The sequence below is a fragment of the Nesterenkonia sp. PF2B19 genome, from assembly GCF_001758425.2.
GTDB lineage: Bacteria > Actinomycetota > Actinomycetes > Actinomycetales > Micrococcaceae > Nesterenkonia > Nesterenkonia aethiopica.
The window spans coordinates 1-56,590 of sequence record NZ_MDSS02000012.1; the positions used below are offsets into that span (position 1 = coordinate 1).

Annotated in this window: 47 protein-coding genes, 1 tRNA gene and 6 pseudogenes (1 of these 54 cut by a window edge); 27 read left to right on the forward strand and 27 right to left on the reverse strand. The window is 69.7% G+C overall.

Annotation, left to right across the window (positions count from 1 at the left end; all coding sequences use genetic code 11):
* The 4 genes from BCY76_RS05450 to dut form a co-directional block, all read right to left on the reverse strand.
* A partial coding sequence (locus BCY76_RS05450; RefSeq protein WP_237089984.1) for a TRAM domain-containing protein occupies positions 1-844 on the reverse strand: 844 nt, incomplete at its 3' end.
* Between the two features lies 1 nt (position 845).
* A complete protein-coding gene (locus tag BCY76_RS05455) occupies positions 846-1,757 on the reverse strand; it encodes a DUF3159 domain-containing protein (protein ID WP_237089985.1) in 912 nt (303 codons plus the stop codon).
* Positions 1,750-2,850: a DUF3710 domain-containing protein gene (locus BCY76_RS05460; protein ID WP_085437302.1), complete on the reverse strand. Its 1,101-nt coding sequence runs from the start codon at positions 2,848-2,850 to the stop codon at positions 1,750-1,752. The genes BCY76_RS05455 and BCY76_RS05460 overlap by 8 nt, the downstream gene beginning before the upstream one ends.
* A gap of 27 nt (positions 2,851-2,877) precedes the next feature.
* On the reverse strand, positions 2,878-3,372 hold the full coding sequence (dut, locus tag BCY76_RS05465) for a dUTP diphosphatase (RefSeq protein WP_170922602.1): 495 nt from the start codon (positions 3,370-3,372) through the stop codon (positions 2,878-2,880).
* Positions 3,373-3,571: 199 nt separating this feature from the next.
* Here dut and BCY76_RS05470 point away from each other — a divergent pair, with 199 nt between their 5' ends.
* Positions 3,572-4,054 (forward strand): DUF3093 domain-containing protein, encoded by a 483-nt coding sequence (locus tag BCY76_RS05470; protein WP_070158914.1) that lies wholly within the window; start codon positions 3,572-3,574, stop codon positions 4,052-4,054.
* 108 nt (positions 4,055-4,162) lie between these two features.
* Here BCY76_RS05470 and BCY76_RS05475 read toward each other — a convergent pair whose 3' ends face one another.
* Positions 4,163-4,462: a DUF4193 domain-containing protein gene (locus BCY76_RS05475; protein ID WP_070158911.1), complete on the reverse strand. Its 300-nt coding sequence runs from the start codon at positions 4,460-4,462 to the stop codon at positions 4,163-4,165.
* 393 nt (positions 4,463-4,855) lie between these two features.
* On the opposite strand from BCY76_RS05475, the gene sepH reads away from it, so the two are divergent.
* Entirely contained in the window at positions 4,856-5,932 is a 1,077-nt protein-coding gene (gene sepH, locus BCY76_RS05480; protein WP_070158910.1) for a septation protein SepH, read from the forward strand.
* 382 nt (positions 5,933-6,314) lie between these two features.
* Here the strand turns inward: sepH and BCY76_RS05485 are convergent, their stop codons facing one another.
* Positions 6,315-7,541, reverse strand: a complete 1,227-nt coding sequence (locus BCY76_RS05485) for an alkaline phosphatase family protein (RefSeq protein ID WP_070162472.1) — start codon at positions 7,539-7,541, stop codon at positions 6,315-6,317.
* A 70-nt stretch (positions 7,542-7,611) separates the two neighbouring features.
* Positions 7,612-8,232, reverse strand: coding sequence for a DUF5998 family protein (locus tag BCY76_RS05490; protein WP_070162463.1), 621 nt, complete (start codon positions 8,230-8,232; stop codon positions 7,612-7,614).
* Positions 8,233-8,239: 7 nt separating this feature from the next.
* Between BCY76_RS05490 and BCY76_RS05495 the strand changes: the two are divergent.
* The 4 genes and pseudogenes from BCY76_RS05495 to BCY76_RS05505 all read left to right on the forward strand — a co-directional run bounded on the left by BCY76_RS05495 (position 8,240) and on the right by BCY76_RS05505 (position 13,138).
* A pseudogene (locus BCY76_RS05495) lies at positions 8,240-9,321 on the forward strand (3-oxoacyl-ACP synthase III).
* On the forward strand, positions 9,318-9,752 hold the full coding sequence (locus tag BCY76_RS18975) for an alpha/beta fold hydrolase (protein WP_237089986.1): 435 nt from the start codon (positions 9,318-9,320) through the stop codon (positions 9,750-9,752). Before BCY76_RS05495 ends, BCY76_RS18975 begins: the two are co-directional and overlap by 4 nt.
* Positions 9,752-12,094 carry an alpha/beta fold hydrolase gene (locus BCY76_RS05500; RefSeq protein ID WP_237089987.1) on the forward strand — a complete coding sequence of 781 codons (2,343 nt, stop codon included), beginning with the start codon at positions 9,752-9,754 and terminating at the stop codon, positions 12,092-12,094. The genes BCY76_RS18975 and BCY76_RS05500 overlap by 1 nt, the downstream gene beginning before the upstream one ends.
* A gap of 38 nt (positions 12,095-12,132) precedes the next feature.
* Positions 12,133-13,138: pseudogene (locus tag BCY76_RS05505) on the forward strand (NAD-dependent epimerase/dehydratase family protein).
* A gap of 79 nt (positions 13,139-13,217) precedes the next feature.
* Here BCY76_RS05505 and BCY76_RS19845 read toward each other — a convergent pair.
* The gene (locus BCY76_RS19845) at positions 13,218-13,661 is read right to left on the reverse strand and encodes an ATP-binding cassette domain-containing protein (RefSeq protein ID WP_272896818.1); all 444 of its coding nucleotides are present in this window, start codon (positions 13,659-13,661) and stop codon (positions 13,218-13,220) included.
* Positions 13,550-15,136 carry an ABC transporter ATP-binding protein gene (locus tag BCY76_RS18980; RefSeq protein ID WP_272896817.1) on the reverse strand — a complete coding sequence of 529 codons (1,587 nt, stop codon included), beginning with the start codon at positions 15,134-15,136 and terminating at the stop codon, positions 13,550-13,552. The genes BCY76_RS19845 and BCY76_RS18980 overlap by 112 nt, the downstream gene beginning before the upstream one ends.
* 42 nt (positions 15,137-15,178) lie before the next feature.
* Here BCY76_RS18980 and BCY76_RS05515 point away from each other — a divergent pair, with 42 nt between their 5' ends.
* Positions 15,179-15,937 carry a TetR/AcrR family transcriptional regulator gene (locus BCY76_RS05515; RefSeq protein WP_085437304.1) on the forward strand — a complete coding sequence of 253 codons (759 nt, stop codon included), beginning with the start codon at positions 15,179-15,181 and terminating at the stop codon, positions 15,935-15,937.
* 10 nt (positions 15,938-15,947) lie between these two features.
* On the opposite strand, the pseudogene BCY76_RS05520 reads toward BCY76_RS05515, so the two are convergent.
* Positions 15,948-18,706 (reverse strand): annotated as a pseudogene (locus BCY76_RS05520) (GNAT family N-acetyltransferase).
* Between the two features lie 110 nt (positions 18,707-18,816).
* Here BCY76_RS05520 and BCY76_RS05525 point away from each other — a divergent pair.
* The 4 genes from BCY76_RS05525 (at position 18,817) to BCY76_RS05540 (ending at position 23,459) form a co-directional block, all read left to right on the forward strand.
* Positions 18,817-21,444: a DNA gyrase/topoisomerase IV subunit A gene (locus BCY76_RS05525; protein ID WP_085437306.1), complete on the forward strand. Its 2,628-nt coding sequence runs from the start codon at positions 18,817-18,819 to the stop codon at positions 21,442-21,444.
* 154 nt (positions 21,445-21,598) lie between these two features.
* Positions 21,599-21,943, forward strand: a complete 345-nt coding sequence (locus BCY76_RS05530; protein ID WP_070162459.1) for a BlaI/MecI/CopY family transcriptional regulator — start codon at positions 21,599-21,601, stop codon at positions 21,941-21,943.
* A gap of 75 nt (positions 21,944-22,018) precedes the next feature.
* A complete protein-coding gene (locus BCY76_RS05535) occupies positions 22,019-22,870 on the forward strand; it encodes a M56 family metallopeptidase (protein ID WP_237089988.1) in 852 nt (283 codons plus the stop codon).
* Between the two features lie 175 nt (positions 22,871-23,045).
* The gene (locus tag BCY76_RS05540) at positions 23,046-23,459 is read left to right on the forward strand and encodes a hypothetical protein (RefSeq protein ID WP_070162457.1); all 414 of its coding nucleotides are present in this window, start codon (positions 23,046-23,048) and stop codon (positions 23,457-23,459) included.
* A gap of 25 nt (positions 23,460-23,484) precedes the next feature.
* On the opposite strand, the gene BCY76_RS05545 is transcribed toward BCY76_RS05540, so the two are convergent.
* From BCY76_RS05545 to BCY76_RS05555, 3 genes are read right to left on the reverse strand one after another with little or no spacing between them, the layout of a single operon-like run.
* Positions 23,485-24,396, reverse strand: coding sequence for an SURF1 family cytochrome oxidase biogenesis protein (locus BCY76_RS05545; protein ID WP_070162455.1), 912 nt, complete (start codon positions 24,394-24,396; stop codon positions 23,485-23,487).
* Positions 24,393-24,656 (reverse strand): acetone carboxylase, encoded by a 264-nt coding sequence (locus BCY76_RS05550; RefSeq protein ID WP_070162453.1) that lies wholly within the window; start codon positions 24,654-24,656, stop codon positions 24,393-24,395. The genes BCY76_RS05545 and BCY76_RS05550 overlap by 4 nt, the downstream gene beginning before the upstream one ends.
* Positions 24,643-25,080: a DUF3099 domain-containing protein gene (locus BCY76_RS05555; RefSeq protein ID WP_070162451.1), complete on the reverse strand. Its 438-nt coding sequence runs from the start codon at positions 25,078-25,080 to the stop codon at positions 24,643-24,645. The genes BCY76_RS05550 and BCY76_RS05555 overlap by 14 nt, the downstream gene beginning before the upstream one ends.
* Before the next feature lie 113 nt (positions 25,081-25,193).
* Between BCY76_RS05555 and BCY76_RS05560 the strand changes: the two genes are divergently transcribed.
* Together BCY76_RS05560 and BCY76_RS05565 are read left to right on the forward strand one after the other, a co-directional pair.
* Positions 25,194-25,901 carry a beta-ketoacyl-ACP reductase gene (locus tag BCY76_RS05560; protein ID WP_070162449.1) on the forward strand — a complete coding sequence of 236 codons (708 nt, stop codon included), beginning with the start codon at positions 25,194-25,196 and terminating at the stop codon, positions 25,899-25,901.
* Between the two features lie 56 nt (positions 25,902-25,957).
* A complete protein-coding gene (locus tag BCY76_RS05565; RefSeq protein ID WP_070162447.1) occupies positions 25,958-26,722 on the forward strand; it encodes an SDR family oxidoreductase in 765 nt (254 codons plus the stop codon).
* 96 nt (positions 26,723-26,818) lie between these two features.
* Here BCY76_RS05565 and BCY76_RS05570 read toward each other — a convergent pair whose 3' ends face one another.
* A complete protein-coding gene (locus tag BCY76_RS05570) occupies positions 26,819-28,417 on the reverse strand; it encodes an ABC-F family ATP-binding cassette domain-containing protein (protein ID WP_085437308.1) in 1,599 nt (532 codons plus the stop codon).
* Positions 28,418-28,477: 60 nt separating this feature from the next.
* On the opposite strand from BCY76_RS05570, the gene BCY76_RS05575 reads away from it, so the two are divergent.
* Positions 28,478-29,287: an energy-coupling factor ABC transporter ATP-binding protein gene (locus BCY76_RS05575; protein WP_237089989.1), complete on the forward strand. Its 810-nt coding sequence runs from the start codon at positions 28,478-28,480 to the stop codon at positions 29,285-29,287.
* Between the two features lie 4 nt (positions 29,288-29,291).
* Here BCY76_RS05575 and BCY76_RS05580 read toward each other — a convergent pair whose 3' ends face one another.
* The 7 genes and pseudogenes from BCY76_RS05580 to BCY76_RS05610 all read right to left on the reverse strand — a co-directional run bounded on the left by BCY76_RS05580 (position 29,292) and on the right by BCY76_RS05610 (position 36,131).
* Positions 29,292-29,624: a metal-sulfur cluster assembly factor gene (locus BCY76_RS05580; protein ID WP_070162443.1), complete on the reverse strand. Its 333-nt coding sequence runs from the start codon at positions 29,622-29,624 to the stop codon at positions 29,292-29,294.
* Between the two features lie 73 nt (positions 29,625-29,697).
* Positions 29,698-30,189 carry a Fe-S cluster assembly sulfur transfer protein SufU gene (sufU, locus tag BCY76_RS05585; RefSeq protein WP_070162441.1) on the reverse strand — a complete coding sequence of 164 codons (492 nt, stop codon included), beginning with the start codon at positions 30,187-30,189 and terminating at the stop codon, positions 29,698-29,700.
* Positions 30,182-31,620, reverse strand: a pseudogene (locus BCY76_RS05590) (SufS family cysteine desulfurase). The gene sufU and the pseudogene BCY76_RS05590 overlap by 8 nt, the downstream one beginning before the upstream one ends.
* Positions 31,571-32,329 carry a Fe-S cluster assembly ATPase SufC gene (sufC, locus tag BCY76_RS05595; RefSeq protein WP_070162438.1) on the reverse strand — a complete coding sequence of 253 codons (759 nt, stop codon included), beginning with the start codon at positions 32,327-32,329 and terminating at the stop codon, positions 31,571-31,573. The pseudogene BCY76_RS05590 and the gene sufC overlap by 50 nt, the downstream one beginning before the upstream one ends.
* A gap of 81 nt (positions 32,330-32,410) precedes the next feature.
* A complete protein-coding gene (gene sufD / locus BCY76_RS05600; protein WP_070162435.1) occupies positions 32,411-33,700 on the reverse strand; it encodes a Fe-S cluster assembly protein SufD in 1,290 nt (429 codons plus the stop codon).
* Between the two features lie 116 nt (positions 33,701-33,816).
* Positions 33,817-35,274, reverse strand: a complete 1,458-nt coding sequence (gene sufB, locus BCY76_RS05605) for a Fe-S cluster assembly protein SufB (RefSeq protein ID WP_070162433.1) — start codon at positions 35,272-35,274, stop codon at positions 33,817-33,819.
* Entirely contained in the window at positions 35,271-36,131 is an 861-nt protein-coding gene (locus BCY76_RS05610) for a helix-turn-helix transcriptional regulator (RefSeq protein WP_070162431.1), read from the reverse strand. The genes sufB and BCY76_RS05610 overlap by 4 nt, the downstream gene beginning before the upstream one ends.
* Positions 36,132-36,291: 160 nt before the next feature.
* Here BCY76_RS05610 and BCY76_RS05615 point away from each other — a divergent pair, with 160 nt between their 5' ends.
* The 3 genes from BCY76_RS05615 to BCY76_RS05625 are packed head-to-tail and all read left to right on the forward strand — an operon-like array spanning position 36,292 to position 39,001.
* Positions 36,292-37,239, forward strand: a complete 948-nt coding sequence (locus BCY76_RS05615) for an ABC transporter ATP-binding protein (RefSeq protein ID WP_237089990.1) — start codon at positions 36,292-36,294, stop codon at positions 37,237-37,239.
* Positions 37,236-38,000: an ABC transporter permease gene (locus BCY76_RS05620; RefSeq protein ID WP_085437310.1), complete on the forward strand. Its 765-nt coding sequence runs from the start codon at positions 37,236-37,238 to the stop codon at positions 37,998-38,000. The genes BCY76_RS05615 and BCY76_RS05620 overlap by 4 nt, the downstream gene beginning before the upstream one ends.
* Positions 37,991-39,001 carry a COX15/CtaA family protein gene (locus tag BCY76_RS05625; protein WP_085437312.1) on the forward strand — a complete coding sequence of 337 codons (1,011 nt, stop codon included), beginning with the start codon at positions 37,991-37,993 and terminating at the stop codon, positions 38,999-39,001. Before BCY76_RS05620 ends, BCY76_RS05625 begins: the two co-directional genes overlap by 10 nt.
* On the opposite strand, the gene BCY76_RS05630 is transcribed toward BCY76_RS05625, so the two are convergent.
* A complete protein-coding gene (locus BCY76_RS05630; RefSeq protein ID WP_237089991.1) occupies positions 38,986-39,423 on the reverse strand; it encodes an RDD family protein in 438 nt (145 codons plus the stop codon). The genes BCY76_RS05625 and BCY76_RS05630 overlap by 16 nt on opposite strands.
* Before the next feature lie 370 nt (positions 39,424-39,793).
* On the opposite strand from BCY76_RS05630, the gene glnA (BCY76_RS05635) reads away from it, so the two are divergent.
* The 3 genes from glnA (BCY76_RS05635) (at position 39,794) to BCY76_RS05645 (ending at position 43,100) form a co-directional block, all read left to right on the forward strand.
* The gene (glnA, locus tag BCY76_RS05635; RefSeq protein ID WP_070162426.1) at positions 39,794-41,218 is read left to right on the forward strand and encodes a type I glutamate--ammonia ligase; all 1,425 of its coding nucleotides are present in this window, start codon (positions 39,794-39,796) and stop codon (positions 41,216-41,218) included.
* A gap of 228 nt (positions 41,219-41,446) precedes the next feature.
* Positions 41,447-41,998, forward strand: coding sequence for a maleylpyruvate isomerase family mycothiol-dependent enzyme (locus tag BCY76_RS05640; RefSeq protein ID WP_070162424.1), 552 nt, complete (start codon positions 41,447-41,449; stop codon positions 41,996-41,998).
* Between the two features lie 109 nt (positions 41,999-42,107).
* Complete coding sequence (locus tag BCY76_RS05645) at positions 42,108-43,100, forward strand: LLM class flavin-dependent oxidoreductase (RefSeq protein WP_070162423.1); 993 nt, start codon at positions 42,108-42,110, stop codon at positions 43,098-43,100.
* Between the two features lie 37 nt (positions 43,101-43,137).
* Here the strand turns inward: BCY76_RS05645 and BCY76_RS05650 are convergent, their stop codons facing one another.
* Positions 43,138-46,209 carry a bifunctional [glutamine synthetase] adenylyltransferase/[glutamine synthetase]-adenylyl-L-tyrosine phosphorylase gene (locus BCY76_RS05650; RefSeq protein ID WP_085437314.1) on the reverse strand — a complete coding sequence of 1,024 codons (3,072 nt, stop codon included), beginning with the start codon at positions 46,207-46,209 and terminating at the stop codon, positions 43,138-43,140.
* Positions 46,210-46,225: 16 nt separating this feature from the next.
* Complete coding sequence (gene glnA / locus BCY76_RS05655) at positions 46,226-47,566, reverse strand: type I glutamate--ammonia ligase (protein ID WP_085437316.1); 1,341 nt, start codon at positions 47,564-47,566, stop codon at positions 46,226-46,228.
* A 147-nt stretch (positions 47,567-47,713) separates the two neighbouring features.
* On the opposite strand from glnA (BCY76_RS05655), the pseudogene panB reads away from it, so the two are divergent.
* A pseudogene (panB, locus tag BCY76_RS05660) lies at positions 47,714-48,636 on the forward strand (3-methyl-2-oxobutanoate hydroxymethyltransferase).
* Position 48,637: 1 nt separating this feature from the next.
* Here panB and BCY76_RS05665 read toward each other — a convergent pair.
* Both BCY76_RS05665 and BCY76_RS05670 read right to left on the reverse strand, forming a co-directional pair.
* Positions 48,638-48,820, reverse strand: a complete 183-nt coding sequence (locus BCY76_RS05665; RefSeq protein ID WP_070162421.1) for a hypothetical protein — start codon at positions 48,818-48,820, stop codon at positions 48,638-48,640.
* Positions 48,821-48,871: 51 nt separating this feature from the next.
* Entirely contained in the window at positions 48,872-49,645 is a 774-nt protein-coding gene (locus BCY76_RS05670; RefSeq protein WP_070162419.1) for a DeoR/GlpR family DNA-binding transcription regulator, read from the reverse strand.
* A 57-nt stretch (positions 49,646-49,702) separates the two neighbouring features.
* Here BCY76_RS05670 and BCY76_RS05675 point away from each other — a divergent pair, with 57 nt between their 5' ends.
* From BCY76_RS05675 to BCY76_RS05700, 6 genes and pseudogenes are all read left to right on the forward strand, one after another.
* Positions 49,703-50,896, forward strand: coding sequence for an MFS transporter (locus BCY76_RS05675; protein ID WP_170922605.1), 1,194 nt, complete (start codon positions 49,703-49,705; stop codon positions 50,894-50,896).
* Between the two features lie 10 nt (positions 50,897-50,906).
* Positions 50,907-51,806, forward strand: a complete 900-nt coding sequence (map, locus tag BCY76_RS05680; RefSeq protein WP_083277793.1) for a type I methionyl aminopeptidase — start codon at positions 50,907-50,909, stop codon at positions 51,804-51,806.
* A gap of 254 nt (positions 51,807-52,060) precedes the next feature.
* Positions 52,061-52,968 (forward strand): annotated as a pseudogene (ppgK, locus tag BCY76_RS05685) (polyphosphate--glucose phosphotransferase).
* A 121-nt stretch (positions 52,969-53,089) separates the two neighbouring features.
* Positions 53,090-53,162: transfer RNA gene (locus BCY76_RS05690), tRNA-Val, on the forward strand.
* 235 nt (positions 53,163-53,397) lie between these two features.
* Complete coding sequence (locus BCY76_RS05695) at positions 53,398-55,581, forward strand: AfsR/SARP family transcriptional regulator (RefSeq protein ID WP_070162414.1); 2,184 nt, start codon at positions 53,398-53,400, stop codon at positions 55,579-55,581.
* Complete coding sequence (locus BCY76_RS05700; RefSeq protein WP_070162412.1) at positions 55,578-56,414, forward strand: tetratricopeptide repeat protein; 837 nt, start codon at positions 55,578-55,580, stop codon at positions 56,412-56,414. The genes BCY76_RS05695 and BCY76_RS05700 overlap by 4 nt, the downstream gene beginning before the upstream one ends.
* Positions 56,415-56,426: 12 nt before the next feature.
* On the opposite strand, the gene BCY76_RS05705 is transcribed toward BCY76_RS05700, so the two are convergent.
* Positions 56,427-56,590, reverse strand: partial view of a hypothetical protein gene (locus BCY76_RS05705; protein ID WP_070162410.1) — the 3' portion only. 124 nt of this gene lie beyond the right edge of the window; 164 of the gene's 288 nt are visible here — the last part of the coding sequence; the start codon falls outside the window, past its right edge; it ends in the stop codon at positions 56,427-56,429.

Consider the following 56,590-nt stretch of genomic DNA (forward strand, 5'->3'; position numbering starts at 1 on the left):
GTTGCGGGCGACGGCGCCGCCGCCGTTCGGGGCCTCGGCCGTGCCGTCGTCGGCGCGTCGCCAGCGCCAGCACGATGGTCTCGACCTTCGGCTCGACGTCGGCGATGCGCAACAGGCGCTGACGAAGTCCGGCCTCCTCAGCCCGGGACTGCTCGGCGTGGACGACCAGCGCCAACGGCGCCCGACCACCCGGGGCCACGACGTCGACTCGTTGGGCGCCGGTGAAGTCTCCGCCGAAGAGTCGGGACTCATGGATGTCCTCCACTGCCAGCGGCATCCCTCGCAGATCGATCAGTTCGTGGCTGCGGTAGGGCTTCATGCTGAGCACGCCGTGATCGTTGACCCCGAAGCTGACCCGCGTGCGCCAGTGCAGACCGTTGCTGTGACGCTCTCCGACGTCGACGACATGGATCTCCCCGTCGGCTGGGGCATGGGCCAGGGTGAGGTCCTGCAGATGGATTCCGCCGATGCGCTGCAGAGTGTCCCGGAAGACCTGGGCCTTGACGCGGCGCTGATGCTGGTCCGTGATGTGGCCGTACTCGGCTCCGCCGACCGGAAGCCGGTCCATCTCATGGGCGCGGAGTGCGTCGGCGAGCTTCCAGATGTGCCGTCGCCGGTAGTCCGAGGCCTCCAGGACCTCGACGACGTCGGCGCGCCAGAACTTGGCCTGCGGTCCTGAGTCGGTGACGCGTGCCCGGACGACTTCGCCCGGGATCGCATGCCGGACGAAGATGACCCGCCCCTCATGCCTGGCGACACAGTGACCCCCATGAGCCATCGGGCCGACGTCGAGGGTGAGCAGCTGCTGCGAATGTGTCGTGCCGGCCTGTCGTGAGGTCACCATCTCAGGACACCGCCTCTCCATCGCGCCGGTCCTCCACGACCGTCGGGCGCGTGATCATCCAGCCGACCCACAGGGCCAGGGCATAGAGGGGCAGCCCCATCACCAGGCGAGCAGTCCCGAGCGCGACGACGGCGTCCGCCAGGTACAGCGGCAGCTGGACCGCCAGCCGCAGCGCGAGCACACCGGTGACGATCCACGTGGCCAGCGCATAGCGCCTCCGACGAGCGTGGTCCTGACGCCAGGCGACGCCCTCTCCCCGGATGAAGCCGAAGAGGATCCCCAGGAACGGCCAGCGGACCGCGACGGACAGCGCGAAGCCCGCGATGTAGGCGGCGTTGGTGACGAAGCCCCACAGGTAGAAGTCACGGGCCTCGCCTGTCTGCTGGGCGACGACGGCGCACAGCACGATGACCGCCAGCCCGGACAGCGACTGCACCAGAGGGCCGCGCTGTGCCAGCCGCGCCACCGTGAAGATCAGTCCCATGAGGACCGCGACGATGGAGGAGATCAGCAGGTCCTCGGTGATGACGAACACCGTGAGGAACGCCGCCGCGGGCAGAGAAGCTTCGACAAGGCCCCGCACGCCCCCGATGGAGGACATCACGTCGAGCGAGCCGTCCTCACGGGTGCGCAGCCGGGAGCCCGCCGACTCGGCGAGCCGCTCCCCGATCTCGTCCGGGCCGGCCGCATCCTGAACCTGATCGCCCCGACGGTCCGACGGATCGTCCTGCCCCGGGCCCCCGGCGCTCCCGAGCCTCCCGGCATCGGGAGTCGCGGCATCGGGAGTCGCGGCATCAGGGGTCGCTCCCCCGGTCATGAGCGTCTCGGGCGCTGCGGGCGGTGACGTCTCGTCCCGCGCCGCACGCTCCTCCGAGCTGCCCGGCGTCCCCGCCCTGCCCGGTGAATCAGTCATCACAGCCGCCTGCGCCTCCCCTGTGCGTGGTCCCCTGGTCTTCATCGGCCGTCCCTCGACCGCCTGTCGCCGCCTCGTCCGCCAGCGAGATCAGGCCTGCTGCGGCCCCTCGGAGCCGGCCGCTGCGCCTCCTGCCGACCTCCGCTGCTGCGGTCGGACACCGTTGGCACGGGCGCCGCTCTGGTCCCCTTCTCCACTGCCGACCGCGGCAGCGCCGGGATTCGGCCCTGGTGCGGCGTCCCGACGCTGCGCCGGGTTCCGCGGCAGCACCACCCGGCGTGCGCCTTCGGGCGGCCGCAGCGGCCAGCAGCTCGCGAGGCGGCAGCGGGTCGTCGCCGCGCACGACGACGAGCCGAGAGAAGAGATCCTCGACGTCACGAGCGGCCTGAGGGTCGATCGCCCCCCGCCCGCCGACGACACCGCGCAGGAACCAGCGGTTCCCCTCGAATCCGATGAAACGAGCCACGCGCCAGCCGGCCCGGCCGTCCTTCAGCGTGGTCGGGACACGGGCGGCGAGCTCCTTGCCGAAGCGGCCGTCGAGCTGCTTGATCCGCCCCTTCTGCCTCACCACGGAGTCTTGGATCTGTTCCCGCACCTCATCCCACGTGCCTCCCGACTTGGGCGCGGAGAACGGCTGGATCTGGATGCTGGCCTGTCCCACCGAGATCGTCAGGGCCACGACACGTTTGGTCTTCTGATCGATGTCCAGGCGTACCTTCTGTTCCTTGCCCGCCGGCACCAGGACCGCGCCGAAGTCGATGTAGCCCTTGGTGGTCTCCACCTCCGTGACGTCGTAGGGCCCCCCGCCTTCGATGCGTTCCGAGGCGTCCTCAGAGTTGTCCTCAGTGGCACCGTCGGACGCGCTGTCGGACGCGCCGCCGGTCTCGGAACCGGCGGCCGCCGAATCCTGCGGCACCGACTCCTGCGGCGCTGGTGCCGTCGCGGACTGCTGCTCGGGGGCCGCGGAACTCTCCGTGGTCTCCTCCTGGGCAGGGCTCGTGGGGGAGGTCTCCTCCTCGCGGAGCGCCGCTCTGATGGTGGCGGGCTTGGCCTTCTCCGCCCCTTGGGACTTCTTCCGTCGTCCGAAGATCATGCTGAAGTTCCTCTTATCCCTCGAGAGTCACGTGCCGGTGGAGCCGAAGCCGCCTGCGCCGCGGTCGCTGTCCTCCAGCTGGTCCACAGGCACGAATTCAGCCTGGTCCACACGCTGGAGGACGAGCTGCGCGATGCGGTCTCCGCGACGGAAGCTCACCGGAGTCGAACGGTCGGTGTTCAGCAGACACACCTTGAGCTCTCCACGATACCCAGCATCGATGGTTCCCGGCGTGTTGACAAGGGTGATTCCGTGTTTCACCGCCAGTCCGCTGCGGGGGTGCACCAGCCCGACCCAGCCCTGCGGGATCGCGACGGCCACCCCGGTCGGCACGAGGCGACGTGCACCCGGCTCCAGCGTGAAGTCCTCGGCGCTGACCAGGTCCGCTCCGGCGTCGCCCGGGTGGGCATAGCCGGGAAGCGGAAGGTCCGGATCAAGACGCCGGATCGGCACCCGGATCCTGCCGGGCGCCGAGCCGGTCGGCATCTGGCCGGCGTCGTGCTCCTTCGTAGACGTGGTCATCGGGGCTGCTTCTCCTCGTGGTCTGCGGGCTGGGGCCTGGTCCCGCCCATGACGGGCTGGTCCAGTGACCCCTCGAGTCTACTCATCCGGCCTGACATTCCAGCCGGCCGGGGATTCCCTCTGGGCCGAGCTCCCATCCGGCAGGGCGTCACCGTCGGCGGTTCCGGCCCACCGGAGGTTCCGTGAGAAGCTGGTGGTCATGACGACGCATTCTCCGAGCTACTCCGAGAAGCTCTGGCCGGCGTGGTGGATCTGGCTCGCCGCGGTCATCATCGGAGCCTCCGTCTCGCTCATCTTCTTCCCCATCTCCGTCGGGCTCGGCGCGACCGCCATGGTCATCGGAGTCGGACTGCTGCTGTTCGCCCTGATCATCACCACCCCTCGGATCGAGATCACCGAAGGGTGGCTGAGCGCCGGCCGAGCCCGGATCGAGCGCACCCACGTCGGCGCCGTCGTGGCCCATCGCGCCCAGGCGGCACGTGAGCAGCTCGGCCCCGGCTTCGACGCACGGGCCTATCAGTGCATCCGTGGGTGGATCGATCCCGTGGTGACCATTCAGATCACCGATCCCCAGGACGCCACGCCGTATTGGATCGTCTCCACCCGACGCCCGGAGGCGGTCCTCGCCGCGCTCGGTTCCGAGGAGCCGGTCCGCCAGACCGGGCTCAGCGTCACGGACTGACCGCCCGAACCGACCCCGCGCGGCCCAGGCACACGGAGGCCCCGTTCCGGACCATGGTCCGGAACGGGGCCTCCGTGCTGCAACGATGTGGCCGACCGAGATCGCCGTTCAGCTGTCGCAGTCCTTGCAGATGAACATCCCGTTCTCCTCGCGGGACACCTGGGACCGGTGGCGGACCAGGAAGCATTCGCCGCATGTGAACTCGTCAGACTGGGCGGGCAGCACCCGCACCTGCAGCTCCTCGTCGGAGAGGTCAGCGCCGGGGAGCTCGAACCCTTCGGCCGCCTCCGCCTCGTCTTCGTCCACGACGGCGGACTGGCGATTGGTCTGCTGATTCTTCAGTTCCTCGATGGAGTCTTCGTTGACGTCGTCGTCGTTCTTGCGCGGCGCATCGTAGTCGGTTGCCATGAGGGTCGCTCCACACTCCGAAAGTCGAATTCGAATCGCTCGGACACCAGCCTCCACCGGTCCCCCAAGCGCGATTTGTCGCACAGATTGTGTCGCATCGAGCCAGCTCCGCCAAATCGGCGGCGACACATTGAGCCGAGGGCGGACGACGGGCCGGCTCGGGGCCCCGAAACCGTCGCTGAGGCGGCGAGCCGGGGCCGCCCGGAGCCGGCGCCACGCAGCTCCTCACGGGCTCCGCGACCCCAAGGTTCAAGTTCCGCTGAACCGGGAGCGGGAGCTCCACGCCCTCCCCGCGCTACAGTGACCCCTGGACCAGTCCACCCGGAGGGCGGCGCGGCGCCGACCGCACCCGTCCCGAAGACTACTGCCGGCCACAGGCGGGAGGAAGCACAGATGCAGCAGCTGCGGATCATGGGCGTGACCGAGGACGACTCCGACGAACTGCTCGTCCTCGCCGACGACCAGGGTCAGGAGTTCGCCCTGCCCGTGGACGACGCGCTGCGCGCGGCCGTGGGACGGAAGTCCACCCGCCCGCCGCACCTCACGACGCGCGCCGAAGACGCCCGGGCGCCCATGACGGTGCGGGAGGTGCAGGCCCGGCTCCGTGCAGGGGCCACCGTGGAGCAGATGGTCGCAGAGTCTGGCCTTGACCCGGCCCGAGTGGAACGCTACGCAGGGCCCGTCCAGGCCGAGCGCGCCTATGTCGCCGAACTGGCCCGCAGCACGGCGATCGCCCCGCCGTCCTCGGCCGAACAGCACCGGATCGCGTTCGGTGACGCCCCCGCCACCCTCGAAGCGATGGCGCTGGTCCGCCTGCGGTCCCTCGGCGTCGACCTGACCTCCCTGGCGTGGGACGCCTGGCGACGCCAGGACGGCAGCTGGCAGGTCGTCTGCTGGTTCTCCCCCGATGACGAAGCCGCCGCCCGCGCTCGTGTCGACGCCGAACCGCCCGCTGAATGGGTCTTCTCTCCGGAGTCTCGCCATCTGCGAGCGGTCGGTCCCTGGGCCCAGACGCTGAGCAGCCTCCCTCCGGAGACCGGCGCCCGCCGCGGTCCGCGGCGACTGACCGCAGTGGACGCCCCCTTCGACGTCGAGTCCGTGGCGGACTCGGCGGCGCAGCGATCGGATCGTGGCACCGGCAGGCCGGCGGCGACGACGCCGGCCCCGGTGCCCGCAGACCAGCAGGACACCTCGCCGCTGCTTCCCGCTCTCCGGACGCCCCGGCAGGCCCCACGGGCGAAGGCGACGAGCATCAGGACCTCCTCGACGTCCTGCGCGCTCGGCGGGGTCGTCGGTTGGGCGCGGACGAGGACGCCGATGACAGGCTCGCCCTCATGCTCACGCGCGACGAACAGCCCAGCGGCCAGGACACGCCCCGACTGCGCGCGGTCGAGTCGGCGCAGACCGGTCAGGGGGAGGACGATCAGCAGGCTCCCCGCGACGATGAGCGCACGGAGTCCCCCGACGTAGACAGCCCCGACGGCACCGACGCCTGGGGGTTCAGCTATGCCGACAGCGAGTCACCGGTCGACGTCGACTCCTCCGACCGGACCACGCGGCGGCGCAGGGCGCGCCCGACACCTCAGAGGGGGCCGGCGCCCCGGCGAAGGAGCCGACCCCCGGCGAGGATCCGGCATCGGCCGGATCCGCACAGAGCGACGGCGACGCCGCCACCCGCCAGCGGGACGCCGGCAGCACCGAAGACGCCGCGCCCGCCCACGCCCCGAAGCCGAAGCGCTCCGGCTCCCGCCGCCCCAGCATGCCTCGCTGGGACGACATCCTCTTTGGCTCGAAGGGCGACTGACGACCGGCAGACGGTCGCACAGGGATCGGTCGCACGTCCCCACGGGACTCAGCCGAAGGCGCGCCCGGTCAGCGAGAGCAGCGGGACCTTGACCTCCACGTCGGTCAGCGATCCGTGCTGGCCCACCATGGTCAGTGGATCCGGGCCCGTCCGGGCCACGTGATAGAGCGCGATCGGACCGTGCACGGCCACCAGGAGATCACCGATGCGGGGGCGCACCCGGTCCTCCACGGGACCGAACCATCCCGCGTCCACCGCCTCGTCGCGCGTGGCGATCCACGCCTGGTCGCCGAAGCGCTCCTCCCACGCCTCATGCACCTGGCGGCGCACGGCGGCGGAAGCATGCTGATCGAAGTACAGATGCACGAACCGCGGCTCGCCGCCGGTGTGCCGGACGCCGCGCAGCAGCGCCTCCTCTGCGCTGAAGTCCAGCCGGCCCTCCGGGGCGATGTCCAGCATGCCGTGGTCTGCGGTCAGCAGCACCGAGAGCTGGTCGCCGAACCTCTCACGCAGCCGCGTGACGAACGTCTCGGCCTCCCGGTCCAGACTCTCCAGCGCGCGCACCCACTCGGGTGAGTCCACCCCGTATCGGTGCCCGGTCTTGTCCAGTTCGTCCACGTAGAGATACATCAGCAGCGGCTGCGGAGACCCCTGGCGCACTCCCCCGGTGGCGGGACGATGACCGGTGATCGCATCAGCCGCCAACCGGAACCGCGCGTCCAAGTGGGTGGCCCCGAGGAACTCACCTCCGGAGAGCACGGCCTGCGTCAGGGCGGAGTCGGCGAATTTGGGACGCGAGACGGTCAGCACCCGAGCGCCCGCACGCTCGGCGCGCCGCAGCACCGGCTCGTGGGGCTGCCAACGGGCCGGATCCACCGCGGGATCCCACCCGCCGAGCATGTTGACCACCCGGTCCAGCCACGGCGCGAGGACGTCGTAGCCGACCAGGCCGTGACGGCCCGGGGGTTCTCCCGTGCCCAAGGAGGCGATGGAGGCGGCGGTCGTCGCGGGGGCGGCGGCGTCCAGCACCCGTCCGGTGGCGCTGCTCCGCCATGCAGAGGCGAGGAACCGGGCGTGCCCGCTGTGCCGGGCGATGAGCTCGTCCCCCAGCCCGTCGACCATGAGGACCACGGTGAGGCTCGCCTCGGGCAGCCCGAGCCTGTCGAGGAATCCGTCAAGGCCGAGCGACGCCGCCGCCGAGGGCATCACGTGACGGATGTGGGCACCGTCATAGGCCGGGGCGAGAGCGGCCAGCTCACGGGCACGAGCGGTCATCAGGGTCTTCCTTCCGGAGTGGGCGGTGCGCTGCCGCGTCACCAGAGGGTCGGGTGCGGGAGGACGACGGTCAGCGGGCGTGACGCACACAGGCTCGACGCAGCGCCCGGACGAAGCTGCGGGCCTCCTCCACGGCGGTGTCTCCTTCGGCGGTGGCGGCGATGCGGAGCACGATGTCCTCGGGCACGACGGTGCCGTCGTCGCCGTGGTCAGCCATGCAGTCCGGGTCTCCGCAGTGCACCGGCGCCGTCTCGAAGCGCGCGCCGCCGGTCCAGTTCATGTTCAGCGTCACCTCCGCCAGTCCCCGCTCCGGACGGAAGCTCTCCGGGCGTCGGTGCACCTCGGAGAGGATCACCGAACGGATTCGGCTGACGGGGACGACCTCCGTGGAGATGCGCGCCACCGTGTCGGTCCGACCGGCGGTCCCGGCGTCGTCGGCCTCCACGTCGTGGTCGTCCAGATGGGCGACGACGATCACGTCCTCGGCCAGCGCCAGCACGGTGATGTGCCGGTGCACCTCCTCCATGTCGAAGTGGGTGTCCACATGGACGATCTGGTGCGTAGGCTCGCGGCCGTCCAGGGCGTCGGTCACCGTATGGTGCACAAGCGTGGGGTAGAAGCCGCCGCGCTCGATCGCCGCGCGCAGCGAGAGTGTCGAAGAGGGCGCGGAGTCGTCATGGCTGAAGGTCATGGAAACCATGCTAGCCCTCCCTCGATTCGCTAGCCCGGTTCACCTGCTGGATAATGGAGCGGTGCCAGGAAACGCGACTTTTCACCACCGCAACGCCGCCCTGCTCTCTGTGGCCGAGGTCCAAGCCCCGGTCCCTCTGACCTCCAAGGACATCGACCGCCGCCTGGCCGACGCCTGAAGCGGCTGAAGCTCCCCCAGGGCCTCCTGCAGCGGGTCGCAGGCGTGAAGACCCGCCGCAACTGGGAGAAGGCGGGAGACGTGCGCGCCGGCACGGTGGAGGCCGGGCGTCGGGCCCTCCAGGCCGCCGGCGTCCCCGCAGCCGACGTCTCGGTGATGATCAACACCTCGGTGACCCGCGAGCATCTCGAGCCCTCCGTCGCCGTGGGAGTCCACCACGACCTGGGTCTGCCCAGCTCCGCGATGAACTTCGACATCACCAACGCCTGCCTGGGCTTCGTCAATGCGATGACCCTGGCCAGCTCCATGATCGACGCCGGGCAGGCGACCTATGTGCTGATCGTCAACGGCGAGGACGCCAAGAAGGTCCAGGACGCGACCGTGGAGCGCATCAGCAGCCTCGAATCGATGGTCAGCCGCGAGGACTTCATGTCGGAGTTCGCGTCCCTGACCCTGGGCTCCGGCGCGGCGGCGGCGGTCGTGGGCCCTGCCGACCGGCACCCCGAGGGGCACCGGATCGTCGGTGGTGTGACTCGGGCTGCGACCCAGCACCACGGCCTGTGCGTCGGTGACCATCGCGGCATGTTCACTGACTCCCGCGGCCTGCTCGACGGCGGCCTCGAGCTCGTCATGGATGCCTGGCAGGACGCCAAGGAGCACTTCGACTGGGATGCCATGGACGCCTACGTGACCCACCAGGTGTCGTCACTGCACACCGCGTCGATCATCAAGGCCGCCAAGCTCGACAAGAAGCGCGTCCCGGTGACCTATCCCGAGCTGGGCAACGTGGGGCCCGCCTCGCTGCCGATCACCCTGGCTCGAGAGTCCGCCTCCCTGTCCTCCGGTTCCCGGGTGCTCTGCATGGGCGTCGGCTCCGGACTCAACACGGCGATGCTGGAGATCATCTGGTGAGGGCTCCCCGGATCCGACACCGCCCGCTGCCCGCAGCACCCGCCCAGCTGCCGCCGAAGGGGCTGCCGGGGCTCGATCCTGCCTGGTCACGGCTGGTGGCGGCCCGGACCGTCGACGGCACCCGTACCTTCCACGTCCTGGACACCGGCCCGATCCTGGCTGCCCGGGGCATCCCCGTGCGGGGCACGATCCTGGCCGTCCACGGCAACCCGACCTGGTCCTACCTGTGGCGAGGGCTCGTCGCTGAGTCGCTGCGGCAGGCAGAGGCCGACACCGCCGGCGGGTGGCGCATCATCGCCCCCGACCAGCTGGACATGGGCTACTCCGAGCGCCTGTGCCACGCCGGCGCCCCGCGCACCCTGACGGGCGCGGATCCGGATGAATGCGGATATCGCCGGATGGCGCAGCGGCTCGACGACCTGGACGCCTGATGGACGCCCTCGACGTCGACACGGCCCTTCCTCTGGTGACGCTGGGCCACGACTGGGGCGGCGTCATCTCCCTGGGCTGGGCCACGCGCCATCCCTACGACGTCGACGCCGCCGCGACGCTGAACACCGCAGTGGACCATCCGGTGGACGAGCCCGTCCCGGCCGCGCTGCGCGCGGCCACCGCACCGGGCCTGCTGAGCGCCTCCACCGTGGAGACCCGAGGGTTCCTCGGGGTCACGCTGTCCCTGGCGGAAGGGCGCCTCGACCGTGAGGTCCATGCCGCCTACTCGGCCCCGTACCGGAGCCGCGATCGGCGCGGGGGCATCGGCGGGTTCGTGGCGGACATCCCCGCCTCCGCAGACCACGTCTCCCGCGGGACGCTGGAGGAGGTCTCCTCGGCCCTGACCCGATGGGACAAGCCCACGCTGCTGCTCTGGGGGCCGAAGGACCCGGTCTTCCAAGAACGCCATCTGGCGGATCTGCAGGAGCGCATCCCCCATGCCGACCTGCACCGCTTCGAGGGTGCCGGCCACCTGGTGGCGGAGGACCGAGACATCGCAGCACCGCTGCTGACCTGGCTCGACGGCATGGACCGGCGCGACGGACGTCTCCGCCCGGAGGACTCGACCCGCCGCTCCCCCGCCCCGGCCGCCGCGGTGCACGGTCTGCACGCTCAGCTTGATGAGATGACGGCGAGCTGGCGGCGGAAGTCCCCCGCAGTGGTGGACATGACCTCCCAGGACCCGACGGCGCTCAGCTGGCAGGAGCTCTCCTCGCAGATCGACGCGCTCGCTCGCGGGCTCAGCGAGCTCGGCGTCTCCCGGGGCGACAGGGTGTCCCTGCTGGTCCCGCCCGGCAACGACCTGACCGTGGTGCTCTACGCCTGCCTGCGCATCGGGGCGGTGGCCGTCGTCGCCGACGCAGGCCTCGGCGTGAGGGGCATGACGCGGGCCGCCCGCAGCGAAGCGGCCGGACTGGATCATCGGCGCCACCCCCGGCCTGGCCCTGGCCCGGACCTTCGGCTGGCCCGGTCGGCGGATCAGCGTCCAGGCGCTCTCACACCGCCAGGCACGCCTGCTCGGCACCGTGGCCTCGGTGGAGCGGCTGCTGCGCAGCCACGTGGAGGGTCTCCCGACGTCCCCCACCCGGCCCCCGAGGACGAGGCGGCGGTGCTGTTCACCTCCGGCTCCACCGGACCGGCCAAGGGCGTGGTGTACACCCACGGACGGCTCGCCGCCCTCGTGGCGCTGCTGCGGCGCCAGTTCGACGTGACGCCCGGCTCGTCGCTGATCGCCGGTTTCGCGCCGTTCGCGCTGCTCGGCCCGGCCATCGGAGCCACCTCGGTGACCCCGGACATGTCGGTGACACGGCCTGCCACGCTCACCGCTGACGCCGTCGCTCAGGCGGCGATGACGGGTGAGGCCACGATGTTCTTCGGCTCCCCCGCGGCGCTGCGCAACGTCGTGGCGACCGCGCCCGAGCTCCAGGCGGACCAGCGAGCCGCCCTGGGACGGATCTCACTGGTCCTCTCGGCCGGGGCACCGGTCCATCCGGATCTGTTGGACGCCGTCCAGGAGCTCTTCCCCTCCGCAGAGATCCATACGCCCTATGGCATGACCGAGGGGCTCCTGCAGGCGGACATCGACCGTGACGGAGTGCATGAGGCGATGGCCACCGGACAGAGCGGAGTATGCGTGGGCCAGCCTGTGGCGGGCGTGCGGCTGGCCCTGGCGCCGCTCGATCCCGCAGGCCGTCCGGCGGAGGAGCTCACCGTGCTGGACGACCCCGTCCAGCCCGCCGCCGTCGGCGTCCTCTCCGAGATCGTCGTCTCTGCCGCGCATCTGAAGGCCGGCTACGACCGGCTCTGGCAGACGGACCGGGCCAGCAGTCGGGACACCGCCGAAGGCCTGCTGTGGCACCGCACCCACGACGTCGGCCATGTCGACTCCTCAGGGCGCCTGTGGATCGAGGGGCGCCTGCAGCACGTGATCACCACCCCCGATGGTCCGGTAGGCCCCGGCACGGTGGAGACCCCGGTGGACGCCCTCGACGAGGTGGCCCGCAGCGCTGCCGTCGGCGTCGGGCCGTCCGGCACCCAGGCCGTCGTCGTCATCGTGGAGCCGGACGGTCCGGACCGGCCCCTGCGCACCGGTCGGTCCCCGCTGGCCTCGCCGGAGTTCGCCTCCGCAGTGCGCCATGCCGCCGGTGACGTCCCGGTCTCGGCCGTGCTCGTCCTCGACGAACTGCCCACCGACATCCGCCACAATTCGAAGATCGACCGCACCCGTCTGGCCCTCTGGGCCGAGAAGGCTCTGACCGGGAGGAGGCCCGGCACCCCGTGAGTGAGACCACCCCCTCAGCTTCGCGTCCCGCCGAGATCCTGCCCGGCTCCCGGGTCCTGCTCACCGGCGCCTCCGGGCTGCTCGGCGGAAGCGTCGCCCGACGACTGGCGCAGGACGGCTATGAGGTGACCACCCTGCAGCGCAGCGCCTCGGGACTCGACGAGGTCCGTGACGTGCGTGGCTCGCTGACCGACCACGCCCTGGTGGCCCAGGCGATGGCCGGTCAGGACGCCGTCATCCACATGGCGGCCAAGGTGTCGGTCTCGGGCCGCCGCCAGGACTTCGTCGACGTCAACATCCACGGCACCGAGAACGTCCTCGACGCGGCCGAGGCCGCCGGCGTGGAGCATCTGCTGCATGTCTCGTCTCCGTCGGTCGCCCATGCCGGCACCTCCCTGGTCGGGGAAGGCGCCGGAGACCCCGACGCGACCGCGGTCCTCGGCCACTATGCCCGCACCAAAGCTGAGGCCGAGCTGCTGGTCCAGGCGCGTGCGGCGGCGGGCATGAAGGTGCTGGTCATCCGTCCGCACCTGATCTGGGGCCCCGGGGACGGCCAGCTGACCCGCCGCGTGGTCGACCGCGCCCGCTCCGGCCGTCTGCCGCTGTTGGGCTCGGGCGCGGCCCCTGGTGGACACCCTCTACATCGACACGCTGGTGGACGCCTTCGCCGCCGGGCTGCGTCGGCTGCCTCAGATCCACGGCCGCCGACTGGTGCTGACCAACGGCGAACCGCGACCGATCGGCGAGCTCCTGATGGGCATCGCGGAGGCGGGCGGCGCGCGTCGTCCGCGGCTCCGCGTGGCCCCGGCGGTGGCGAAGGCGGCCGGACTGGCCGTGGAGAAGATCTGGGGCCTGGCGGAACGGGTCGCCGGTGACCTCGACGACGAACCTCCGATGACGAAGTTCCTGGCGGAGCAGCTCTCCACCGCCCACTGGTTCGACCAGCGGGAGACCCGGGCGGCCCTCGACTGGACCCCGGCGATCAGCATCGACGACGGCCTGGCCCTCCTGGCGGAGCACGTCCGCCGCACCGGCGGAGTCTGAGCCCACCGGCGCGGCCTCCGACTCAGGAGCTCGCGCTGGAACACCGCGCAGGAACGCCGCGCTGGAACACCCCGCAGGGTCACCCCACCGGAGTCTCCATCCGCAGGGCCGCCACCAGGCTGCGGTACAGCTGGGAGCTGGTCAGCAGCTGCCCGTGGGTGCCCTCATCAACGATGCGCCCTCCGTCCATCACGAGGATGCGGTCCGCGTCGACCACGGTCGAGAGCCGGTGGGCGATGGTCACGACGGCGGCATGGCGGGCGTGCGTGGCGATGGTCTCCTGCACGGCGGCCTCCGTGACGCCGTCGACCTGAGCGGTGGCCTCGTCGAGCAGCAGCACCGCCGGATCCACCAGCAGCGCCCGGGCCAGGGCGATCCGCTGACGCTGCCCTCCAGAGACGTTGGTGTCCGTCAGTGCCGTGTCCAGCCCGTGCGGCAGGCGGGAGACCATGTCCTCGAGCTGCAGTCGCCGCAGCACCTGCTGCAGCTGGTGCTCGTCTGCCTCGGGTGCGGAGAACAGCAGGTTCTCCCGAATCGTCCCGGGCACGACGGGAGTCTCCTGCTCCACGTAGCGAAGGCCGAGCGCACCAGGGCCGGGCTGAGCTGCCCGTAGGGCGTGCCGCGCAGTCTGAGCTCTCCCTCCTCGGGCTCCAGGAACCGCATCATCAGCGACAGCAGCGTCGTCTTCCCGGCCCCGGAGGGGCCGACGAGCGCCACGTGGCCCGTCGCCGGGACCCGCAGATCGATGCCCTGGACCGCCACCGGACCGTCCTGCGCATAGCGGGCGGTCACTCCTGCCAGCTCCAGCACGGGCCGGGATGCGGTCTCCGAGTCGCTGCTCTCCGTTGCCGCCGGTGCCTCTGGACCGGCGTCTCCAGGTGGTGGCCCTCCCCTGCCCGAGCGGGGGTCCGGGGCTGGGACGCCGAAGTCGTCGTGGCCCGGCCCCGTCACGGCGCCCGAGCCTCGTGCCACTCCCTCCACGACGCGGAGGTCGGCTCGCCGGTCCTCCACGGGCATCGCGTCCACCTGGCTGATCCGTCCGGCGGCGGCCAGGCCGGACTGCAGCGTGGTGAGGTTCTGGGTGAGCTCCATCAGCGGCCCGGTCAGTCCCCAGACATAGAGCAGGAACGCCACGAGCGTGGAGACACCGATGTGGCCTTCGGAGACGCGCCAGGCTCCCAGCGCGAGCACCATGATGAGGGCGCCGTCGAGTCCGACTCCCGCGACCGTCCAGGCTCCCGCCTGGATCTTCACGGAACGCAGGCTGTGCCGTCGGGAGGAGCCCACGTGGCGCATCAGCGACTCGTAGCGGCGTCCTTCGGCCCGCGAGGACTTCACCGTCTTGATGGCCCGCACCGTGCCCTCCAGGTCGGATCCGAGGTCACCCAGGGCGGCCTGGGCCTTCTCCTCCACCGTGGCGATGCGCGGCATGAGCACGGCGAAGATCACCAGCACGACCGCCAGAGCAGCGAGTGTGGTGCCCAGCAGCACCAGGTCCAGGCGCGCCATCAGCAGCAGGGAGCCGAGGATCATGATGGCGCCGTTGATCAGCCCGATGATGGCGGTCGAGGCCGCCTGGTTGAGCAGCACCGTGTCCGAGGTGACCCTGGTGACGAGCTCCCCGGGACTGCGCCGCAGGAGCTCGAAGACGCGGGACCCCAGGTATCGGAGGATCATGCGTCGGCGGGCGTCGTAGACGATGTCCTCGGCCAGCCGCCCCAGGAGGACCCACTGGCACCAGCCAAGACCGGCGCCGAGCAGGAGCAGACCGACCAGCACCAGGACGGGATCCCGCAGCGAGGCGTCCACCGCGAGGCTGTCCAGCACCCATTTGGTGACCATCGGGCTCGCCAGCCCCATGGCCGAGACGGCGAGCGAGAGCAGCAGCCCGAGTCCCAGGACCTTCAGATGCGGTCGCGCGAAGGACCACAGGACCTTCATGCGGACTGAGGACGAGGCCTCGGGCTCGACCGACGCCTCCACTGTTGATTCATTCATGACACCTAGTGAGACATAAGTGTCGCACTTTCGTCAATACTTGTGGCACATCAGGGCTGTTCACTCCTGTACGCTGGGTCCCATGCAGGAGATCGACAGCGCCGCGTCCCCAGCCCCCGGAACCGAGCGGGAGACGGAGGCCGAGGAGGACGCCAGCCCCGCAGAGCCGGGACCGGAAGAGCCGGGACCGGATCGCGCTCACTCCTCATCAGACCCCTCGCCCCGCCGAGTCCGGCCGCGCAGCGCACCCGCCGGGCCATACTGCTCGCCGCCGTCGAGGTCCTGTCCGTGAACCCCGGAGCCGCCCTCAGCGATGTGGCGGACACGGCCGGCGTCTCTCGGAGCACCTTGCATCGTCACTTCACGGACCGTGCCGCTCTACGTGCCGCCGTGGACGCTCTGGCGGAGGAGCAATGGACGGAGGCGGTCCGTGTGGCGCGGCTGGACCAGGGATCGGGCTTCCAGGCCTTCCGTCGCCTCTGCGGTGAACTGATCAGCCGCATCGACACCCTGGCCTGGTGGATGGCCTCCGACGAGCCCGATCAGGACACGTCCGGCGACTGCGAGGCGCCCGCTGAATCCGCCGAGGATGCGGAGATCGCCGCGGCGCTGCGCCGTGGGCATCGGGACGGCACCATCGATCCGACCCTCAGCCCCGAATGGGTCAGCAACATCACCTGGGCGACGCTCTACGCCATCCGCTTCATCCCGGCCCAGGGCGGGATGAGCCCCTTCGAGGCGCGCCAGCAGGGCCTGCGGACCCTCCTGAAGTCCGTCGCCGCCGACCCCTCGGCCGTCTGAACCGGGGCCCTCACCACCGGCTGATGGCTCGGCGCGCCGAGTCGGTGCGCTGCTGCGGATTGGCGATGTCGATGGTCGCATGCAGGATGCTGACGCCTTCCTCCGCGACCAGCAGGGGCGCGATCTCCAGCGCGGCGACCTGGGGGTGGTTGTCCTTGAGCATGGCCACCCGCTGCAGGGTCTCCTCCACCGCAGTGATGTCCACCGGCGGCAGACCACGATGCCCCGTGAGCTTCTGCGCGGCACGCGGCCGACGGACCAGAGATCTGAGATCTTTGTCGGTCAGCGGCGGGACGGCATGGGCCCAGTCGTCCAGGAGGTCCACTGCGTCACCGGAGATCCCGAAGGACACCACGGGACCCATGAGCGGATCCTCCAGGGCCCGGACCCTACACCCCTGCCCGATGGGGGCCATCGCCTGGACCTCGAGGCCCGGTGCGCCGAGACCCTCCAGCTGAGCACGCATGTCCGCCACGCTGCGGCGCAGCATGTCGGCGTCGCTGATGTTGAGCCGCACGCCCCCGAGATCCAGGCGGTGCCGCAGCGAGTCAGTGGTGGCCTTGACCGCCACCGGCCAGCCGAGCCGTTCCGCGGCCGCGACCGCCTCCTCCGCCGTCGTGAAAGGGACCGACGGCATCACTGAGAGCCCATAGTGACCCAGCAGCTCCGCGGCCTGTTCGGCCTCGAGCCGATGCAGGGCGGTCCCGGAGACGGATTCCGCGAGCCAGCCCTCGAGGAGCTCGTCGACGGTGCGCGAGACGGTGGAGCCTTCCAGGCCGGAAGGCGTCCAGGGCTCGCCGATCCCCTCCTGCCGCCATCGCTGGTAGCGCACGATCTTGCCCAGAGCGGCCACCGAGCGGGCGGGTGAGGAATAGACGGGGACGCCCTGCTGCAGCGCGCCGGTCTCCATGACCGGCGCGGCGGCGGCCAGGTGGTTCAGCGGCACATCGTCCTCCAGGACCCCGATGAGCGAGACGACCACGGGCTTGGGATGCTGCCGAGCGGTGTCGAGGATCCCCCGGGAATGATCCTGGTGCTCGCCGGCGACGGTCGGCTGGAGGCACAGCGCGACGGCGTCCACCTCCTCGGCTCCCAGCAGCGCGTCGAGCGCCTTCCGCAGCTTATCCTCCGCCTCACGTCGGGTCCCGTCGAGGTCAAGCCCCGACTCCGTCCGTACGGCCTGAAGCCCGTGGGACTGGGCGGCGTCCGCCAGCACCCGGCCCATCGAGGCGGAGTTCGACAGGATGCCCAGACGCGGCCCGGCGGGAAGCGGCTGGCTGGCCAGGATCTGCAGCACGTCCATGAGCGAATCATGGTTGCCGACCTGGATGACGCCGGAGTGCTCGAGCATGGAGTCCACGGCCCCCCGCGGAGTCAGCGTGGTGCGCACGTCATGGCCGGGCGGCAGCCGACGGCCTGTGACGTCGGATGTGGCGACGACCACCGGCTTCGTCAGCGACAGCCGCCGGGCGATGCGAGAGAACTTGCGGGGGTTTCCGAAGCTCTCCAGGTAGATCCCGACAGCTCGCGTCGCCTCGTCGTCCTCGAAGCGCTGCATGGCGTCGTTCCCGGAGAGGTCCGCGCGGTTGCCCGCCGAGATCACCGAGGACAGCCCGACCTGCCGTCGATGGGCCGCGGCGTACAGCGACACTCCGATCGAGGCCGACTGGCTGAAGAGCCCGACCCCGCCGCGCAAGGGCATCGTCGGGGACAGGGAGGCGTTGAGCGAGATGTCGGGGTCGGTGTTGATCAGGCCCACAGAGGCCGGCCCGATCACCCGCATCCCCCACCCGCGGGCCAGCCGAACGAGCTCCCGCTGATCGAGGACGGCGCCGGATGCCCGAGACCCTCCGGCGCCCTCGGCCTCGAGCCCCGCGGTCACCACCAGCAGTCCCTTGACCCCGTGCCGACCGCAGTCCGCCACCACCTCGGCCAGCCGCTCCGGAGGCACCGCCACGACCGCCAGATCGACGTCCTGCTTGATGTGCTCCAGCGAGGCGTACGCCTCCGTGCCGCCGACCTCGAAGGCGTCCGGGTTCACGGCGTGGACGCCTCCGGTGAACCGCCCCTCTACGAGGTTGTGCACCAGGTGATACCCCACCGAGCCGTACTCGCGGGAGGCGCCGATGACCGCCACCTGGGACGGCGTCAGCAGCTCGGCGACGCTGCGGGACTCGGCGCGATGCTCCCGCGCCTCCATCACGGCGCGGGACTTCTCCGTCGGGTCGATGGGGAACTCGAGGACGACCACGCCGTCTTCGAACCGCCGCTGCACCTCATAGCCGGCCTCGGAGAAGACGGCCAACATCTTGCGGTTCTCCGGCAGGACCTCCGCGGAGAACCGCTCCAGGCTACGCTCCCGGCCGCTGCCGCCAGATGCTCCAGAAGGATCGACCCCAGACCTCTGCCCTGATGGGCGTCGGAGATGTGGAACGAGACCTCGGCCTCCCGGGTGCCGTCGATGCGGTCGTAGCCGCCGACGCCGATGATCTCCTGATCGCCGGACGGGCTGGCCAGCAGGATCACCATCGCCACCCGGTCGACGTGGTCCACCTGGGTGAAGCGTCGCAGCTCCTTCTCCGTCAGTGAGGACTTGTAGGTGAAGTACCGCAGATAGATGGACGACTCCGACTGGGCCGCATGCATGCGCTGCAGCCGCTCGGCATCGTCAGCCCCGATCGGGCGCAGGTGGGCCGCGGCGCCGTCCCGCAGGACGACATCTGCCTCCCAGTGGCCCGGATATCCGCCGGTTTCTGCTGGTTCACCCATAGGATCAAGACTACGAGAACTTCCGGCCGGCAGGCATGGACCGCTCTGACGGACGCCTGCGCAGGCCCTGCCGACCCTCACGACCCCGACGAAGGACACCTTCCGCGCCCATGGCCCGCCGTTCGACTTCCAGCTCCCCGCGCTCCGGCCCCGAGCAGCCCCCGGTGACCCCGGAGGACCACATCGTCGACATCGACGTCTCGGCGGAGATGGAGACCTCGTTCCTGGAGTACGCCTATTCGGTGATCTACTCGCGGGCTCTGCCGGACGCCCGCGACGGACTGAAGCCGGTGCAGCGGCGGATCCTGTACATGATGTCCCAGATGGGGCTGCGCCCCGAGAAGGGCCATGTGAAGTCCGCCCGCGTGGTGGGCGAGGTGATGGGAAAGCTGCACCCCCATGGGGACGCCGCCATCTACGACGCCCTGGTCCGCATGGCCCAGTCCTTCTCGCTGCGACTGCCCCTGGTGGACGGCCACGGCAACTTCGGGTCCCTCGACGACGGCCCGGCGGCTCCCCGCTACACCGAAGCCCGTATGACGGCGGCCGCGGTGTCGATGACCACCGATCTGGACGAGGACGTCGTCGACTTCGAGCCGAACTATGACAATCAGCTGACCCAGCCTTCGGTGCTGCCCAGCGCCTTCCCCAACCTGCTGGTCAACGGCGCCTCGGGGATCGCCGTGGGCATGGCGACGAACATGGCTCCGCACAACCTGCGTGAAGTGGTCGCGGGGGCGCGGCATCTGATCATGCACCCCGAGGCCACGCTCGAGGACATCATGGTCCACATCCCCGGCCCTGACCTTCCCTCGGGTGGACGGATCGTGGGACTGGACGGCATCCGGGACGCCTACCGCACGGGTCGCGGCTCCTTCAAGACCCGCGCGACGGTCTCCATCGAGCAGGTCTCTCCGCGCAAGACGGGGATCGTCGTCACGGAGCTGCCCTACATGGTGGGTCCGGAGAAGATCATCGAGAAGATCAAGGACGCGGTCCAGTCCAAGCGCCTGGCCGGCATCTCCGACGTCTTGGACCTGACCGACCGCAAGCACGGCCTGCGGATGATCATCGAGCTCAAGGCCGGGTTCAACCCCCAGGCGGTGCTGGCGCAGCTGTACAAGCTCACCCCGATGGAGGACTCCTTCGGGATCAACAACGTGGCCCTGGTGGACGGCCAGCCGCGCACACTGGGCCTGCTGGAGATGCTCCAGGTCTACGTGGACCACCGCATCTCCGTGGTGCGTCGGCGCACGGCGTATCGACTGGCGAAGCGCCAGGACCGCCTCCATCTGGTGGAGGGCCTGCTGATCGCGATCCTCGACATCGACGAGGTCATCCAGATCATCCGCGCCGCCGAGGACACCGGCACCGCCCGAGAGCGCCTGATGACGATCTTCGACCTCACCCAGCCGCAGGCTGAGCACATCCTGGAGCTGCGGCTGCGGCAGCTGACCCGCTACTCGACGCTGGAGCTGGAGCAGGAGAAGCAGCGCCTCGAGGAGGAGATCGCCGAGCTTCAGGCGATCCTGGACTCCGAGCAGCGGCTGCGGGAGGCGGTGGCCGACGAGCTGGCCCAGGTGGCCGAGGCCCACGGCGACGACCGCCGTACCCAGCTGGTGGAGTCCGAGACCCTGGAGGCCCCGGCTCCCGCGGCGAAGGTGGCCTCGCCCGATGAGGCGGTCACCGCCATGCAGATCGCCGACTCCCCGTGCTGGGCTCTGCTGTCGACCTCGGGGCAGCTGGCCCGCACCACGGACCGCTCCGGACTGGTCCATCCGACTCGTCGCGGGCGTCATGACGCGCTGACGTCCATGGTCCCCACCTCAGCCCGTGGGGAGATCGGCGCCATCACCTCGGCAGGACGGATGATCCGGGTGCCGGTGGTGGACATGCCCGCCGTGGACGTCGCCTCCGGCACGGTGAATCTCAACCAGGGTGTCAAGGTCAAGGATTTCCTGGCGCTGGAGCGCAAAGAGGACCTGATCGCCTTCGTGCCCCTGGACGAGGTCGTCGCCCTCGGCACGGCCGCGGGGCGGGTCAAACGGGTCAACCCGGACTATCCGCTGAACCGGGACGAGTGGGAGGTCGTCGCGCTGAAGGGCAAGGACCGCGTCGTCGGCGCCCAGGCGGCCCCTGCTGATGACGACCAGCTGGTGTTCATCACTGCGGGGGCGCAGATGCTGCACTACGACGCCGCACTGGTGCGTCCCCAGGGCAGGACCGCCGCCGGGATGGCAGGGATCAAGGTCGCCGACGGCGATGAGGTCATCAGCTTCACGGTCGTGCCCGGCGCGGGAGTGCCGGACGAGGACGGGCAGGTCGCGGAGGACCTGGCGGGCTGGACCCCGGTGGTGGTGACCGTCGCCGCCGGACAGGAGCCGCTGGAGGGCTTCGAGGACGGCAGCGTGAAGGTGACCGAGTTCTCCGAGTTCCCGGCCAAGGGGCGCGCGACCGCCGGCGTCCGTGCCCATCGTTTTCTCCGCGGCGAAGACCACCTGCGCCTGGCGTGGGCAGGTCTGGGCCCGGCGATGGGCGCGGCGAAGAACGGCTCGGCCCGTGTGCTGCCGGCGGAGACGGCCCGACGCGACGGCTCCGGGATCCCGCTGGAGCGCACGGTCGATGCGGTGGCCTCCAGCCCGGAGGCCCTCACCCGCGTGGCCGGCGCACGCCTGTCGGCCGGCTCCGTGGACGGCGCCGAGGACGGCTCCGTGGACTCCGGGGCCGCCGGGGACTGACGCACGGTGGCGTCTCATCATGTGACACGCCATTACTACAGGTTGTAGAAATCACGGTCCCACCAGGAGTATCGTGGAAAGGCACCCTGCAGCGGGCTGAGCAGACTCGCTCCGCCTGTCAGGACACCCCATCACCGGCAAGGAGATCCACCGCATGGCCACCCTCGGCGACCTCGAGCGTTCAGTCATGAGCCTGCTCTGGGACAGCGCAGAGTCCCTCAGCGCCAATGACGTGCGGGATCGACTGGACGAGGACCTGGCGGTCACCACGGTGCTGACGGTCCTCGCGCGCCTGGAGAAGAAGAACATGGTCACCCGGGAGCGCTCCAGCCGTCCGCACCGCTACGCGGCCGCGGCCAGCCGCGAGGAGCACACGGTGGAGATGCTCAATGAGGTGCTCGGCACCGCCTCCGACCGTGAGGCCGTGCTCGCCCGCTTCATCGGTGGGATCTCCGACTCGGAGGCCACCGCTCTGCGTCGGATCCTCAGGTCCTCCTGAACCGCTCCCCCGCGGAGACCTCCTCGTCGCCGTCGTCGCCCCGGTCCGATGTGGACGTGCCCGTAGACTGGTGCTGTGACCTCGCTGGCCCTCTTCCTCGCCGTGCTGGCGTTCCTGCTGGCCGTACCGATCCCCCGGCTGCTCAGCCGGGCCCGTTTCCGCGCACGCTCTCCCTGGGCCGCCATGCTCCTGTGGCAGGCGATCGCTCTGGCCGGAGGTCTCGCGCTCATCGGAGCGCCTCTGGTCTACGGGCTGTCGCCCTTCGGCGGATCGCTCCATGAATCCGTGGCGGAGGTCCTGAAGCTGCTGCGCGCCGCCGACTTCACGGCGCTGGAGGACCTGCATGTGCTCCCCACCCATGTGTTCGCCCTGTGCCTGGCGGTCATGCTGGGCACCCACCTGCTGCTCACGCTGCTGCGCACCTACGTCAGGGTCCTGGGTTCGCGACGCCGGCACCGGGATCTCGTGAGGCTGCTGTCCACACCGCTGGACGAGCGCAGAGGCGCCACCACAGCACCGAATGCGACGGCCGTGGATGAGGCCCATGTCATCGAGGCCGAGGCGCCCTTGGCCTACTGTCTGCCCGGACGCACGCACGCAAGTTCGGTCACGGTGCTCTCCCGCGGGCTGCTCGACCAGCTCTCCGATGCGGAGCTCGCCGCCGTCGTCGCTCACGAGCAGACTCACCTGCACCAACGGCACCATCTGCTCACCATGGCCTTCGACGCCTGGTACCGGGCGCTGCCCTGGCTGCCCACTACCCGCTACGGCCGGGAAGCGGTCCTCGAGCTCACGGAGATGCTCGCCGACGACGGCGCCATGCAGCACCATTCCAGGGACGACCTCCTGCGCTCTCTGGCCCTGAGCACCCCGGAGATGTCCCTGATCGACGACGCGGACGCGGACGGACCTTCGCGGCCTGCCTGAGCTCGATGCGGCCCAGGCGCGACCGCCGGCGCCGGCGCCGCGGTGATCACCACGGAGCGGCTCAAGCGCCTGCTCGTGCCCCCGCCGGCGCTTCCACGCACCGCCCAGGCCGCGATCGACGGCCAGCCGCTGCCGGGCTTCTGACGGTGCCCACCGCCCTGCTGCTGGTGATCTGATGCACCGCTTCTCGTCTGCTCGACTTCGCTCGGGCACGGTGCTCTACCGGGAGAGGATGCCGCTGACGGCGATGCCCTGGGTCCTGCTGACCATGGCGGCCGCCCTACTCTACGGCACGTGGAGCGGAGTGGTGGACCGAGCAGAGCCGGTGTGGGTCGCTCTCGGGTGGGCGGCCCTGACCGCGGGAGCCATCGGGGTCCTGTTCCTGTCCATCTGGGCACTTCCGGTGATCGGCGAGGGCAAGCGGGTCCAGGTCGACGAGACCGGGGAGATTCCTGAGGCTCTGCTGATCGAGGATCTCCGGGCCGTCCGCCGGGGCAGCCGACGTCCCTGCTGGGCCGTGCAGGCGCCGCGCACCGACAACCTGCATGAGTCGCTGCGCACCGCCCGGCGCCAGCACAGGGGCTGCTGAGGGGCTGCCGAGGCGCCCGAGCCGGTCAGCGCGAGCCCAGCCGTTCGTCCACCCACGCGTCCTCGACGTCTTCGTCGCTGGCGCGACCGGCCCGCTCCCGACGACGTCGGCGGGCCTCGCGCAGACGCTCCTGACGGGAGACCCCTGAGGACGCCGTCCCGGCTGCCCGTTCCTTCCCGTCCTCCTCTTCGGCGATCACGTCGAGATCCCGATTGCGGGCCGTCAGTCGGGCCGCGTATCCCCAGCCGACGAAGCCGAGCAGCCCGAACGCGTACCACTGCATGGAGTAGGACAGGTGCGGGCCCTCGTCCAGCTCAGGCCGGGCCAGCTGGCGCGGCTGCTGGTCGGGGGCCGGATCCTCTCCGGCCATGAGCCCGTAGGCGCCGGTCACGAGATCGTAGCCGAGCTGCGTCTCGTACTCGTCGAGGTCGATGGAGGCGAGCTGGCCGTCCGGGGCGTCCCGGTCGATGTCCGGCTCGCCCGGCTTCAGCCGCGCCGTCACCTCGGCCTCTCCCCGCGGCGGCTCCGGCATATAGGCGGGCCGAGAGGCATCGGTGCTGTCGGTCGGCAACCAGCCGCGGCTGATCACGACGACGTCGCCGTCGTGGGTGCGGAAGGGCACCACCTGCTCATAGCCGACGGACCCGCTGTGACCGCGGTTGCGCACCAGCCGGACGTCGTCGGAGAGATATTCGCCGCGCAGGGTGGTCACGGTCCATTCGTCGTCGGCCTCCGGAGACCGGTACAGTTCGCGCACCTCGGCATAGGGCACTGGGTCCTCGTCATAGTTGGCGACGACCCTGTTGATGTCCTCCATGGCGTGCTCCCGGCGGTCCAGCTGCCACTGTCCCAGGAACACACAGGCCACAGCGAAGCCCACGCACACGGCCAGCCAGCCCAGCCACGTGGGAGTCAGCAGGAATCGGTACCGGCTCATGTCGCGGACTCCTCAGTGTCGCCGCCGGTCAGGGGCACCGTGCTGCGCCAGAACAGGCGCTGGGCCAGGAAGTTCTCCAGCCATGCCCGGTGCTCGTCACAGGCCAGCCAGACCTTCCGTCGCTGCTCGTCGTGGATCTTGGGGTTGTTCCACAGGATCTGCCAGACGGCGGCGGACCGGCACCCCTTGCGGGAGCACTGCGGCGTCTCCGGACCGGGGGCCTCCCCGGCCTGTCCGCCCAGCGAGCTAAGAACGTCCATCGTCTCCTGCATCCCGCACGACTTCACCTTCGATGATCTGCACCTGCCCCTCGGCGCCCCCCTGATGGCCCTCGGCACGGTCAGGGTCCCCTGCCGCGGCCTGATCATCCGCATCTCCTCCGGGGCCCCGGCCGTCCCCCAGCTGCGCCGAGCCGGCAGGCAGACCACGCATCCCGTCCACCGTCTCGGCATCCCGACTGCGGAAGTACCGGTCCGTGCCCGCATTGGCCACGGTGACCGCGATGTAGGGCAGCACGACAGCCAGCGCGAGGAAGACCCAGGTCATCCAGTTCTGCACGACGACGGCCAGCACGAAGCACACGGCACGGATGCCCATGGAGATCGCGTAGCGCACCATGCGCCCGTGCTGCTCCTCGCTGTGACGCTGGGGAGCATCCGTGATGGACTGGACAGGTTCGTTCACCGCTCCATTCTAGTGCGCGGACCTGGACGCCCACCGGCGATGTGACGAGACGGTCACCGTGTGCCTGACATAGGCTGGTGGGCAGTTGTGACCATTTTGACGACGGGAGACCCATGAGCGGACGCAGCGTACTGATCACCGGAGGCAACCGCGGCATCGGCCGCGCCATCGCCGAGGAGTTCATCGCGGCCGGAGACAAGGTCGCGGTGACCACCCGGACCGGCGAAGCCCCGGAGGGCGCGCTGGGGGTGGCCGCGGACGTCACCGACGCCGCCTCGATCGATGCGGCGTTCACCGCCGTCGAGGAGGCCCACGGACCTGTGGAGGTGCTGGTCGCCAACGCCGGCATCACCCGGGACACCCTGCTGCTGCGGATGTCCGAAGAGGACTTCACGGACGTGGTGGACACCAACCTCACCGGAGCATTCCGCGTGCTCAAGCGTGCGTCCAAAGGCATGCTGCGCCTGCGCAAGGGCCGCGTGGTGCTGATCTCCTCCGTGGTCGGCCTCTACGGCTCCCCCGGTCAGATCAACTACGCATCCTCCAAGGCCGGGCTGGTGGGCATGGCACGGTCCCTCACCCGGGAGCTCGGCGGACGGGGCATCACCGCCAACGTGGTGGCGCCCGGGTTCGTGCGCTCGGACATGACCGACGCGCTCGACGAGGACACCCAGAAGAAGTATCTGGAGAACATCCCCGCCGGCCGTTTCGCCGAGACCGACGAAGTCGCTCGGGTGGTGCGCTGGCTGTCCTCCGAGGACGCCGGCTACATCTCCGGCGCGGTGATCCCCGTCGACGGCGGACTCGGTATGGGCCACTGAGCCCCGGTGCTCCGCAGCCGACCCCCGTCACCCAGTACAGAAGGAGACCATTGACCATGACTGAGACCCAGGACCTCGCCGGCACCGGCGCCATCATCACCGGCTCGTCCCGCGGCATCGGTGCGGCCACTGCTCAGCTGATCGCAGCCCGCGGAGCGGGTGTGGTGATCAACTACCGGCAGAAGGCCCCCCGCGCGAAGAAGGTCGTCGCACAGATCGACGAGGCCGGCGGCCGTGCCGTGGCCGTCGGTGCGGACCTCACCGAAGCCGCGGGTGCCAAGAGCCTCGTGGACGCCGCCGTGGAGAACTTCGGCTCCCTGGACCTGCTGATCCTCAACGCCTCCGGCGGCATGGAGTCAGACCGGGGCGAGGACTACGCCCTGAAGCTCAACCGTGACGCCCAGGTCCAGATGCTCCGCGCCGCGCTCGACGTCATGCCTCGCGGTGCCCAGGTGGTCTTCGTGACCAGCCACCAGGCGCACTTCATCAATGAGACCGCCACCATGGACGCCTACGAGCCGGTGGCCCGCTCCAAGCGCGCCGGTGAGGACGCCCTGGTGGCGATGATCCCTGAGCTGGACGAGAAGGGGATCACGCTGACCATCGTCTCCGGGGACATGATCGAAGGCACGATCACCGCGACGCTGCTCGAGCGTGCCGAGCCCGGTGCGATCGACGCCCGCCGGGAAGCCGCCGGCAAGCTGTACTCCGTGGAGGAGTTCGCTGCGGAGATCGCCTCGACGGTGAATCGGGACGGTCTCGCCCAGGGCCACGTGGAGCTCGTCGGAGGCGCGGAGGACTTCCTCAGCCGGCAGGGCTGAGCCTCCACTGCCCCATACTCCGCACCGGGAGACACACCACAGGGCCGGGAGCGACGATGAGTCGTCGCTCCCGGCCCTGTGCTGTGGGGAGCAGGATCAGGCCAGGGTGACCAGGTCCTGGTATTCGGCGGTGTAGAGATCCTCGACGCCGTCGGGCAGCAGCACCACACGCTCCGGATCCAGCGCCTCCACCGCACCCTCGTCGTGGGTGACCAGCACGACGGCGCCCTCGTAGGTCCGCAGCGCGGCCAGGATCTCCTCACGGGAGGCGGGATCCAGGTTGTTCGTGGGCTCGTCGAGCAGCAGCACGTTGGCGCTGGAGGCGACCAGGGTGGCCAGGGCCAGACGGGTCTTCTCACCGCCGGAGAGCACCTCCGCCGGCTTGTGGACGTCATCGCCGGAGAACAGGAACGAACCCAGGATCTTGCGCTGCTCGGTGTCCGCCAGCTCCGGTGCGGCGGTCTTCATGTTCTCCAACACGGTGCGTTCGGTGTCCAAGGTGTCGTGCTCCTGGGCGTAGTAGCCCAGCTTGAGCCCGTGTCCAGGGATGACAGCCCCGGAGTCTGGCTGGGCGACTCCGGCGAGCATGCGCAGCAGTGTGGTCTTGCCTGCCCCGTTGTAGCCGAGGATGACCACCCGGGAGCCTCGGTCGATCGCCAGGTCCACACCGGTGAAGATCTCCAGGGAGCCATAGGACTTCGAGAGCCCTTCGGCGAACAGCGGCGTCTTGCCGCAGGACGCCGGCTTCGGGAAGCGGATGTTGGCCACCCGGTCCGCCTGTCGCTCTCCTTCGAGTCCGACCATCATGCGGTCGGCCCGCTTCAACATGTTCTGCGCAGCGACCGCCTTGGTGGCCTTGGCGCGCATCTTCTCCGCCTGGGAGCGCAGCGCCGTGGCCTTCTTCTCGGCATTCGCGAACTCGCGCTTGCGTCGCGCCTCGTCCTGCTCCCGCTGAACGAGATAGTTCTTCCACCCCATGTTGTAGACGTCCACCACACACCGGTTGGCATCCAGGTACAGCACCTTGTTGACGGTGCGCTCCATGAGCTCCACGTCGTGGGAGATCACGATGAATCCGCCCGAGAAGTGCTGCAGGTAGTCCCGGAGCCAGACGATGGAGTCCTGGTCCAGGTGGTTGGTCGGCTCGTCGAGAAGCAGGGTGTCGGCGTCCGAGAAGAGGATCCGCGCCAGCTCCACGCGCCGCCGCTGGCCGCCGGAGAGCGTCTTCAACGGCTGGGTGAGGATGCGCTCCGGCAGGTCGAGGTTCGCACAGATGGTGGCCGCCTCAGACTCTGCGGCGTAGCCGCCGGCTGCCACGAACCGAGCCTCCAGGGTGGAGTAGCGCTTCATGGCCCGGGCCTGGACGGCGTCGTCAGAGGAGCTCATCTGCTCCTCGGCCTGGCGCATCTTGGCCACGACCTCGTCAAGACCGCGCGCAGAGAGGATGCGGTCGCGGGCGAGCTGCTCCATGTTCTCCACTCGGGGGTCCTGGGGCAGGTACCCGATCGACCCGGTGCGCTCGACGTGACCGGCCGCGGGCAGGGCCTGGCCGGCGAGCACCTTGGTCATGGTGGTCTTCCCCGCGCCGTTGCGCCCCACCAGACCCACCTTGTCACCGGCGTCGATGCGGAAGGACACCTCGTCCATGAGCAGACGGGCGCCGGCTCGCAGCTCGAGGTTCGATACGCTGATCACAGTTGACAGGCCTTCCTGGGAGAGACGCGGACCGCCGCAGATCGGAGCAGCAGTCGAGACATGGCTGAGATGACGGACGGAGCGACGAGGAGCACGCTGAAGGGCGCCGACGCTCCGGCACACCCTGGACAGTCTAACGAGGCTGTCCAATCGGGCTCGCGGGTCCCCGCCTCTGGCCCGCAGCGCCTGGTCACCGAGGTCGACGCCGTCCACGTCGCCGTGGACCTGCCCGATGGCTCGCGTCGGACGATCCTCCACGAGCTGAGCCTCACCCTGGACGAGCCGGTGGTCGCGGTCGTCGGGGCCAACGGTTCCGGCAAGTCCACGCTGCTGCGGCTGGTGGCGGGCCTGGTCGCACCCACCGCCGGGGAGATCCGCTTCTCCCCGGCCGTGCCGCGGTCGGGGTTCATCTTCGCGAACCCGCAGGCGCAGATCATCATGCCGGTGGTGGGCGAGGACATCGAGTTCTCGCTGCGGGAGACGGTGAAGTCCCGCGCGGAGCGCACCCGCCGGATGCGGGAGATCCTGACACAGCTGGAACTCGGACACCGGGCGGAGTCGAGCGTCTACGAGCTCTCCTCCGGCGAGCGGCAGAAGGTCGCCCTGGCCGGAGTGCTGGCCACTGAGCCCGAGCTGGTGATCGCCGACGAACCCACCACACTGCTGGATCTGCGCAATGCCGCAGAGTTCCGCCGCCGCCTGCTCGAGCTGCAGGTGCCCCTGCTGCTGGCCACCCATGATCTGGAGTTCGCGGCCCAGGCGGACCGGGTCCTCGTATTCGATCAGGGGCGGCTCGTGGACGACGACGAGCCGGCGGCAGCGATCGCTCGCTACCGCCGACTCGCCCTGCAGGAGCCTGAGGGCCGCTGAAGGCTCAGATGTTGAAGCCGAGGGCCCGCATCTGCTCGCGGCCGTCCTCGGTGATCTTCTCCGGCCCCCACGGCGGCATCCACACCCAGTTGAGCCGCCACTCGTCCACCATGGTGCCCACGTGCTGGCCGACTTGGTCCTCCAGGACGTCGGTCAGCGGGCAGGCGGCGGTGGTGAGGGTCATGTCGATGACCAGGGCGCCGTCCTCGGCGTAGTTCAGGCCGTAGAGCAGGCCCAGGTCGACGACGTTGATGCCCAGCTCCGGGTCGATGACCTCTTTGAGGGCCTCTTCGATGTCTTCGAGCGGTGTCCGCTCGGCGGTCGGGGTCTCACTCATGGTCCGCACTCCTTCCTTCGATGGCGTAACGCCACGGTGTCGCCATGTATGCCCGGCCTGTCCGGCCGGGGTGTCAGTCTTCGGTGCTCGGCGTGCGGGAGACGCGCGCCTGCAGCAGGGCGTCGTGCAGCGCCATCCAGCCCAGCAGGGCGCACTTGATGCGCGCCGGATACTTCGCGACGCCCACGAAGGCCGAGGCGTCCTCCAGCCTCTCCTGTCGTTCCTCGTCCGCCAAGGGGCGGCCTCGACCACGCATGAGCTCCCGGAAGGTCTCCCCCAGCTCTTCGGCCTCCGAGACCTGCGTGCCGTCGACGAGGTCATGCATGACCGACAGCGAGGCCTGGGAGATCGAGCAGCCGTGGCCCTCCCAGCCCAGACCCGCGATGCGCAGGTCCGTGCCGTCCTCCGAGGAGTCCAGCCTGACCCAGAGCCGGGCCTCGTCGCCGCAGGTCGGGTTGACCTGGAAGGATTCGCCGTCGTAGTTCTCCAGCGCACCTGCCCCGTGGCGTTCCCGGGAGTGGTCGAGGATCACCTGTTGGTAGAGCTGCTCCAGGGCGTCAGCCATGCTGCCCTCCCGAGGTGCTCCCCCCGAGGCCGAAGAACGGCCTCACACGCCCCAGCGCCTCCACGAACGCCGCGACCTCGTCAGGCGTGGTGTAGACGCCGGCTGAGGCTCGGGCCGAGGCGTGGACGCCGAGCCGCCGATGCACCGGCTGGGCACAGTGATGTCCCACGCGCACGGCGATGCCGGCGTCGTCGAGCACCTGGCCCACATCGTGCGGGTGCACCCCCTCGACGTCGAAGGCCACCACGCGAGCCGGTCGACGGGATCCGTGGGGCCCAGCACCCGCACACCGGGGACCGAGGCGATCCCGTCGAGCAGCAGCCGGGTCAGCTCCTCCTCATGTGCGGCGAAGGACTCCATACCCACACCGTGGAGATACTCCACAGCGGCGTGCATCCCCACGGTCTGGGCGACCATCTGCGTGCCGGCTTCGAAACGGTTCGGCGGCGGCATGAACGTGGTGGTCGCCATGGTGACGACCTCCACCATCGATCCGCCGGTGATGAACGGCGGCAGGAGCTCCAGCAGCTCACGGCGACCGTACAGGACGCCCACACCGGTGGGAGCGAGCATCTTGTGCCCGGAGAACGCGGCGAAGTCGACGTCGAGACCGTGGACGTCCAACGGCAGGTGGGCTGCGGACTGGCAGGCATCCAGTACCACGACGGCGCCGACGCGCCGCGCGTGCGCGACGACGTCGGCCACAGGGCTGATCGCGCCGGTGACGTTGGAGGCGTGCGTCAGCGCCACGATTCGGGTGCGCTCGGTGATCACGGAGAACGTCTCCGGATCCAGGCGGCCCTCATCCGTGAGGCCGATCCACCGCAGCGTGGCTCCGGTCCGTGCGGCGAGCTGCTGCCAGGGCACCAGGTTCGCGTGGTGCTCGGCCTCGGTGACCACGATCTCGTCACCTTCCGCGAGGGCGAAGCGCTCCGACGTCGCGGATTCGCCGCGTCCGAGCCGGGCGTCCAGCGTGGCGCTGAGGAAGCCGTGGCTGACCAGGTTGAGCGCCTCGGTGGCGTTCTTGGTCCACACGATCTCGTCCTCGTCGGCCCCGACGAAGCCGGCGACGGCGGCTCGAGCCGCCTCGTAGACCTCTGTGGCCTCTTCGGCGACCTGATGGGCGCCGCGGTGGACAGCGGCGTTGGTGCGCTCGTAGAAGTGCCGTTCCGCCTCGAGCACAGCACGGGGCTTCTGCGCGGTCGCCGCGGTGTCCAGGTAGACCAGCGGCCGCCCGTCACGCACGGTGCGCTCCAGCAGCGGGAAGTCCGCACGGACGGCCGCCAGCTCCGCCGCGCTCAGGGAGCGGGCGGAGCCGGCGGCCGGCGCGGGCTGCGGGTGAGCAGCGGTCATGGGATCAGTGCCTCTCGAGATGGTCGTCTCAGGCGGTGGCCGCGAGGAAGCGGTCGTAGCCCTTCTCCTCCAGCTCATCAGCGAGCTCCGGCCCACCGTGCTCGGCGACGCGCCCGTCGATGAACACGTGGACGTGGTCGGGCTTGATGTAGTTGAGGATGCGGGTGTAGTGCGTGATGAGCATGGTGCCCATGCCGTTGGCCTCATGGGCGCGGTTGACGCCCTCGGAGACCACGCGCAGGGCGTCGATGTCCAGACCCGAGTCGGTCTCGTCCAGGACGGCGAACTTCGGCTTGAACAGCTCCAGCTGCAGGATCTCCACGCGCTTCTTCTCACCGCCGGAGAAGCCCTCGTTGACGTTGCGGCTGGCGAAGTCGGCGTCGATCTTCAGCTGCTCCATCGCCTCGCGGACCTCCTTGGTCCAGGTGCGGAGCTTCGGCGCCTCGCCGTCCAGGGCGGTCTTCGCGGTGCGCAGGAAGTTGGTCATGGTCACACCAGGGACCTCCACCGGGTACTGCATGGCCAGGAACAGGCCGGCCTGGGCGCGCTCGTCCACGCCCATCTCCAGGACGTCCTCGCCGTCGAGGGTGATGGACCCGGAGGTCACCTCGTAGCGGGGGTGCCCGGCGATGGTGGCGGCCAGGGTGGACTTGCCGGAGCCGTTGGGGCCCATGATGGCGTGGATCTCACCGGAGGTGATGGTCAGGGAGACGCCCTTGAGGATCTCCTTGGTGCCCTGCTCGGTCTCGATGGAGACGTGGAGGTCCTTGATCTCGAGAGTAGACATGTCGTGTCCGTCGTCCTTTGCTGTGTCGTGAAGCGTCAGTGTCAAGCGGGTGGGGCAGTCCGGGCGCGCGCCCGGCGATGCTCAGAAGCCGGCGATCTCCAGCTCGTTCTCCAGGTCCTCCTGGAGAGAGTCCTCGATGCTGGACACACCGATCTTCTGGATGATCTCGTTCAGGAAGCCACGGACCACCAGCTGGCGGGCCTCCTTCTCCGGGATGCCCCGGGCCATGAGGTAGAAGAGGTGGTTCTCGTCGAACCGTCCGGTGGAGGAGGCGTGCCCGGCCCCCTCGATGACGCCGGTCTCGATCTCCAGGTTCGGCACCGAGTCCGCGCGGGCTCCGTCGGTGAGCACCAGATTCTGGTTCTTCTCGTAGGAGTCGGTCCCCACGGCCTCCTTGCGGATGAGCACGTCACCCACCCACACGGTGCGGGCCGAGGCGCCCTGGAGAGCGCCCTTGTACAGGACGTTGGACGTGTTCCGCGGCGAGTTGTGGTCCACGAACGTCCGGTGCTCAATGTGCTGACCGGCATCGGCGAAGTACAGGCCGTACATCTCCGCCTCCGCACCCTCGGCGGCGTAGCGGAAGTTGGTGTTGAGGCGGATGACTGCGCCGCCCAGCGACACGGCGACGTGCTTGTAGGACGCGTCGCGACCGACCTCGGCGTCGTGCTGTCCGACGTGGACGGCGTCGTCGTCCCAGCGCTGCAGGGAGATCACCTTCACGTCGGCGCCGTCGCCAACGATCACCTCCACGTTGCCGTTGAAGGCCGCGCTGCCGCGGTGCTCGAGCACGAACACCGCCTTCGCGTGGGTCCCGGCCTGCAGCACGATGTGGCTGTTGGCGCGACGTCCGGCGCCCGCCCCGGTGATGTCCACGCGGATCGGCTCCGCGACCTCGACGTCGGCCGGCACGCTGACGTGCAGCGCGTCGTCGACGTTCTTGGCCGCGACGGCGGCTGCGCGGTCCGCCGGCTGCAGGACGCTGTCGCGCGGAGCGATCCCCTGGGCCAGCGAGGAGACGACGACGTCCTCGGAGGCGGTGACGCGGTGCTCCGCGGCGTCGGCCTGACCTGCCTCGTCGGTCAGCACGCCGGTCAGCTTCTTCAGCGGAGTGAAGCGCCACTCCTCCTCACGGCCGCTCGGCTGCGGGAAGCCGGCGACGTCGAATCCGGTGTGCCGGTTGGCCCGGGAGCCGATGCCGGAGGTCAGCTGCTTCGTCTCACCGAGCCCGCCGTGGCTGTGCTCAGCGGCCTGGTTGGTCTCAGCGGCGAGGTTCTCGCCCTCCTCCGTCATGCCGGGGATGGAGATGCGGCGTTCGCCGACCTCCACTCCTGCGACCTTCTCCGCCTGGTCAGCGGGGGTGTTCGTCATCTGTTCCTCGTCCCTTGTCTGTCGTGGAGATGTGGGTGAAGTCTGATCTCACGGAGACCCGCCCCGGGGGCTCCCCCCGGAGCGGGTGTCCGTGCGTACGGCGATGAGGCCTCCGGTCAGCCGACCGAGCCTTCCATCTGCAGCTCGATGAGGCGGTTCAGCTCGAGGGCGTACTCCATCGGCAGCTCCCGGGCGATCGGCTCGATGAAGCCGCGCACGATCATCGCCATGGCCTCGTCCTCGGCCAGCCCGCGGGCCATGAGGTAGAACAGCTGGTCCTCGGAGACCTTGGAGACGGTGGCCTCGTGCCCGAGGGTCACGTCGTCCTCGCGGATGTCGATGTACGGGTAGGTGTCGGTCTTTGAGATCGTGTCCACCAGCAGGGCGTCACACACCACGGAGTTCGCCGAGTGCTCGGCTCCCTCGTTGACCTGGACCAGGCCGCGGTAGGAGGCGCGCCCACCGTTGCGGGCCACCGACTTCGAGACGATGGAGCTCGAGGTGTGCGGCGCCATGTGGACCATCTTGGAGCCGGTGTCCTGGTGCTGACCCTCGCCGGCGAAGGCCACAGAGAGGGTCTCACCCTTGGCGTGCTCACCGGTCAGGTAGACCGCGGGGTACTTCATGGTGACCTTGGAACCGATGTTTCCGTCGATCCACTCCATGGTGCCGCCGGCGTCGACGACGGCGCGCTTGGTGACCAGGTTGTACACGTTGTTCGACCAGTTCTGGATGGTCGTGTAGCGCACGCGGGCGTTCTTCTTGACCACGATCTCCACGACCGCCGAGTGCAGCGAGTCGGTGTCATAGATCGGGGCGGTGCAGCCCTCGATGTAGTGGACGTAGGAGTCCTCGTCGGCGATGATCAGGGTTCGCTCGAACTGACCCATGTTCTCGGTGTTGATGCGGAAGTAGGCCTGGAGCGGGATCTCGACGTGCACGCCCTTGGGGACGTAGACGAAGGAGCCGCCGGACCACACCGCGGTGTTCAGGGCGGCGAACTTGTTGTCGCCCACCGGGATGACGGAGCCGAAGTACTCCTCGAAGAACTCCGGGTGCTCCTTCAGTGCGGTGTCGGTGTCCATGAAGATGACGCCCTGCTCCTCCAGGTCCTCACGGATCTGGTGGTAGACCACCTCAGACTCGTACTGGGCGGCCACGCCGGCCACCAGACGCTCACGCTCGGCCTCCGGGATGCCGAGCTTCTCATAGGTGTTGCGGATGTCCTCGGGCAGGTCCTCCCAGGTGCGGGCCTGCTTCTCCGTGGAGCGCACGAAGTACTTGATGTTGTCGAAGTCGATCTCAGAGAGGTCGGCTCCCCACATCGGCAGCGGCTTGCGCTCGAAGTACTTCAGGCCCTTCTTGCGCAGCTTGAGCATCCACTCCGGCTCGTCCTTCTTGGAGGAGATGTCGGCGACGACGGCCTCGTCGAGACCGCGCTTGGCGTTGGCGCCGGCGACGTCGGAGTCGGACCAGCCGTACTCATAGGCCCCGATCGCGTTGAGCTCCGGATTCTTCTCCAGGATCTCAGAGATGACGCCCGGGTCCTCGGTGCGCTGGATCTGCTCGGTCATGACAACCTCTCTTGTTGACGGGGGGAGATGACGATTCTCTTGCGTCCGCCGGACAGGCGGCTGCCTGCGGAGGCGGTGCGTGTCGTGGGGTCCTGCGGGGCATCGGACGCTGAACGTCGGGCCCGCTGTTCGGCGGCGAGCCGCTCGCGGCCCACCGGGACGTGTGTGGTGCAGACGTGGGCTCCCGCGGCCTGCGTCGAGAGCCGCCGGACGTCCACTTCGAGCAGGCGAGAGATCATCTCGGTCTCTTCCTCGCAGAACACCGGATGGGCCTCAGCTATTTCCCGCACCGGGCAGTGTCCCTGACAGAGCTGGGTGGACTGCATGGCCAGCAGCGGATTGTCCCGGCCCACTTTGCGGGTGAAGCCGGCGAACCCGTCCTCGCTGAAGAGCTCGGCCAGCCTCTCCGCACGCTCGTCGAGGTCGTCGATGCCGGCCAGGTGCTGGCGGTAGCGATCCTCGTGGCCGGCGAAGTAGGCCTCTGCCAGCGCGCGGGGCGCCTCGTCACCGACGGCGTCGCCGAGCACGTCGAGAGCCCGCCGGGCCAACCCGAGATAGTCGTCGCCGAGTACCTGCTGGCCCTCCTGCGAGATCACGTAGCGTCGGGAAGGACGTCCGGCACCCTTGCGACGGGAGGTGACGTTCTTGATCTCCACGATGCCCTGCTCGGTCATCGCGTCGAGGTGACGGCGTACAGCGGCGGCCGTGAGGTCAAGGCGCCTCCCGAGCGCCGCAGCGCTGATGGGGCCCTCCTCCACGACGAGCTGCAGCACCCGCTCACGCGTGGTGCCGTCGCCGTCCCGACCCGCGTCGACCTGCGCCGACACGGGCTCTGCGGAGCTCCGGCTCGAATACATGATCCTATTATGACTTATTCAAAACAGGCGTGCCAGTAAGGCGACCCTGCATTGATGCAGATCACAGCCGGGGTCCACGAGCCCCGGCACAGGATGTCATCCTCCCACCCTCCAGCACCCTCGACCTCTACTACAACCTGTAGAAATGTAGAATGTCCTGGTGCCCCAGCATCCCCTCTGCCTCAGCCTGCGCCAGGTCCGATACGCGGTCGGCTCCGCCCGGTCCGCAACCGGTGTGCAGGAGATCCTCCGCGGCGTCGACTTCACCGCCCGCCGCGGCGAAGTGACCGTCCTCCTGGGGCCCAACGGTGCGGGGAAGACCACCGCACTGGGCTGCGCGCAAGGCCTGCTGCGACCCTCCCAGGGCACGGTCTCCCTGCTGGGCGAGGACCCCTGGCGGGCCGGGGCTGGGCTGCGCGCCCGGGTCGGCGTCATGCTCCAGGACGGCGGCCTCCCCCAGTCGGTGCGACCGAAGGTGCTGCTCGAACACGTCGCCCGGCTCCACGCGGACCCCTGGCCGCTTCAGGACCTGGTGGACCGCCTGGACATGTCCGGATTCATGGGCACCACCGTGCGCCGCCTCTCCGGCGGGCAGCGGCAGCGCGTCGCCCTGGCCGCCAGCCTCATCGGCCGCCCGGAGGCCGTCTTCCTGGACGAACCGTCGGCCGGCCTGGATCCACAGTCGCGGCAGACCGTCTTCGAGCTGGTCACGCATCTGCGGGACCGTGGGCTGGGCATCGTGCTGACCACCCATCTGCTGGAGGAGGCCCAACGCCTGGCCGATTCGGTGCACATCCTCAAGGACGGCGTCGTCGTGCGGCACGGCACCGTGGCCGAGCTCACCGACGACGGGCGCAGCCGGCGGCTGATCTTCGTCTCGCCCCGCACGTTGACCCGTGCCGAGCTCGAGGCGGCTCCGACGCCGATGAGCCTCGACGGCGGGGCGGACAACGAGCCCGGAGCCCGGTGGGCCGCCGGAGGCATCAGTGGCCCCCAGGATCTCCACCGTCTCACGGACTGGTGGCGCCAGATCGATCTGATGCCCGGCGAGGTCTCCTTCGAGGCCCGCACCCTCGAGGACGTCTTCTGGGAGGTCTCCGTCTCATGACCCCGCCGCTCTCCCGCCCCGCTCCGGCGAGCCGGCGCATCCTCGCCCATGGCTTCTACGAGACCCGCAACACGCTGCGCAACGGCGAACAGCTGCTGGTCTCGATCATCCTTCCTGTGTTGGTGCTCATCGGAGCGCACCGTCTGGACATCGTCTCCGGTACGACCGCCGGAGGCCTCAGCGTGCCCGGGATCGATGTCATCACCCCCGGGGTGCTCGCACTGTCCGTGATGGCCTCTGCCTTCACCGGACAGGGCATCGCGGCCGGCTTCGAACGGCAGTACGGGGTGCTGGCCTATCTGTCCACCACTCCGCTCGGGCCGACCGGCCTGATCCTCGGCAAGGCCGTGGCCGTCGTCTGCGTCGTGGTCATCCAGGTGGTCGTCATCGGGGCGGCAGGACTGATGCTGGGCTGGCAGCCTGACCCCGGAGGCCTGGCGTGGCTGTCGCTGGTCCTCGTCCTGGGTGCCACCGCCTTCACTGCGCTGGGCCTGCTGCTGGCCGGCACGGTGCGAGCAGAGGCGACACTCGCACTGACCAACATCCTGTGGGTTCTGCTGGGGGCCGCCGGAGGCACCGTGTTCCCGCTCGACCATGACGGACCGGGCGCCCTGCTGCTCCTGCTCCCCTCCGCGGCGCTGGGCGAGGGCCTGCGCGCCGCTTCCATCGACGGGGCACTGGCCCCGGTCCCTGCTCTCGTCCTGGCGGGCTGGTCCGTGCTCGCCGTCCTCGCCGCACGAAGGTGGTTCCAATGGCGCTGACCGATTCCCTGACCCGCCGACTCCCCACCCGTATCACGACCATGACGCGGATCCTGGCGATCGCCACCCTGGTGTCCAACATCGGCATCATGGTCACCGGCGGCGCCGTGCGGCTCACCGACTCGGGCCTCGGATGTCCGGAGTGGCCCCGCTGCACCCCCGAGTCCTGGGTCTCCACCCCCGAGATGGGCATCCACGGTGCGATCGAGTTCGGCAATCGGCTGCTCACCTACGTGCTCATCGCCATCAGCATGGCCATGTTCTTGGCGATCGTCCGGCTCTGGGACAGCCACCGTCCACTCGTCGTCCGGTCGCTGCTGATCGGCCTGGGCATTCCGCTGCAGGGCGTGATCGGCGGCATCACCGTCTGGACGAACCTCAACCCGTGGGTGGTGGGCCTGCACTTCGTGCTGTCCTCGGTCCTCGTCATGCTCGCCGCCCAGCTGCTGCATCGAGTGAACCTGGAGCTCCGACACGACGGTGAGGCCGGACGTCCCCTCGTGGACGGGCCAGTGGACTCCGTCAGCTCCGCGATGGCTCCGGTCCTGCTGGGCGCCAGCTGGATCGCCGTCGTCCTGGGCACGATCGTCACGGGCACAGGCCCTCACGCCGGAGACCCGGGCGCCCCCCGGCACGGTTTCGACCCGGACCTGGTCACCCGCCTCCACACGATCCCGGTGTGGGTGCTGTGCGCGGCGACGCTGGCCATCCTGGTCCGGCAGCTCCGGCACCAGGCGTCCCCTGCTCAGCGGAAGGCCACCTGGTGGTTGGTCGGCGTGATCCTGGGCCAGGCCACCATCGGCTATGTCCAGCACTTCACCGGACTCCCCATCCTGCTCGTCCTGCTGCACATGCTCGGCTCCGCCGTGCTCATCGCCGCGGCGATCGTCCTGGTGGACAGGCTGCGGGCCCCGTATCGGACCCGCGGCCTGGATCGCGGGCCCCGACGCAGGCCTCGGCCCCCGGTGAACACCGAGGTCGACGGTCACATCCTGAGCTGAACGGTTCCTGACACACGGTCATGGACGGCGCGCCCGTCGGGCCCGAAGAGGATCGCCGGGAGGATCACCACCAGCAGCCCCGTGCGTACGGCCGACCAGAGCGGGCCCGGGGCCCGAGTGCCGCGCACCACCTGGATGCGGACCAGTCGTTTGCCGATGGTCACCCCGAGCAGACCCACCAGGATGATGTGCATTGCGGCGAAGATCAGCAGGGTCACCACCGGGTCGCCGGCGAACCAGACGGTGGAGATCAGCAGCGCGATCCCCCAGTCGATCAGCAGAGCCAGCACCCGGCGCCCGAACGGGGCCAGGCTGCCTGGGCCGTCCTCCGGAAGGCCCAGGCGTTCCCCCGGCCAGCTGTCTCCGGCCCCCTCCCCGGAGGGCTCGGAACCACCAGGGCGCGCGTCTCGGCTGTCTGCCACGGATCTCCTCTGCTCGACGGGCCGTCGGCAACATGTCTGCCGACGGACTCCAACCCACCATTCTACGGGCGAGGACGCTCTCCGGGCGGGACTGACCGACGGGGATGAGCGACTTAAGTTACATGGCTGAAACATTTGCGTGATGGTCGAGAAACCCCGCCTGCCTAGCGTGGACTCCAGAGCGTGAGCCTCGGCCCACGGCTCAGGTGACGCGGACCGGCCATCACGACGGCACGACCCCGGTGCACCCCCGCCGGATCAGGTCATCGACGGTGATCGGTCCCACACACCTGTGCCGATCCGGCTAGGGTGAACAACGCAGACCGGGTCCGCCCGGTGTCCAGCACGATATCCATAGGAGCAAGGACGCATGTTCAGCAACCCCGAAGAAGTCCTGAAGTTCATCCAGGAGGAGGATGTCCGCTTCGTCGACATCCGGTTCACGGACCTCCCCGGCAGCCAGCACCACTTCAACGTCCCGGCGAAGACCGTCGACCTCGACTTCTTCGAGAACGGGCAGCTGTTCGACGGCTCCTCGATCCGCGGGTTCCAGGGCATCGAAGAGTCTGACATGCAGCTCATCCCGGATGTCGCCACCGCCTTCATCGACGAGTACCGCGTCGAGAAGACCCTGGCGATGAACTTCTCCATCGTGAACCCGCGCACCGGCGAGCCCTACGTCCGCGACCCGCGCGGCGTCGCGCAGAAGGCCGAGGAGTACCTGGCTTCCTCCGGCATCGCCGACACCGCCTTCTTCGGTGCTGAGGCCGAGTTCTTCCTCTTCGACGATGTGAAGTGGCAGTCCTCGCCGCAGGCCTCCTTCTACTCGGTCGACTCCGACGAGGCCAACTGGAAGTCGGCCGAGGAGCTCGCAGGCGGCAACCTGGGCCACAAGCTCGCCACCAAGGGCGGGTACTTCCCGGTCTCGCCGCAGGACAAGAGCGCCGACCTCCGTGACGCGATCTGCATCGCGATGGACAACGCCGGCCTCGAGGTCGAGCGTTCCCACCACGAGGTCGCCGCTCCGGGCCAGCAGGAGATCAACTACAAGTTCAACACGCTGGTCCACGCCGCCGACGACGTCCAGAAGTTCAAGTACGTCGTGAAGAACACCGCCGACCAGTTCGGCAAGTCGGCCACGTTCATGCCGAAGCCCGTCTTCGAGGAGAACGGCTCGGGCATGCACTGCCACCAGTCCCTCTGGAAGGACGGCGAGCCGCTGTTCTTCGACGAGAAGGGCTACGCGAACCTCTCCGACACCGCGCGGTGGTACATCGGTGGCCTGCTCAAGCACGCCCATGCGGTCCTGGCGTTCACCAACCCGACGGTGAACTCCTACAAGCGACTGGTCAAGGGCTATGAGGCCCCGGTCTCCCTCGTGTACTCGCAGGGCAACCGTTCCGCCTCGATCCGCATCCCGATCACCGGGGCAAACCCGAAGGCGAAGCGCCTCGAGTTCCGCGCTCCGGACGCCTCGGGGAACCCGTACCTGGCCTTCGCCGCGCAGATGATGGCCGGCCTGGACGGCATCCGCAACCGCATCGAGCCCCACGAGCCGGTCGACAAGGACCTCTACGAGCTGCCGCCCGAGGAGCTGGCGACCATCCCTCAGGCCCCCGGCTCGCTGGATGAGGCGCTGGAGGCTCTGGAGAACGACTACGAGTTCCTGCTCGAGGGCGGGGTGTTCACCGAGGAGATCGTCAAGACCTGGATCGCCTACAAGCGTGAGCAGGAGATCGAGCCGCTGAACCTGCGCCCGAACCCGCACGAGTTCGAGCTCTACTACTCGGTCTGACCCGCAGACTCAGGTCGACGTCGAAGGCCCCGTGGGCGGCAGCTGCCAGGCTGTCCCCCACGGGGCCTTTCGCGTGCGCTGCGGTGGGCGCCCCTCTGCCCACGGTGCCGGGACCCACGGCCATACGCCCTGGCCACAGACCTCCGCCCGCCACTAAGGTCTGTGGGCATACCCGACGCCCGACGACCAGCGGCCACCACATCCCGAAGGCCGCAGGAGGCCGACACCATGTCAGAGATCGCCGCCCGTCACGCCCGGCTCGCCGCCGACTTCAGGAGCACCGCCGCCTCCGTGCCCCCGGGCCGGTGGGACGCTCCCTCACCCTGCCAGGGCTGGACCGCACACGACGTCGTCGCCCACGTCATCGAGGCGCACCTGATGCAGCTCGGTTTCGCCGATGCCGTTCCGCAGAACGTGCCTGATGCCGTCGAAGCCCCCGTCGAGGCCCTGGACGTCGTGATCGCCGCGGTCCAGGAACAGCTCGGGGACCCCGACCGCGCCACGCAGGTGATCGACGGAATCGCCGGGCAGATGCCCTGGGAGACCTCCGTCGACTCGTTCCTGTGCTTCGACCTGCTCGTCCACCGCTGGGACCTCTCCCGTGCCGCCGGCTTGCCGGAGGCGCTGCCTCCCGAGGACGTCCGTTGGGCGTCGGCCGTCGCCGACGGGTTCGGCGAGATGCTCCACGCCGAAGGAGTCTGCGCCCCACCGCTGGAACCTCCCCAGGACGCCGATGAGCAGACCACGTTCCTGGCCCGGCTCGGCCGACGCGCCTGGTGATCATGCTCTCAGCGAATCCGGGATGACGTGCCGCCGCGCCCCTGTTGGATCCGGTGAGCGCTGACACGGGTCAGCGCACCCGTCCGTCCGGAACCGCCGAGGAGCCGCTGTGCCTGCATCCCGTCCCCTGTCCCTGCTGGATCTGGCGACCGTCCGGTCCCCGGAGACGATCGCAGACGGCATCGCCCGCAGCCGCCGACTGGCACGCACCGCCGACGGCCTGGGCTACACCCGGCTCTGGTTCGCCGAGCATCACAACATGCCCCACATCGCCTCCTCGGCGACCTCACTGATGATCCAGCACATCGCCGCGGCCACCGAGAACCTCCGCGTCGGCTCCGGCGGCATCATGCTGCCCAACCACACTCCCCTGGTCATCGCCGAGCAGTTCGGCATGCTGGAGACTCTCTTCCCCGGGCGGATCGACCTCGGACTGGGTCGGGCCCCAGGCACCGACGGCGCGACCATGCGGGCGCTGCGCCGCGACGGCACCGAGTCCGACCGGTTCGAGTCCGACATCATGGAGCTCAACGGCTATCTGTCCGGATACTCCCGCATCCCCGGGGTCCGGGCCTACCCGGGGGACGGCACCGACGTCCCCCTCTATATCCTCGGGTCTTCCCTGTTCGGCGCCCAGCTGGCCGCCAAGCTCGGGCTGCCCTATGCCTTCGCCTCCCACTTCGCCCCGCAGATGCTGACCCAGGCCGCGGATCTCTACCGGTCCACCTTCGACGCCACCCGGTCGCTGCTCGGCCCCGAGGCCCGCCCGCACTTCATCGCCGCGGCCAATGTGATCGCCCACGACGACGCCGACGCGGCCCGGGCCCAGCGCCGGGCCGCCGAAGACTCCTGGATCCGCAGCATGCTCGGCCGAAACCGGACGTTGACGGACGACGACGTCATCATGCTCCGTGACCATCCGGCAGGTCAGCAGGTGCTCGACATGCTCTCACGCACCGTGGCCGGCACAGGAGCAGAGGTCATCGCCTGGCTGGACCGCCTGGCCGAGGAGGTCCAGGCCGACGAGCTGATGCTGGTCAACCTCGCACCCGAGGAGGACGTCCAGCACCGCACTTTGGAGCTCCTCTCCCCGACCGCATGACGGTGCCGGGTTCTCGACGTCCGACCCTCGGGGTCCGTCAGACGTCTTCGTAGAAGAGCCTCTCGTAGACCTGCCGGCAGCGCCGCGTCGTACGCAGATAGTGTTCCTCGAAGGCGGCTGCGGAACCGGCGTCGAAGCCGCACCAGCGGGCCACGGCCTCCAGGTCCCGGCGCGATGAGGGCAGTACGTCCGAGGTCCGTCCGCTCCACACCTTCATGGCGGCCCTGGCTCGGGTGCACAGCCTCCAGGCCTCGGCCAGCACGGCGGCGTCCTCTGCCGCCAGCAGCTCATGCTGAACCAGCACCTCGAGGGTGTCCAGCGTGTTCGTCACCCGGAGCTCCGGGTGCTCATAGGCATGCTGCAGCTGGAGCAGCTGGGCCAGCCATTCCACGTCGGAGAGACCGCCGCGGCCCAGCTTCACATGACGGGACGGGTCGGCGCCACGGGGAAGGCGCTCCGATTCGACCCGGGCCTTGATCCGCCGGATCTCCCGCACCTCGGACTCGGAGGGGGCCGGGGCGTAGCGGACCTCATCCACCAGCTCCATGACGTCGGCCGCCAGCTCGTCACAGCCGGCGATGGGACGGGCTCGCAGCAGCGCCTGGCGCTCCCAGATGTCCATCCACCGCCGGTAGTACTCGCGGAAGGACTCCAGGGTCCGGGAGATCGGGCCGGTCTTGCCCTCGGGTCGGAGATCGGCGTCGAGCTTCAGGGGGTCCTCCCCACGCACCGGCGGCTTCACCGACTGGGAGAGCAGAGCGGTCAGCCGTGTCGCCAGACGCCGGGCCTGCTCATCGGCGACGGTCGGGTCCGCCCCCTCGACGGCGCGGTGCACGAACATGGCGTCCATGTCCGACCCGTAGGAGATCTCCTGGCCACCCTGCCGTCCCATGGCGACCACGAGGAACTTGACGTGCTCGCCCTGCTCGGCAAAGACCTCCCGCTCGGCCACGTGCAGGGCGCCCAGGGTCGCGGCCCTGTCGACGTCGGAGAGCGCACGGCCCACCTCATTCAGCTCCAGCAGCCCGGCGGCGTCGGCGATTGCGATCCGAAGCACCTCGCGCTGACGCACCAGTCGGGTGAGCCGGACCGCGGTGGACGCGTCCCCCTCATGCCGGGCCAGCTGATTTCGGATCTCCGTCCACAGCGACTCGAAGCTCAGCGGTCGCAGCGCAGAGTCGTCACCCAGCCACCGGCTCGACTCCGGCGAGTGCTCCAACAGGTCGGAGATGAAGCGGGAGCTGGTGAGGATGTGGCACAGCCGCTCGGCGGCCACCGAGGAGTCCCGCAGCATCGTCAGATACCAGGGGCTCGTGCCCAGGGACTCGCTGAGCCTCCGGAAGGCCAGCAGTCCGGCGTCGGGATCCACCCCTTCGGCGAACCAGCCCAGCATCATCGGCAGGATGCGGCGCTGCAGCGTCGCACGCCGGGTGACTCCCGCGGTGAGCGCCTCGATATGCCGCATAGCGCCGGAGGTGTCCGAGTACCCCAAGGCGGCGAGCCGGTCCTGTGCGGCCTGGGACGACAGGCGGACCTCCTCGTCGGAGAGCACCGCAGTGGTCGAAAGCAGCGGACGGTAGAAGATCGTCTCGTGGAAGCTCGCCACCTCACGCACCACGCTGCGCCACGCCTTGAGCAGGTCCTCAGCGGAATCCCGTCGGTCAGCCTGCGGCGGCCGCACAGCATGGGCGAGGGCGCGGAGCTCCGGCTCCCTCCTGGGCATCAGATGCGTGCGTCGCATGTTCGACATCTGGATCCGGTGCTCGTAGAGCCGCAGCTGTCGGTAGCAGCGGGACATGGCCTCCTGGTCCCGGCTGGCCATGTACTCGCCCTCTCCGAGCGCTCGGATGGCGGTCAGCGTGTCCCGGACGTGCAGCTCCTCGTCCACGCGTCCATGGACCAGCTGCAGCAGCTGCACCGTGAACTCGATGTCACGCAGCCCTCCACGGCCGAGTTTGATCTCCCGGTCCACATGCTCGGCAGGGATGTGTTCGAAGACCCGCCGGCGCATGCGCTGGACGTTCTCCACGAACTCCGGCTGCTGCGAGGAGCTCCACACCAGCGGCCACAGCGTGGTGATGTAGGCCTCGCCCAATGCCTGGCTGCCGGCGATGGGGCGCGCCTTGAGCAGCGCCTGGAACTCCCAGCCGTGGGCCCACCGCTTGTAGTACTCCACATGGGACTCCAGGGTGCGGGTGAGCGGGCCGTCCTTGCCCTCGGGCCGCAGATTCGCATCGACCTCCCACAGCCCTGGTTCCGGCGCCGAGGAGTTGATGACCTTGGAGATGCCTCCGGCCAGCCCTCCGGCGATCGAGCTGACCTGCGCGTCGTCCACGTCCTCCGGCCCGCGATGGACGAAGACGACGTCCACGTCGGAGATGTAGTTCAGCTCGCGGGCCCCGCATTTGCCCATCCCGATGACCGCGAGCTCCACCTGCTGGGCGATCGGGCCGTGACGCTCCACCAGCTCCGCCCGAGTCACGGCGAGGGCGGCCTCGACGGCCGCGGCCGCCAGGTCTGCCAACTGCTGGGAGACCAGCGGCTGATAGGCCAGCGGGTCCGCCGCGGTGAGGTCACGCAGAGCCACGGCGGTGAGCAGGCGACGATAGGCAACTCGCAGGGCGACCGCGGCGTCGCGGGCCGTGAACCCGTCATCCAGGCGGGCCACCGGCGTCTCTGACCCGGGGTCCGCGCGCACCTCTTCGAGCAGGACCCGCCGGAGGTTCTCAGCGTCGTCGACCCGCGGCCGACCATCGGGGGATGGAAGATCCGCCTCCTCCCGGTGATCGAACACCACGCGCACCGCGTCAGGGCGGCGCACCAGGAACTCGCCGAGCGCCCTCGAGGCGCCCAGGAGCCGGATCAGCGGGACCGCCTGCGGATGGTGGCCGTCGCTGACCTCCTCGAACAGCGCGAGGACGTCCGGTGCCTGCTCGAGCAGCCGGATGAGCAGCAGCAGGGCCTGATCGGCATCGGGGGCCCGCCTCAGCGTGCCCAGGAGTTCCGGCCTGCCGATCGTCCGCAGCTGATCGTCCTGCAGGAAGGCCGCAGCTCGGTCCAGCTCGTCGAAGCCGGCGGCGATCAGGTCGCGTGTGGACGGTGTGCTCATGCTCGTCCGGCCGGTCTCAGATCATGCCCAGGTATCGGTTGATCTCGAAGGGCGAGACGTTGATCCGGTACTCGTCCCATTCCTGCTGCTTGTTGCGCAGGAAGTTCTCGAAGACCTGCTCGCCGAGGATCTCCGCCACGAGCTCGGAGTCCTCCATCTGGCGGATCGCATCGTGCAGCGTGCCGGGCAACGGCTTGATGCCCAGTGCCTTGCGCTCCGGGGTGGTCAGAGACCACACGTCCTCAGTGATCGCCTCCGCCAGCTGGTACTCCTCCTGGATGCCCTTCAGCCCGGCACCCAGCACGACCGCGTAGGCGAGGTAGGGGTTGGCGGAGGAGTCGATGCCACGGAACTCCACCCGCGCAGAGCCGCCCTTGGTGGGCTTGTACAGCGGCACCCGCATGAGGGCCGACCGGTTGTTGTGCCCCCAGGAGACGTGCGACGGCGCCTCTCCCCCGCCCCAGAGGCGCTTGTAGGAGTTCACGAACTGGTTGGTCACCGCCGTGAACTCCGGTGCGTGGGTGAGCACACCGGCGATGAACTGCCGGGCGATGGTGGAGAGGTTGAACTCGGCGTTCGGCGCGAAGAACGCGTTCGTGTCGCCCTCGAAGAGCCCGAAGTGCGTGTGCATGCCCGAGCCGGGGTGCTCGGCGAAGGGCTTGGGCATGAAGGTCGCGTATTTGCCCTGCATCACGGCGACCTCCTTGATCACCGTGCGGAAGGTCATGATGTTGTCCGCCGTGGTCAACGCGTCCGCGTAGCGGAGGTCGATCTCGTTCTGGCCGGGTCCGGCCTCGTGATGGCTGAACTCCACCGAGATCCCCACGGCCTCCAGCATGGAGACCACATGGCGGCGGAAGTCCTGGGAGACGCTGCCGGTCACGTGGTCGAAGTATCCTGCCCGGTCCACCGGCACGGGGTAGCCGTCCGCGTCGACCTCGTCGGAGTCGAGCAGGTAGAACTCGATCTCCGGGTGGGTGTAGCAGGTGAAGCCCATCTCCGCGGCGGTGTCGAGCTGTCGGCGCAGCACGGAGCGCGGGTCAGCGGCGGCCGGCTCCTGGTCCGGCGTGAGGATGTCGCAGAACATCCGGGAGGTGGGCTCATCCTCGCCCCGCCACGGCAGGATCTGGAAGCTCGAAGGGTCGGGCTTCAGCAGCATGTCCGACTCGAAGACGCGGGAGAGTCCCTCGATGGAGGAACCGTCGAAGCCCAGCCCTTCGCTGAAGACGCCCTCCACTTCGGCGGGCGCCAGGGCGACCGACTTCAGCGCGCCCACGACGTCGGTGAACCACAGACGCACGAAGCGCACGTCCCGTTCCTCGATGGTGCGCAGTACGAATTCCTGCTGTCGATCCATGCTCGCTGCAGCCTCTCTGCCGTGCGTGGGTGTCTCGCCGCTCCCACTCTACCCAAGTCTTCGCCCACGTCGGGGCCATCCGGGGTGCGGTTCGGGGTTCGCCGACCCTCATGCCGGCTCGCCGGCAGAAGGCGCTAGCCTGGAGCCATGCCAGCTGAGAATCAGAGCAGCGAGACAGACACCCAGGCCACCTCCCCCGCGTCCGCCCCCTATGGGGGGTCAGGCGGCGCGGCGGCCGGAGGCACCGCAGGCAAGGCCGGGGCGACGCCGCACTCCCCCTCGCGGATCCGCACGGTCCACCTGCGACGTTTCAAGGACGACGGCCGCCGCTTCGCCATGCTGACCGCCTATGACGCCCAGATCGCCTCGATCTTCGACGAGGCGGCGTCGAGGTGCTGCTGGTGGGCGACTCCGCCGCCAATGTCATGATGGGCCGGACCACTACGCTGCCGATCACGGTGGACGAGATGCTGGTGTTCTCCCGATCAGTGGTCAACGGCGTCCGGCGCGCCCTGGTGGTGGCCGATGTGCCGTTCGGCAGCTACGAGGCCTCCCCGCAGCAGGCGGTGGCCACCGGCGTGCGCTTCCTGAAGGAGGCCGGCGTCCACGCGGTGAAGGTCGAGGGGGATGCCGCCATGGCGCCCCACGTGCGCGCCATGGTCGCCGCCGGGATCCCGGTCATGGGGCATGTGGGATTCACTCCGCAGTCGGAGCACGCGCTCGGAGGCTACCGAGTCCAAGGCCGCGGCGATGCGGCCGCCCGAGTGCTCGAGGACGCGCGAGCCATGCAGGACGCCGGCGCGTTCTGCGTGCTCATGGAGATGGTCCCCTCGGAGGTCGCCGCCGAGGTCGACGCCGCTCTGGAGGTCCCGACCATCGGCATCGGCGCCGGAGGGTCCACCACCGGGCAGGTGCTCGTGTGGCAGGACATGCTCGGCATGACCCAGGGCCGCGTGCCTCGCTTCGTGAAGCGCTATGCCGACCTTCGCGGGGTGATCTCCGAGGCCGCGACGGCTTTCGCCGACGACGTGCGCTCGGGCACGTTCCCCGCGGAGGAGCACGGGTTCTGAGTCAGCCCTCGGCGTCCTCCGCCGAGTCGCTCTCGTCCCATCGCTCGTTGTTCGCCCGCACCTTCTCCATGGCGCGGGCCGCCTCCGTATGGGAGTCGTAGGGACCCAGGAGGTGCTTCCAGCTGGACTGGGCGCCCTGCTCGACCTCGCCGGTGCGGACGTTGTACCAGTACTGCGTGCTCATGGCTCCAGCCTACGCCGCACGCCCTCGCAGGCACAGCGCGAAGGCGCGACATCAGGCACAGCAGACGACGTCGACCCCCTCCTGCTCCAGCCAGAGCCGTCGCTCGCGAGACAGACGCCCCGTGGCGAGGGTGTCTACCGCCGAGGAGGGGCACACCGAGAAGACCGCCGAGAGCCCGATCTTCTCGGCCGCCGCGGCGGCGACCACCTGACGGGAGGACCCGATGAGCGCCTTCTTGACGTCGGCGTCCTGAAGCGTGGACGCCGTCATCCCGGACTCCTCGTCCCATCCGCAGACCCCCAGCACGCCGATGTCCGCCCGGAAGTCCTCGATGTCGCGCACCGCCCGGTGGCCGCTCCAGGACAGCTCGCCAGGGTTGAGCTCGCCTCCGGGGGTCAGCACCCGGATCCCCCTCCCTGAGGCGTCCCCTCCCTCCGCAAGCACGGCCGCGAGATGCACCGACAGCGCGAGGACGGTGAGCTCCCGCCCGGCCAACGCTCGGGCCACCGCTCCGCAGGTGGTGCCGTCGTCGAGGATCACGCTGGAGCCGTCCGGGATCATGGCGGCCACCGCCTCCCCGATCCCGCGCTTCTCCTCCACATGAGTCTCGCTGCGCACCTGGAACGGCAGCTGCGCGCCTCGTGCGGGCAGCCCGACGGCACCCCCATGAGTGCGCCGCAGCACCCCGCGGCGTTCGAGATCGCTCAGGTCCCGGCGAATGGTCATCGCAGAGGCCCCGGTGGCGCGGACCAGATCGGAGGCGCGCACCTCGTCGCCGCCCCGCACGGCTGCGATGATCGTTCTGTGTCTGTTCGCACGTTGCATGTGTTCGATCTGATCGGAAGACTGCTCGCCATGCAAATGCCCAGCCCAGCGGACCGCGTGCCGACTCCGCCGCCGCCCTCCCTGCGACGCAGCCGGATGGCGACCATGGCGGCCTTCGCCACGAACGGCGCCCTGCCGGCCTCCCTGCTGGCCCGGTATGCGGAGGTCAAGGAGGCCCTGGGACTGAGTCCGGCGCTCTTCGGACTGCTGGTCGTCGGCATCGGTCTGGGCGGCACGCTGGCCGTGCACCTGCCGGGAGTGATCTCCCGTCGCTTCGGCGTCGCCTGGTCGGCCGGTGTGGGCACGGCCTGGGTGGGCGGCTCCCTGGTGGTGGCCACCTCCGGCGTGGCACTGGCCAGCCCGTGGCTCGTCCTGCTGGGACTGCTGCTCGCCGGCTTCGGAGACGCCGTGGTGGACGTGGCGCAGAACTCCCAGGGCTTGCGGGTCCAGGAGGCCTACGGCCGGTCCCTGCTGAACTCCATGCACGCCGGGTGGAGCGTCGGAGCGGCGCTGGGCGGCGCCGTCGGCACGCTCGCCGCACTGCTGGGTGTGCCGATTCTGACCCATATGGCCGTCTGGGCCGTGGTCTGCGCGGCCGCGATGGCCGCATCCGCCCGGGCGTTCCTGCCGGAGCCGGAACCGGTGCTGGGCACCCCGCAGAGCACCACCCGCGCCACCGGCTGGGCCACGGCGAAGATCCTGATCCCGTTGGCGCTGGTGGCACTGGCCGGGATCTCGGTGGAGGACGTGGGCAACAACTGGTCCGCCGTGCTGCTCTCCAGCGAACGCGACATGGCCGCGGCCTCCGCCGGCATCGGCCTCACCGTCCTGCTGACCGCCCAGTTCATCGGCCGCCTGCTGGGAGACAGGGTGATCGATCGGCTCGGCGACCGTCGGGCTCTGCTGCTGAGCCTCGCCGCCGTCGTGCTGGGTCTCCTCGGGGCCGCCTGGGCGCCCACCGTCCCCCTCACCCTCGCCGGACTGGCCCTGGCCGGAGTGGGCTGTGCGGTGACCGTCCCGATCGCGTTCGCTCGCGCCGACGCGGTGCCCGGACTGCCCCCGCACAGCGGCGTCACCTGGATCAGCTGGACCATGCGGACCGTCACGCTGAGCCTCTCGCCGGCGATCGGCGCCATGACTCAGAGCACCTCGCTGCCGATCGCCCTGACCGTGGTGACCCTCATCGCCGTCGTCGCCTGGTGCTGCAGCTGCGCCCCGTCGCCCGGTGAACGCCCCCTGTCGGAACGTTAGGATGGGGTCCATGGCTTCCGCTCCCTCCTCCACCGCCCCGATCGGCACGCTCACCAAGGGCACCGTGACTCCGATGCGGCCCGTGCCGCACCACATCGAGAAGCCGAACTACGTCGGGCTGGACGCGCCCCCGGAGTACACCGGGGAGGACGTCTACGACGCCGCGACGGTGGAGCGCATCCGCCGTGCCGGACAGCTCGCCGCCGATGCGATGGTGGCCACCGGCCGACTCATCCGCCCCGGGGTGACCACCGACGAGCTCGATGCCTTCGCCCACGAGTACCTCGTGTCCCGTGGGGCCTACCCCTCCTGCCTGTCCTACCGCGGCTTCCCCAAGGCGATCTGCACCTCCGTCAACGAGGTCATCTGCCACGGCATCCCCGACTCCACGACCCTGCAGGACGGCGACATCGTCAACCTGGACATCACGGCCTACCTCGACGGCGTCCACGGCGACCACAACCGCACCTTCCTCGTGGGCGACGTCGACGAGGACTCCCGGCTGCTGGTGGAGCGGACCCACGAGGCCATGATGCGCGGGATCCGCGCCGTGAAGCCCGGCCGCCCCATCAACGTCATCGGCCGCTCCATCGAGTCCTATGCCAAACGCTTCGGCTACGGCGTGGTCCGCGAGTTCATCGGCCATGGAGTGGGCAAGGCGTTCCACACGGGGCTGGTCATCCCCCACTACGACGCCGCACCCGAGTACTCACGTCCCATGGAGCCCGGGATGGTGTTCACCATCGAGCCGATGCTCACCCTGGGGACGCGGCACTGGGACATGTGGGAGGACGGCTGGACCGCGGTCACCCGCGATCGGCGCCGCACCGCACAGTTCGAGCACACGCTGGTCGTCACTGACGACGGGGCGGACGTCCTCACACTCCCCTCGGCCGACGAAGACGCCTGATCAGCCAGGCGCCGGGCGGCCGCGCAGTTCCCGTGGGGCTCCGCACGCCCGCGTCCGCGGCGCGTCAAGCATCGTGACATACGTGACCTGCATCGCTCCGACCCGCTATCCTGTTCTCTGGCCGACCCCGCAGGGTCTGGCCGTCCGATCCCGGTGCGACGACGCACGTCCAGTCCTGTGGCCCCCGAGCAGAGCCGGCAGCGCGTCGTCGATCGCCGCTGTCTCGCTCTTCTCGCCTCACCCCTTGGAGAGCAATGACCCACTCTGACCAGTCTCAGCCTCTGGCCGCCCAGGCGGTCGCCCCTGCCAGCTTCGCCGTCGACGACCTTCCCAAGCGGGCGATCGGCATCGACGTGGGCGGCACCGGCATCAAGGGCGGGATCGTCAACCTCCAGAAGGGCAAGCTGACCGGCGAGCGGTTCCGCATCCCGACGCCGAGGCCGGCCACGCCGGAGGCCGTCGCGGAGGTCATCAGCACCATCCTGGAGGAGCTGCTGGGGCGCGAGAAGGCGCCCTCCCGCGATGAGCTGGCCGTCGGCGTCCTGGTGCCCGGCATCGTGATCGACAACGTCGTGCTCTCCGCCGCCAACATCGACGACTCCTGGATCGAATGCGACGCCGGTGAGCTGCTGCGCCCGCTGCCCGGTGACGTCTCCACGCTCAACGACGCCGACGGCGCCGGTCTGGCTGAGGCACGGTACGGCGCTGGCGCTGGACGCGCGGGCAGCGTGCTCACCGTCACTCTGGGCACGGGGATCGGCTCTGCCTGGTGCATGACGGGGTGCTGGTCCCCAACAGCGAGCTGGGGCACCTGGAGTTCGAAGGAGAGGTCGCCGAGCAGAAGGCCTCGGCCGCGGCCCGCGAACGCGTCGACATGCCCTGGGACGAGTACGGGCGGCTCCTGGACCGCTACCTCACTCACGTCGAGCGCCTGTTCTCCCCCTCCCAGTTCATCATCGGCGGGGGCATCTCCAAGCGCAGCGAGGACTTCCTCCCCCACGTGACCAGCACCCGCGCGCCGGTGGTGCCTGCCCAGCTGAAGAACAACGCGGGCATCGTCGGCGCGGCGCTCTTCGGCGCCGAGCAGCGCGCCCTGGCGCGGCGTTCCGCGGCCGTGGACCCGCAGCAGGAGGCCGCTGAGAAGATCAGCGCGGACGCCTGAGCGGCCGCCCTGCAGGAGGGCTTCCTCCGTCGCGGGCGCTGAGCCCTTTGGTATAGTGCTGTGGCCGGCGCGCCCGTCCCGACGTCATTGCGCCTGTCACGGGAACGCGGCCGCCGTGCCCGGGCCTTTAGCTCAGCTGGTAGAGCATCGCGTTTACACCGCGAGTGTCATCGGTTCGATCCCGGTAGGGCCCACCGATGCCCGGCACGGTCTCCGTGCCGGGCATCGTCGTTCCCGCAGCAGCTTCCGCTCCGGCCATGCCGCGCGGCCACAGACCGCGCCTCACGGTCGAGCAGCCATCCTCACCACAGCACCCACCGGGTACGGTGGACGGATCCTGAGACGCATCTCTGGTTCTGAGGGGAGGACACAGTCGCACAGGGCCCGGTCCTGGCCGGTCGGCGGGGACGGGCGTGCCGTCTGCAGATCATGGTGGTTGTCGAGGTGCTGGGGCCGGTGCAGGTCAGACGCGACGACGGCACCGTCGTCCGTCCGCCAGGCCTGCAGGCGCTGCTGCTGAGCATGCTGGTCGTGGACGCAGACCAGATCGTCACGACGGATCGGCTGATCGACGTCATGTGGGGCGCTGCCCCGGATGATCGTGCTGCTCATCGCCTGCAGTCCCATATCCACCGGCTGCGCCGCACACTCGACACCGGTGCCACGATCGAGGCCGACGGCGGCGGGTACCGTCTGAGCCTCGAAGGCGGGGCTGTCGACGCGGTCCGCTTCGAGAAGCTCCTCGCGGAGGCACGGAGGGCGGCCGAGATCGGCGACCATGACCAGGTGGTGACGCTGTGTCGCGACGCTCTCTCCCTGTGGCGGGGCGCACCGTTCGAGACCATCGAGACCACACGTCTGGCCGGAGCATCGCGGCGCCTCCACGACCTTCGCTCGTCCACCTGGGAACTGCTGCTGGCCTCGGAGCTGTCCCGGGGAAACCACGAGACGGTGGCGCGAGAGATCGAGCCGCTGGTCCGTGAGCACCCGCTCCGCGAGCGCCTCCACGAACTGCTCGTCACGGCCCTCTCCCTCTCCGGTCACCACGCCGACGCGCTGGGGGCCTGTGAACGCGCCAGGACATGGCTTCTGGATGAGCTCGGCGTCGAGCCCGGACCCCGGCTGCGAGAGCTGCATCGCATGGTCCTCGCCGAGGAAGCGATACTCGTCGACCCGGGCACGTCCGTCCCGAAGCCGTCCCGCCAGGTTCCCGCCCAGCTGCCGGTGTGTCCCCGTGTCTTCGTCGGCCGCACGGACGTCCTTCGGGAGCTTGACGAGGGGAGGAGCCGTGCTGTCGATCCGGTCAGGATCTTCTGCCTGACCGGTGGCGCCGGCACTGGCAAGACGGCGCTGGCCGTCTCGTGGGGACATGCGGTCACAGGCGACTTCCCGGACGGACAGCTGTACATCGATCTGCGGGGCTTCGGCCCGGATGAGCCTCGGGACCCTACGGAAGCACTGCCCGGACTTCTCACTGCTCTGGGCGTCCCGACGGCGGAGATTCCTGATGGCGAGCACGAACGATCAGCCCTGTTCCGATCGGCCATGTCAGGTCGTCGGATGCTGGTGGTGCTCGACAACGCCAAGGACGCCGACCACGTCCGGCCTCTGCTCCCGGGGACATCGGAGTCAGTCACCGTCGTGACCAGTCGTTCGCAGCTGACCGGACTGGTCGTGCAGGAAGGTGCGCATCGCCTCCCGTTGGGTCCGCTCTCCCCGGAGGAGACTCAGCAGCTCATCGCGGACCTGGGCCTGCCGCTGGATGACTCACAGGCCGATTCCCTGGCAGCAGTCTGCTCGCGCCTCCCCCTGGCCCTGCGTATCGCAGCCGAGCGTATGCGGTCAGGAGGCGCCCAGGAACTGGACGCGCTCCTCGCCTCGCCCCAGGACGTCCCTCCTGACGCCGGGGCTCGGCTGGACGTGTTGGACGTCGGAGAGGACCGGGCGTCCGTTCGCGGCGTCTTCTCCTGGTCCTACCGTCACCTGGACCATGACTCCGCATGGATCTTCCGATGCTTCGGCATCTCACCGTCCGCTGAACTGAGCCTGGGTCCGCTCTCAGCGCTCGCCCACCTCGATGAACGCGCCACCCGGCGCGGCGTGGAGACGCTCCGGCGTGCTCATCTGGTCGAGCCGGTGTCCCGGGGGCGCTACCGGCTTCATGACCTGCTTCGGGTCTACGCGATCGAGCTCTCCGAGAATCACGATCCGGAGTCGGCGCGGCAGCGAGCCTTCGCCCGGCTGTGCGATCACTATCTCGAGCGGGCGCCTTGGCCATGGTGGTCCGCATGCCCCACCAGACCGACCATCCCAGCATCCAGGACCTGGCAGGCAGGGCGAAGGCGACAGGAGCCGACGTCGACGTCCGGTCAGCCATCACCTGGCTCACCACCGAACGTGAGAATCTCGTCCTCACCTCGGAGGAGGCCGCCCGCCGCGGGGGCCATCCCTTCTCCACAGACCTCTCCGAGATCATCTGGCGCGATCTGTACCATGATGAGGCCCATGTGCTGGCGGAGCGACTGCATGGCGCTGCGCTCCGAGCGGCTCGCCATGTCGACGATGCTTCTGGGGAGGGCACTGCGCATCGACGTCTTGCCATCACCGCGGTGAACCGTGCGCGTCTCGACGAGGCCCAGCATCACGCCGCACGCGCCCTGGAGCTCCACGCGACGGCCGATGCCCTCAAGGAGATCGCCGCTGACCGGGACACGCTCGGTGCGTTGAGCTTCTACCGTTGTCGTCCGGCCGACGCGGGTGCGCACTTCGAATCCTCGGCTCACGCTCACGAGGAGCTGGCAGATCCGCGAGGGGGCTGCGCCATGGCCAATGCCGGTCTGGTCCATCAGCGGATGGGGCGCTTGGACGATGCCCTGTTCTGGCTGGGGAAGGCACTGGACTACAGCCACCAGCACCACCAGACGTCTGATGAATGCTCCGCCTGTGCGTCCCTCTCCCTGGTGCACAGAGAACGGGGCGAACTCGAGACATCTCTGAGATGCGCCGAGCAGGCCATTGCCCTGGCACAGGACATTGCGGCCGCGGACCTCGAAGGTTTCGCCCGGGCGGAGATGGGCAAGACGTCATGGCTGTCGGGTGAGACCGCCACAGGGCAGCACCTGCTGGACCAGGCGCTCGACGTGGCAGAGCGACTTGTGATCGAGGACCTGGCGTCGGAGGCCCGGTTCGGTCTCGGGGAGATCGCTCTTGACCGCGGGGACCTCCACCGTGCGGTCGGCCTCTTCACTGCGGCCCTCGACGTCTCGGACCAGTATTGGTACGAGTTGGCCCAAGCCCATAGGGGGCTGGCCCGGACCTTCGACGCGCTCGGCTCAGTCGACGAAGCGACGGAGGCCTGGCGGCGGGCCGCGGAGATCTATACGGCTGTCGATCATCCTGACGCCGAGGCGCTGCGACGACGGGCGGCGGGCGGACCCGCTCCGTGAGCGCCGGGGACATCAGCGCCGAGCTGGGCCGCACGGGGTCAGCCTCCGCGGACCCGGCCGCTCGCCCTCACGGCAGATACCCGTAGGCGCAGCCGTGGCCCGGGCGACCATGTCGTCGTGCCGCCGCCGCGCTTCCCAGCCGACCAGTCGGCGCCGGTGGATCTCCTGGGGCCCCG

Bases quoted from the DNA above. Each gene is read 5' to 3' on its own strand.
- glnA (WP_070162426.1), top strand. From the start codon at position 39,794: ATGTTCAGCAACCCCGAAGAAGTCCTGAAGTTCATCCAGGAGGAGGAT.
- BCY76_RS05475 (WP_070158911.1), bottom strand. From the start codon at position 4,462: ATGGCAACCGACTACGATGCGCCGCGCAAGAACGACGACGACGTCAAC.
- sufB (WP_070162433.1), bottom strand. From the start codon at position 35,274: ATGACCGAGCAGATCCAGCGCACCGAGGACCCGGGCGTCATCTCTGAG.
- BCY76_RS05500 (WP_237089987.1), top strand. From the start codon at position 9,752: ATGGACGCCCTCGACGTCGACACGGCCCTTCCTCTGGTGACGCTGGGC.
- BCY76_RS18980 (WP_272896817.1), bottom strand. From the start codon at position 15,136: ATGAATGAATCAACAGTGGAGGCGTCGGTCGAGCCCGAGGCCTCGTCC.
- sufU (WP_070162441.1), bottom strand. From the start codon at position 30,189: ATGGCTGACGCCCTGGAGCAGCTCTACCAACAGGTGATCCTCGACCAC.
- BCY76_RS05455 (WP_237089985.1), bottom strand. From the start codon at position 1,757: ATGACTGATTCACCGGGCAGGGCGGGGACGCCGGGCAGCTCGGAGGAG.
- BCY76_RS05580 (WP_070162443.1), bottom strand. From the start codon at position 29,624: ATGAGTGAGACCCCGACCGCCGAGCGGACACCGCTCGAAGACATCGAA.
- BCY76_RS05560 (WP_070162449.1), top strand. From the start codon at position 25,194: ATGAGCGGACGCAGCGTACTGATCACCGGAGGCAACCGCGGCATCGGC.
- BCY76_RS05460 (WP_085437302.1), bottom strand. From the start codon at position 2,850: ATGATCTTCGGACGACGGAAGAAGTCCCAAGGGGCGGAGAAGGCCAAG.
- BCY76_RS05470 (WP_070158914.1), top strand. From the start codon at position 3,572: ATGACGACGCATTCTCCGAGCTACTCCGAGAAGCTCTGGCCGGCGTGG.
- BCY76_RS05485 (WP_070162472.1), bottom strand. From the start codon at position 7,541: ATGACCGCTCGTGCCCGTGAGCTGGCCGCTCTCGCCCCGGCCTATGAC.
- BCY76_RS05695 (WP_070162414.1), top strand. From the start codon at position 53,398: ATGGTGGTTGTCGAGGTGCTGGGGCCGGTGCAGGTCAGACGCGACGAC.
- BCY76_RS05575 (WP_237089989.1), top strand. From the start codon at position 28,478: ATGGCTGAGATGACGGACGGAGCGACGAGGAGCACGCTGAAGGGCGCC.
- BCY76_RS05610 (WP_070162431.1), bottom strand. From the start codon at position 36,131: ATGTATTCGAGCCGGAGCTCCGCAGAGCCCGTGTCGGCGCAGGTCGAC.
- BCY76_RS05540 (WP_070162457.1), top strand. From the start codon at position 23,046: ATGCACCGCTTCTCGTCTGCTCGACTTCGCTCGGGCACGGTGCTCTAC.
- BCY76_RS05665 (WP_070162421.1), bottom strand. From the start codon at position 48,820: ATGAGCACGCAGTACTGGTACAACGTCCGCACCGGCGAGGTCGAGCAG.
- BCY76_RS05625 (WP_085437312.1), top strand. From the start codon at position 37,991: ATGGCGCTGACCGATTCCCTGACCCGCCGACTCCCCACCCGTATCACG.
- sufC (WP_070162438.1), bottom strand. From the start codon at position 32,329: ATGTCTACTCTCGAGATCAAGGACCTCCACGTCTCCATCGAGACCGAG.
- BCY76_RS05550 (WP_070162453.1), bottom strand. From the start codon at position 24,656: ATGGACGTTCTTAGCTCGCTGGGCGGACAGGCCGGGGAGGCCCCCGGT.
- sepH (WP_070158910.1), top strand. From the start codon at position 4,856: ATGCAGCAGCTGCGGATCATGGGCGTGACCGAGGACGACTCCGACGAA.
- dut (WP_170922602.1), bottom strand. From the start codon at position 3,372: ATGACCACGTCTACGAAGGAGCACGACGCCGGCCAGATGCCGACCGGC.
- sufD (WP_070162435.1), bottom strand. From the start codon at position 33,700: ATGACGAACACCCCCGCTGACCAGGCGGAGAAGGTCGCAGGAGTGGAG.
- BCY76_RS05640 (WP_070162424.1), top strand. From the start codon at position 41,447: ATGTCAGAGATCGCCGCCCGTCACGCCCGGCTCGCCGCCGACTTCAGG.
- BCY76_RS05650 (WP_085437314.1), bottom strand. From the start codon at position 46,209: ATGAGCACACCGTCCACACGCGACCTGATCGCCGCCGGCTTCGACGAG.
- BCY76_RS05525 (WP_085437306.1), top strand. From the start codon at position 18,817: ATGGCCCGCCGTTCGACTTCCAGCTCCCCGCGCTCCGGCCCCGAGCAG.
- BCY76_RS05545 (WP_070162455.1), bottom strand. From the start codon at position 24,396: ATGAGCCGGTACCGATTCCTGCTGACTCCCACGTGGCTGGGCTGGCTG.
- BCY76_RS05565 (WP_070162447.1), top strand. From the start codon at position 25,958: ATGACTGAGACCCAGGACCTCGCCGGCACCGGCGCCATCATCACCGGC.
- map (WP_083277793.1), top strand. From the start codon at position 50,907: ATGGCTTCCGCTCCCTCCTCCACCGCCCCGATCGGCACGCTCACCAAG.
- glnA (WP_085437316.1), bottom strand. From the start codon at position 47,566: ATGGATCGACAGCAGGAATTCGTACTGCGCACCATCGAGGAACGGGAC.
- BCY76_RS05670 (WP_070162419.1), bottom strand. From the start codon at position 49,645: ATGCAACGTGCGAACAGACACAGAACGATCATCGCAGCCGTGCGGGGC.
- BCY76_RS05530 (WP_070162459.1), top strand. From the start codon at position 21,599: ATGGCCACCCTCGGCGACCTCGAGCGTTCAGTCATGAGCCTGCTCTGG.
- BCY76_RS05620 (WP_085437310.1), top strand. From the start codon at position 37,236: ATGACCCCGCCGCTCTCCCGCCCCGCTCCGGCGAGCCGGCGCATCCTC.
- BCY76_RS05490 (WP_070162463.1), bottom strand. From the start codon at position 8,232: ATGACCTTCAGCCATGACGACTCCGCGCCCTCTTCGACACTCTCGCTG.